At 66.8% G+C, this 56,661-nt stretch carries 49 protein-coding genes (1 of these 49 cut by a window edge); 15 read left to right on the top strand and 34 right to left on the bottom strand.

The window, feature by feature from the left end; all coding sequences use genetic code 11:
* The first annotated feature begins 2 nt into the window (after positions 1 to 2).
* Positions 3 to 1,430 carry an MFS transporter gene (locus QRN25_RS19260; RefSeq protein ID WP_285020861.1) on the top strand — a complete coding sequence of 476 codons (1,428 nt, stop codon included), beginning with the start codon at positions 3 to 5 and terminating at the stop codon, positions 1,428 to 1,430.
* Positions 1,431 to 1,510: 80 nt separating this feature from the next.
* Here the strand turns inward: QRN25_RS19260 and QRN25_RS19255 are convergent, their stop codons facing one another.
* Entirely contained in the window at positions 1,511 to 2,269 is a 759-nt protein-coding gene (locus tag QRN25_RS19255; RefSeq protein WP_285020860.1) for an SDR family NAD(P)-dependent oxidoreductase, read from the bottom strand.
* A gap of 227 nt (positions 2,270 to 2,496) precedes the next feature.
* Between QRN25_RS19255 and QRN25_RS19250 the strand changes: the two genes are divergently transcribed.
* Positions 2,497 to 4,656, top strand: coding sequence for a TonB-dependent receptor (locus QRN25_RS19250; RefSeq protein ID WP_285020859.1), 2,160 nt, complete (start codon positions 2,497 to 2,499; stop codon positions 4,654 to 4,656).
* A gap of 18 nt (positions 4,657 to 4,674) precedes the next feature.
* A complete protein-coding gene (locus QRN25_RS19245) occupies positions 4,675 to 5,910 on the top strand; it encodes a cytochrome P450 (protein ID WP_285020858.1) in 1,236 nt (411 codons plus the stop codon).
* A 96-nt stretch (positions 5,911 to 6,006) separates the two neighbouring features.
* Here QRN25_RS19245 and QRN25_RS19240 read toward each other — a convergent pair whose 3' ends face one another.
* From QRN25_RS19240 to QRN25_RS19205, 8 genes are all read right to left on the bottom strand, one after another.
* Positions 6,007 to 7,551 carry an FAD-binding oxidoreductase gene (locus QRN25_RS19240; protein ID WP_285020857.1) on the bottom strand — a complete coding sequence of 515 codons (1,545 nt, stop codon included), beginning with the start codon at positions 7,549 to 7,551 and terminating at the stop codon, positions 6,007 to 6,009.
* Positions 7,552 to 7,708: 157 nt separating this feature from the next.
* A complete protein-coding gene (locus QRN25_RS19235) occupies positions 7,709 to 8,914 on the bottom strand; it encodes a class I SAM-dependent methyltransferase (RefSeq protein ID WP_285020856.1) in 1,206 nt (401 codons plus the stop codon).
* Positions 8,914 to 9,594 (bottom strand): DUF3108 domain-containing protein, encoded by a 681-nt coding sequence (locus tag QRN25_RS19230; RefSeq protein WP_271183742.1) that lies wholly within the window; start codon positions 9,592 to 9,594, stop codon positions 8,914 to 8,916. The genes QRN25_RS19235 and QRN25_RS19230 overlap by 1 nt, the downstream gene beginning before the upstream one ends.
* Before the next feature lie 20 nt (positions 9,595 to 9,614).
* Complete coding sequence (locus tag QRN25_RS19225) at positions 9,615 to 10,289, bottom strand: SDR family oxidoreductase (RefSeq protein WP_285020855.1); 675 nt, start codon at positions 10,287 to 10,289, stop codon at positions 9,615 to 9,617.
* A complete protein-coding gene (locus QRN25_RS19220) occupies positions 10,286 to 11,104 on the bottom strand; it encodes an alpha/beta fold hydrolase (protein WP_285020854.1) in 819 nt (272 codons plus the stop codon). The genes QRN25_RS19225 and QRN25_RS19220 overlap by 4 nt, the downstream gene beginning before the upstream one ends.
* On the bottom strand, positions 11,104 to 11,478 hold the full coding sequence (locus QRN25_RS19215; protein WP_285020853.1) for a hypothetical protein: 375 nt from the start codon (positions 11,476 to 11,478) through the stop codon (positions 11,104 to 11,106). The genes QRN25_RS19220 and QRN25_RS19215 overlap by 1 nt, the downstream gene beginning before the upstream one ends.
* A complete protein-coding gene (locus tag QRN25_RS19210; RefSeq protein WP_285020851.1) occupies positions 11,475 to 12,158 on the bottom strand; it encodes an isochorismatase family protein in 684 nt (227 codons plus the stop codon). Before QRN25_RS19210 ends, QRN25_RS19215 begins: the two co-directional genes overlap by 4 nt.
* Positions 12,155 to 13,045 (bottom strand): isocitrate lyase/PEP mutase family protein, encoded by an 891-nt coding sequence (locus QRN25_RS19205; RefSeq protein WP_285020850.1) that lies wholly within the window; start codon positions 13,043 to 13,045, stop codon positions 12,155 to 12,157. The genes QRN25_RS19210 and QRN25_RS19205 overlap by 4 nt, the downstream gene beginning before the upstream one ends.
* 161 nt (positions 13,046 to 13,206) lie before the next feature.
* On the opposite strand from QRN25_RS19205, the gene QRN25_RS19200 reads away from it, so the two are divergent.
* Both QRN25_RS19200 and QRN25_RS19195 read left to right on the top strand, forming a co-directional pair.
* Positions 13,207 to 14,163 (top strand): CobW family GTP-binding protein, encoded by a 957-nt coding sequence (locus QRN25_RS19200; protein ID WP_285020849.1) that lies wholly within the window; start codon positions 13,207 to 13,209, stop codon positions 14,161 to 14,163.
* Complete coding sequence (locus QRN25_RS19195) at positions 14,160 to 15,518, top strand: dihydroorotase (RefSeq protein ID WP_285020847.1); 1,359 nt, start codon at positions 14,160 to 14,162, stop codon at positions 15,516 to 15,518. Before QRN25_RS19200 ends, QRN25_RS19195 begins: the two co-directional genes overlap by 4 nt.
* A 141-nt stretch (positions 15,519 to 15,659) precedes the next feature.
* Here the strand turns inward: QRN25_RS19195 and QRN25_RS19190 are convergent, their stop codons facing one another.
* The 9 genes from QRN25_RS19190 to QRN25_RS19150 all read right to left on the bottom strand — a co-directional run bounded on the left by QRN25_RS19190 (position 15,660) and on the right by QRN25_RS19150 (position 24,854).
* The gene (locus QRN25_RS19190; RefSeq protein WP_285020846.1) at positions 15,660 to 16,853 is read right to left on the bottom strand and encodes an aromatic ring-hydroxylating oxygenase subunit alpha; all 1,194 of its coding nucleotides are present in this window, start codon (positions 16,851 to 16,853) and stop codon (positions 15,660 to 15,662) included.
* Between the two features lie 4 nt (positions 16,854 to 16,857).
* Positions 16,858 to 18,249 carry an MFS transporter gene (locus QRN25_RS19185; RefSeq protein ID WP_285020845.1) on the bottom strand — a complete coding sequence of 464 codons (1,392 nt, stop codon included), beginning with the start codon at positions 18,247 to 18,249 and terminating at the stop codon, positions 16,858 to 16,860.
* Between the two features lie 154 nt (positions 18,250 to 18,403).
* Positions 18,404 to 19,897 carry an aldehyde dehydrogenase family protein gene (locus QRN25_RS19180; protein ID WP_285020843.1) on the bottom strand — a complete coding sequence of 498 codons (1,494 nt, stop codon included), beginning with the start codon at positions 19,895 to 19,897 and terminating at the stop codon, positions 18,404 to 18,406.
* A 5-nt stretch (positions 19,898 to 19,902) separates the two neighbouring features.
* Complete coding sequence (locus QRN25_RS19175; RefSeq protein WP_285020841.1) at positions 19,903 to 20,721, bottom strand: alpha/beta fold hydrolase; 819 nt, start codon at positions 20,719 to 20,721, stop codon at positions 19,903 to 19,905.
* On the bottom strand, positions 20,718 to 21,059 hold the full coding sequence (locus QRN25_RS19170; RefSeq protein ID WP_285020839.1) for a hypothetical protein: 342 nt from the start codon (positions 21,057 to 21,059) through the stop codon (positions 20,718 to 20,720). The genes QRN25_RS19175 and QRN25_RS19170 overlap by 4 nt, the downstream gene beginning before the upstream one ends.
* A complete protein-coding gene (locus QRN25_RS19165) occupies positions 21,056 to 22,126 on the bottom strand; it encodes a class I SAM-dependent methyltransferase (protein WP_285020838.1) in 1,071 nt (356 codons plus the stop codon). The genes QRN25_RS19170 and QRN25_RS19165 overlap by 4 nt, the downstream gene beginning before the upstream one ends.
* The gene (locus QRN25_RS19160; protein WP_285020837.1) at positions 22,123 to 23,790 is read right to left on the bottom strand and encodes a nitrilase-related carbon-nitrogen hydrolase; all 1,668 of its coding nucleotides are present in this window, start codon (positions 23,788 to 23,790) and stop codon (positions 22,123 to 22,125) included. The genes QRN25_RS19165 and QRN25_RS19160 overlap by 4 nt, the downstream gene beginning before the upstream one ends.
* A 17-nt stretch (positions 23,791 to 23,807) precedes the next feature.
* On the bottom strand, positions 23,808 to 24,518 hold the full coding sequence (locus tag QRN25_RS19155) for a hypothetical protein (protein WP_036526983.1): 711 nt from the start codon (positions 24,516 to 24,518) through the stop codon (positions 23,808 to 23,810).
* A 180-nt stretch (positions 24,519 to 24,698) separates the two neighbouring features.
* Positions 24,699 to 24,854, bottom strand: coding sequence for a hypothetical protein (locus QRN25_RS19150; RefSeq protein ID WP_285020836.1), 156 nt, complete (start codon positions 24,852 to 24,854; stop codon positions 24,699 to 24,701).
* A 264-nt stretch (positions 24,855 to 25,118) separates the two neighbouring features.
* On the opposite strand from QRN25_RS19150, the gene QRN25_RS19145 reads away from it, so the two are divergent.
* Genes QRN25_RS19145 through QRN25_RS19135 form a run of 3 tightly spaced genes read left to right on the top strand, consistent with a single transcriptional unit; the run spans position 25,119 to position 29,678 of the window.
* A complete protein-coding gene (locus QRN25_RS19145) occupies positions 25,119 to 27,167 on the top strand; it encodes a hydantoinase/oxoprolinase family protein (protein WP_285020835.1) in 2,049 nt (682 codons plus the stop codon).
* A gap of 13 nt (positions 27,168 to 27,180) precedes the next feature.
* Positions 27,181 to 29,061: a hydantoinase B/oxoprolinase family protein gene (locus QRN25_RS19140; protein ID WP_285020834.1), complete on the top strand. Its 1,881-nt coding sequence runs from the start codon at positions 27,181 to 27,183 to the stop codon at positions 29,059 to 29,061.
* On the top strand, positions 29,058 to 29,678 hold the full coding sequence (locus QRN25_RS19135; RefSeq protein ID WP_285020833.1) for an isochorismatase family protein: 621 nt from the start codon (positions 29,058 to 29,060) through the stop codon (positions 29,676 to 29,678). Before QRN25_RS19140 ends, QRN25_RS19135 begins: the two co-directional genes overlap by 4 nt.
* Before the next feature lie 321 nt (positions 29,679 to 29,999).
* On the opposite strand, the gene QRN25_RS19130 is transcribed toward QRN25_RS19135, so the two are convergent.
* From QRN25_RS19130 to QRN25_RS19110, 5 genes are all read right to left on the bottom strand, one after another.
* The gene (locus QRN25_RS19130; RefSeq protein ID WP_285020831.1) at positions 30,000 to 32,498 is read right to left on the bottom strand and encodes a TonB-dependent receptor; all 2,499 of its coding nucleotides are present in this window, start codon (positions 32,496 to 32,498) and stop codon (positions 30,000 to 30,002) included.
* 308 nt (positions 32,499 to 32,806) lie between these two features.
* The gene (locus tag QRN25_RS19125; protein ID WP_285020829.1) at positions 32,807 to 33,781 is read right to left on the bottom strand and encodes an alpha/beta fold hydrolase; all 975 of its coding nucleotides are present in this window, start codon (positions 33,779 to 33,781) and stop codon (positions 32,807 to 32,809) included.
* On the bottom strand, positions 33,778 to 35,004 hold the full coding sequence (locus QRN25_RS19120; RefSeq protein WP_285020828.1) for an LLM class flavin-dependent oxidoreductase: 1,227 nt from the start codon (positions 35,002 to 35,004) through the stop codon (positions 33,778 to 33,780). The genes QRN25_RS19125 and QRN25_RS19120 overlap by 4 nt, the downstream gene beginning before the upstream one ends.
* On the bottom strand, positions 35,004 to 35,846 hold the full coding sequence (locus QRN25_RS19115) for an LLM class flavin-dependent oxidoreductase (protein ID WP_285020827.1): 843 nt from the start codon (positions 35,844 to 35,846) through the stop codon (positions 35,004 to 35,006). Before QRN25_RS19115 ends, QRN25_RS19120 begins: the two co-directional genes overlap by 1 nt.
* Positions 35,843 to 37,144 (bottom strand): M24 family metallopeptidase, encoded by a 1,302-nt coding sequence (locus QRN25_RS19110; RefSeq protein ID WP_285020826.1) that lies wholly within the window; start codon positions 37,142 to 37,144, stop codon positions 35,843 to 35,845. Before QRN25_RS19110 ends, QRN25_RS19115 begins: the two co-directional genes overlap by 4 nt.
* Positions 37,145 to 37,262: 118 nt before the next feature.
* On the opposite strand from QRN25_RS19110, the gene QRN25_RS19105 reads away from it, so the two are divergent.
* From QRN25_RS19105 to QRN25_RS19080, 6 genes are read left to right on the top strand one after another with little or no spacing between them, the layout of a single operon-like run.
* On the top strand, positions 37,263 to 38,132 hold the full coding sequence (locus QRN25_RS19105) for an alpha/beta fold hydrolase (protein ID WP_271183766.1): 870 nt from the start codon (positions 37,263 to 37,265) through the stop codon (positions 38,130 to 38,132).
* A 2-nt stretch (positions 38,133 to 38,134) separates the two neighbouring features.
* Positions 38,135 to 39,529: an MFS transporter gene (locus QRN25_RS19100; protein ID WP_285020825.1), complete on the top strand. Its 1,395-nt coding sequence runs from the start codon at positions 38,135 to 38,137 to the stop codon at positions 39,527 to 39,529.
* The gene (locus QRN25_RS19095; RefSeq protein WP_285020824.1) at positions 39,526 to 40,341 is read left to right on the top strand and encodes an alpha/beta fold hydrolase; all 816 of its coding nucleotides are present in this window, start codon (positions 39,526 to 39,528) and stop codon (positions 40,339 to 40,341) included. The genes QRN25_RS19100 and QRN25_RS19095 overlap by 4 nt, the downstream gene beginning before the upstream one ends.
* Positions 40,328 to 41,338: a phosphotransferase enzyme family protein gene (locus tag QRN25_RS19090; protein WP_285020823.1), complete on the top strand. Its 1,011-nt coding sequence runs from the start codon at positions 40,328 to 40,330 to the stop codon at positions 41,336 to 41,338. Before QRN25_RS19095 ends, QRN25_RS19090 begins: the two co-directional genes overlap by 14 nt.
* Before the next feature lie 2 nt (positions 41,339 to 41,340).
* Positions 41,341 to 42,726: an MFS transporter gene (locus QRN25_RS19085; protein WP_036528994.1), complete on the top strand. Its 1,386-nt coding sequence runs from the start codon at positions 41,341 to 41,343 to the stop codon at positions 42,724 to 42,726.
* Between the two features lie 10 nt (positions 42,727 to 42,736).
* Entirely contained in the window at positions 42,737 to 43,690 is a 954-nt protein-coding gene (locus QRN25_RS19080) for an alpha/beta fold hydrolase (RefSeq protein ID WP_285020822.1), read from the top strand.
* A gap of 129 nt (positions 43,691 to 43,819) precedes the next feature.
* Here the strand turns inward: QRN25_RS19080 and QRN25_RS19075 are convergent, their stop codons facing one another.
* The 9 genes from QRN25_RS19075 to QRN25_RS19035 all read right to left on the bottom strand — a co-directional run bounded on the left by QRN25_RS19075 (position 43,820) and on the right by QRN25_RS19035 (position 52,976).
* On the bottom strand, positions 43,820 to 45,004 hold the full coding sequence (locus QRN25_RS19075) for a class I SAM-dependent methyltransferase (protein WP_285020821.1): 1,185 nt from the start codon (positions 45,002 to 45,004) through the stop codon (positions 43,820 to 43,822).
* A 16-nt stretch (positions 45,005 to 45,020) separates the two neighbouring features.
* Complete coding sequence (locus QRN25_RS19070; protein WP_036528996.1) at positions 45,021 to 45,377, bottom strand: hypothetical protein; 357 nt, start codon at positions 45,375 to 45,377, stop codon at positions 45,021 to 45,023.
* Between the two features lie 2 nt (positions 45,378 to 45,379).
* Positions 45,380 to 45,970 (bottom strand): ureidoglycolate lyase, encoded by a 591-nt coding sequence (locus QRN25_RS19065; protein WP_285020820.1) that lies wholly within the window; start codon positions 45,968 to 45,970, stop codon positions 45,380 to 45,382.
* Positions 45,971 to 46,197: 227 nt separating this feature from the next.
* Positions 46,198 to 47,406: an alpha/beta hydrolase-fold protein gene (locus QRN25_RS19060; protein ID WP_285020818.1), complete on the bottom strand. Its 1,209-nt coding sequence runs from the start codon at positions 47,404 to 47,406 to the stop codon at positions 46,198 to 46,200.
* A gap of 242 nt (positions 47,407 to 47,648) precedes the next feature.
* Positions 47,649 to 48,773, bottom strand: coding sequence for a zinc-binding dehydrogenase (locus tag QRN25_RS19055; protein ID WP_285020816.1), 1,125 nt, complete (start codon positions 48,771 to 48,773; stop codon positions 47,649 to 47,651).
* On the bottom strand, positions 48,773 to 49,627 hold the full coding sequence (locus QRN25_RS19050) for an isocitrate lyase/PEP mutase family protein (protein ID WP_036529001.1): 855 nt from the start codon (positions 49,625 to 49,627) through the stop codon (positions 48,773 to 48,775). The genes QRN25_RS19055 and QRN25_RS19050 overlap by 1 nt, the downstream gene beginning before the upstream one ends.
* On the bottom strand, positions 49,624 to 50,217 hold the full coding sequence (locus tag QRN25_RS19045) for a 3-isopropylmalate dehydratase small subunit (RefSeq protein WP_285020815.1): 594 nt from the start codon (positions 50,215 to 50,217) through the stop codon (positions 49,624 to 49,626). Before QRN25_RS19045 ends, QRN25_RS19050 begins: the two co-directional genes overlap by 4 nt.
* Positions 50,217 to 51,602 carry a 3-isopropylmalate dehydratase large subunit gene (leuC, locus tag QRN25_RS19040; RefSeq protein ID WP_285020814.1) on the bottom strand — a complete coding sequence of 462 codons (1,386 nt, stop codon included), beginning with the start codon at positions 51,600 to 51,602 and terminating at the stop codon, positions 50,217 to 50,219. Before leuC ends, QRN25_RS19045 begins: the two co-directional genes overlap by 1 nt.
* Positions 51,603 to 51,662: 60 nt before the next feature.
* The gene (locus QRN25_RS19035; protein ID WP_285020813.1) at positions 51,663 to 52,976 is read right to left on the bottom strand and encodes an MFS transporter; all 1,314 of its coding nucleotides are present in this window, start codon (positions 52,974 to 52,976) and stop codon (positions 51,663 to 51,665) included.
* Between the two features lie 310 nt (positions 52,977 to 53,286).
* Between QRN25_RS19035 and QRN25_RS19030 the strand changes: the two genes are divergently transcribed.
* Entirely contained in the window at positions 53,287 to 54,096 is an 810-nt protein-coding gene (locus tag QRN25_RS19030) for an IclR family transcriptional regulator domain-containing protein (RefSeq protein WP_036529004.1), read from the top strand.
* 394 nt (positions 54,097 to 54,490) lie between these two features.
* Here QRN25_RS19030 and QRN25_RS19025 read toward each other — a convergent pair whose 3' ends face one another.
* Both QRN25_RS19025 and QRN25_RS19020 read right to left on the bottom strand, forming a co-directional pair.
* Positions 54,491 to 55,519, bottom strand: coding sequence for a DUF1838 family protein (locus QRN25_RS19025; RefSeq protein WP_285020811.1), 1,029 nt, complete (start codon positions 55,517 to 55,519; stop codon positions 54,491 to 54,493).
* Positions 55,520 to 55,753: 234 nt separating this feature from the next.
* Positions 55,754 to 56,661, bottom strand: the 3' portion of a protein-coding gene (locus QRN25_RS19020; RefSeq protein ID WP_271184014.1) for a LysR family transcriptional regulator. Its footprint extends 10 nt past the window's final position; only the last 908 of its 918 coding nucleotides appear in the window; its start codon lies beyond the right edge, outside the window — the gene reads right to left on this strand; its stop codon occupies positions 55,754 to 55,756.

Here is a 56,661-nt window from a genome sequence, read left to right as displayed (position 1 = left end):
TCATGACACATGACCTGAAACGGGTGCCCACCCGCACGGCGGCCGCCTATGGCGCCGGGCAGCTCGGCGCGCAGATCTTCCGCGACACGCCGGCCGTTCTCCTGCCGATCTTCATGACCACGATCCTGGGCATCCCGCCCTGGCTCTCGGGGTTCGTCATCCTGATCCCCAAGCTGTGGGTGATCGTCTGCGACCCGCTGGTCGGCGTTTTTTCAGACCGCAAGAAGGAGGCTTGGGGACGCACCGGGTTCCTGACCCTCGGCGCGATCCTGACGAGCATCGGTTTCGCAAGCCTCTTCGCCATCGTCGAATATCCCAGCCCTTATGTTGCTGCGGCGGCGGTCTGCGTGCTGTTCCTGGTCGCCTCGACCGCCTTCAGCATCTACTCGGTGCCCTATCTGGCGGTTGCGTCCGAGCTGTCGAACGACACGCACGAGCGTACCCGCATCCTGACGTTCCGCATGGCGGCGACGATCGGCGGCGTGGTGATCGGTGTCGGCGTCGCGCAGCCGCTAGTCTTCGCGCTCGGCGGCGGTGCCCATGGCTGGCACGTCATGGCGTTCTCCTTCGCGGCGCTCTGCCTCGTCTCGATGCTGGTCCCGGCCATCGGCCTGCGTGGCGTGCCGCTGCTCAAGGGCACGCAGGCGCCGGGGCGGCTGAAGGAGCAGTTGGGTTCCGTGGCGTCGAACAAGCCATTCATGATCCTGCTGGTGACGACCTTCATCCAGGGCATCGGTCAGGCTTCGAGCTATACCGTCATAGGGTTCTACTACGTCTACGCGCTGAACCTGGTGCACATCATCCCGACTTTCGTGATCGCGATGGCCTGCGGCAGCCTGCTGAGCCAGCCGACGTTCCTTTACCTGTCGCGCCGCTTCGGCAAGGAGAAGTGCTACGTCGTCGGTTCGGTGCTGTGGATGCTGGTCACCGTGACCTGGTTCTTCGTCGAGCCCGAAAGCCCCGTCGTCATGACCCTGCCCCTGATCGGCGACGTCACCCGCGAGGGCCTGCTGGTGCTCGCGCGCGGCGTGTTCATCGGCATTGTCAACACCGGCTTCCTGTTGCTCTCGTTCTCGATGCTGACCGATACCGTGGACCTCCATCGCCGCCGCCACGGCTCGGCGAACGAGGGCGTGTTCTCGGGTATCTTCAGCGCCGCCGAGAAGCTGGCCTTCGCGCTCGGCCCGCTGGTGGCGGGGATCATCATGAGTGCTTTCGGCTTCGTCTCCTCCACCCACGGCGTGGTGCAGCAGAGCCAGCACGCGGTGCTCGGCGTGATCCTGCTCTATTCGGCGGTTCCGGTGATCACGCAGTTCCTGAGCCTGCTGGTGTTCTCGCGCTACCGTCTCGACCCGGCCGAGATTTCGACCGGGCCGGAGAACTGGCAGGACGCCGCCCGCCTCGAGCCGTCGCCCGGTCTGGAGCGCTGATCGCGCTATTACGGCGACGACAAAAAGCCCGCCTCGTGCAAAACTAGGCGGGCTTTTTCATGCCTGACGGTAAGTAATGTTCAGGCGCCGGGGATGTTGCCGCCGTCGACCGGGATGAACACGCCCGACACCGCCTTGTTGGCCGGATCGGCAAGGAACAGCACACTGTTCGCGATGTCTTCCGGCGTGGCGAGGCGGCCGAGCGGGCTGTAGGTCTCCATCTTGGCGAGGAAATCGCCGTCGCTCTCGCCGTCCAGCTTGTTGCCCATGAGCATCTCGGTCGGCACTGCGCCCGGCAGCACCGCATTGACGCGCACGCCGTAGCGCCCCGCCGCGCGCGCGGCCGTGCGCGTGGTCATCAGCACCGCCGCCTTCGAGCCGCAATAGGCCGCGCCGGTGGGGTTGGCGGTGATCGACATGCCCGAACCCATGTTGACGATGGCGCCGCCGTTGCCCTTGGCCTTCATCCGCCGGATCGCGTGCTTGCAGCCGAGGAACACGCCGTCGGAGTTGATCGCGAAATGCTTCTGCCACATTTCAAGCGGCATGTCCTCGAATGGGATGTTGGGCCGGTAGATGCCGGCGTTGTTGACGAGCACGTCGATGCCGCCCAGTTCGCGGTCGATGTAGTCCATCAGGGCGATCCAGGAGTCCTCGCTGGTTACGTCCAGCGTGCGCTCGATGATCTTGCCATCAGCCGAGATGTCGCCCGAGGCGGCGAGATCGGCGCTGATGACGGTGGCTCCGCGTGCGGCGAAGGCCGAGACGATGGCTTGGCCCAGACCGCCTGCACCACCGGTCACCACGACGTTCAGTCCGGCAAAATTGTCTTGAATCATCGTGACTTGATATCCCGAAAAAGTGCGCTTTGGGCCCATCGCCCGCTCAGTCGCAGCCGTGAGCCTGTCTCGCGGTTAACCTTCGTCGTTCGCGGGCAAGCACGGATTCTGGGGGCTCTCCGCCTAGTGATAAATCATCGGCTGGTGATCAACAAACTCGACTCAAATTGTTCAAAATCGGATGTGAGGCACCTTCGTCGGACAACAAAGGTTCGGGGAAAATCGCCATGTCCAGTCGGTTCGCTTTCCTTTTCAGCACCGCTTTCGCCACCACTCTTTTTACGGTGCCTGCCATGGCACAGGAGGCTCCGCAGGTATCGTCCGATGCTGTTGGGGGCAATGACATCGTCGTCACCGCGCAGCGCCGCGAACAATCGCTGCAGGACACCCCGATCGCCGTCAGCGCCTTCAGCCCGGCGATGTTGGAGGATCGCGCGATCACCAGCGTGATCAACATCGCCCAGAACACCCCGGGCCTCTATCTCAGCCAGGGCACCGCATCGCCCAGCACGCTGCAGGTCGCCATGCGCGGTGCGCTGGAGCAGAACGGCGGCACGATCACCTCGGAATCGCCGGTCGCGATCTATATCGACGACGTCTATCAGTCGCGCCTCTCGGCTGCCGACTACGACCTTGCCGACATCGAGAGGGTCGAAGTGCTCCGCGGCCCGCAGGGCACGCTTTACGGTCGAAACTCGATGACCGGCGCGATCAAGCTGATCACCCGCCAGCCCAATGGCGAGCACTGGGCGAACTTCGACATCAGCTACGCCCGCTTCGAGGAGGTCAAGGCCAAGGTCAGCGTCGGGGCACCGATCACCGGGAACCTCGCGCTGGCGGCCTCGGGCTTCTATGACAACCGTAACGAGGGCTGGCAGTACAACATCTACACGGGCGATGACGTGACCAAGTTCCGCCGCTATGGCGGCCAGGTCGCGGTCGGCATCACCAATGTCGACAAGCTCGAGGCGGTGGTGACCGCGCGCTATGCGAAGAGCACCAGCGACGGCCAGCACTTCCTGCCGATCGAGCCGACCTCGCCCTACAACCCGGCCATCGGCTTCTACGAGACGCGCACGCCGCTACCCGCCATCGGCAACAACGAGCAATATTCGTTCTCCGGCCGCCTCGGCTATGACCTGAGCGACACGATCACCGTGCGCTCGATCACTGCCTACCAGCACCTCAAGGAGCGCTGGGCGCTCGACTTCGCGGGTGGCTACGTCGCGCCGGGCAGCACTGCCGACCCCATCGTCGGCTTCTATCGCGACAGTCTGGGCCGTCAGAACCAGTTCACGCAGGAATTCCAGCTGCTCGCTAACAGCGCGGACGATCGGTTCCACTTCATCGCGGGCGCCTTCTATTTCCATGAGCATGCGGAGCAGGGCACGGCGGGCGACATCTTCCTGGGCTTCCAGCTCCAGCCCTCGACGATCGACACGACCTCGAAGAGCTACGCCGGATACGCGCAGGCGGACTACGAGATCGTCCCCGGCCTGACCGCATCGGCCGGCATCCGCTACACGCATGACACCAAGTCGTTCTTCGGTACTACGCCGGACTCGCTGGGCGTCATCCACGACCTGAACTACGCCATCAAGGCGAACGTCTGGACGCCCAAGTTCAACCTGCAGTACAAGTTCTCGCCCGACGCTATGGTCTACGCCACCGTGGCGCGAGGTTACCGCGCCGCCGGGTTCAACTCGCTCAATTCCGGTGAGCCAAATGGCTACGGACGGCCCTACGCGCCCGAATTCGCATGGTCCTACGAAGTGGGCGCCAAAGTCGACCTGCTCGACCGTGCGCTGCAGTTGAACCTTGCCGCCTACCACGAGAGTCTCGACAACCTGCAGACGCTGGCGCTCGGCAACGTGGCGGGCAGCTACCTGATCCAGAACGCCGCGAAGGCCAAGGTGGAGGGCGTCGAACTGGAATCGACCCTCCGCCCGATAGAGGGGGTCAGCCTCTTCGGGAACGTCACCTACACTTACGACAAGTACCAGGAACTCGATCCGGGATCGCAGGCTGCGACCTCCGGCGCGACCCGCCTGCCGCTGATCTCGCGCTGGCAGTACCAGGTCGGCGGCACGGCGGATATTCCGCTGGGCGACAGCACGGTGACGCTCGCGGCCGACTACAGCTGGCGCGCGGCGTACAACTCGCTGGTCTCGCTGTCGGAAGCTTCGCAGAATCCGGCGATCGGGCGCGCCAATGCCTCGATCACCTACAAGCTGCCGGGTGAGCGCGTACAGATCTATGCGCAGGCCACCAATGTCTTCAATTCGAAGGACTGGTTCGCCTCGGCCGAGTTCGTGCCCGGCCTGTTCGGCTACAAGATCCCGCTGGAGCCGCGCGTGTGGCGCGTCGGCTTCCGCTACAAGATGTGACCTGAAGGAGTGACGGATATGGCCGGAGAGACCGGAATCGCAGAACCGGTGCAGGATGTCGACTTCGGCTCCCCGGCCTTCCTCGAAGATCCCTGGAGCCCGCTGCGTGCGCTCCAGGATCAGGACCCGGTGTTCTGGAGCGAGAAGCAGCAGGCGTGGATCGTCACCCGCTACGAAGACGTCATGGCGACTTTCCGCGATCAGCGCCTGTCCGCCTCGCGCATTGTGCCATTTCTTTCCACGCTGGTGCCTGACGTGCGCGCCGAGTATCCGCTCGTCGCGCATTTCGAGGAGAAGTGGATCTCCAACGTCGACCAGCCCGTCCACTCGCGGCTGCGGCGACTGATGGCGAACGCCTTCTCGCGCAAGGTGGTGGATGCCCTGCGCCCCGCCTCGCGCAAGATCAGCGAGGACATCCTGCGTGAAGTGAACGGGCGAGAGGTGGACTACGTGCACGCCGTCGCGCGTGAACTGCCGGCGCGCGTGATCACCGCGATGTTCGGCATTCCGGACCACTTGCGCGACCAGTTCGCCGACTGGGCGGGCGCGATCCAGCAGGCCACCGGCGCGGCCGTGCTGACGCGCGAGATGGTGGACCTCTATCACCAGACCCTCGCCGACATGAACGTCGAACTGCTCAAGCTGATCGCCGAGCGGCGCGAGAGCCCGAAGGAAGACCTGCTCAGCCAGTTCGTCCAGGCGCGCGATGCCAACGACCAGCTTTCCGACGACGAACTGCTGGGCGCCTGCCACGCCACGATCATCGCCGGGTTCGAGACGACGATGCACATGCTGACGCTGGGCATGCTCGAACTGCACGAGCGGCCCGCGCTGCAGGCGCGCCTGCTTTCCGGGCCGGCCGACGCGGCAAAGGTGGTGGACGAACTGCTGCGCTACATCGGCATGGCCAAGGGCATGCTGCGCATCGCGCGCGAGGATTTCGAGTGGCATGGTCACACGATCCGCAAGGGCGACTTCGTCTACGGCATGAACATCTCGGCCAACCGTGACCCCCGCATGTGGCAGCGGCCCGACGAGATCGCCCCGGACCGCGACAACAACCGCTCTATGGCGTTCGGGCCGGGCATGCATTTCTGCCTCGGTCACCTGCTGGCGAAGATGGAATTGGCGGAGTTCTTCACCGAACTTTTCGGCAGCTACGACGTGACGATCCTCTCCGCCGAGCGACCGTGGATCAACAGCTTCACGTTCCGAGGGCTGGACCGGCTGCCGGTGCGGATCAGCAGGAAATAGCCACATACCTCGTCATTGCGAGCGAAGCGAAGCAATCCAGGGCAGTATAATATCGCCCTGGATTGCTTCGCTTCGCTCGCAATGACGAGGCAGGGGTCAAATCCCCAGCGCACCCGGGTTGAGCAGGCCCTTCGGATCGACCTGCGCCTTCACCGCACGCAGCAGCGTCAACGCGCCCTCGTCACGCTCGCGCGTGTAGGGATAGAGCTTGCCCACCTGGAAATGGCCCGCTCCGTGGGCATGCATCAGACCGATGATCTCGGTGCGGATTTCCTCGACGAGCGCGGCGCCGTCGGGGTTTTCGGCATAGCGGGGCAGCCCGGCAAGGTAACCCGGCTCCATCATCCGTTCATGGTAAGGCGTCAGTGCGTCCTTCCAGTACAGTGCCGGTTCGTAAAGGAACGTCCCCGCCCCGATCGACGAGAACATCGCTCCGATATAGGCGCCCTTGCGATCCATCTCCGCGCGCTTGCTGTCGATGTAGGAGGTGAAGGCGGCATGGAACGCCGCGACGCGCGAGTGCGGCAGCAGGCCGTGCAGCGGCACCCAGCGCTCGCCTGCGGGGCCGAGCATGTTGTGCAGCGGCTGGAACGGCATGGCGCGCACGACCGTCGGCACCGAGTTGGCGATCTCGCGCCCGAAGCCGAGCGCGACCATGCGAATGGCGTCGATCTTGGCGCGCGCCTCGATGGCGGAGTAGCCGTCGGCGATGTAGTGGGCGGCGTAAGGCGCGGAGGCCAGCACCCGCCGCCCCGCCGCCGCCATGCGGACCAGACTGCGCGCGCCCGCCAGCGCGCTGGGCGAGGACTGCCACACGCCCTTGGCCACCGAGAGCATCGTGCCGGTGTCCTGCTTGGCGATCTGCCCTTGCGACAGCGCGAGGTCGAGGCCGAAGGACTTCTCCTCGATCTTCATGCCGGCGATGGCGGACATGCAGCCGTGCAGAGCGGCGAAGTCGGGGAAAGTGAAGGACGCGGTCTCGTGCGCGGGCTTGCGGCGCAATAGCTTGAGGATGATCGCGGTCTTGATCCCCAGCGCCCCGGAATCGCCGAGGAACAGCCCGGCAAGGTCCGGGCCGTAATTGCGGAAACGGCCCCGGCTTGCCTGCGATCCGGTCGTGCCCGTACGCACGAACGTCCCGTCCGGCAGCAGCACTTCGAGCGCCACTACGCTGTCGGCCGAAATGCCGTTGGCGTTGGAGCCATGGCCGTTGGCGTTCTGGCTCACGGTGCCGCCGACGCTGGCGGCAAGCCCGCTGAAGGTGCCGACGAAGGGCACCTTGAGGCCGCGCGGGGCCAAGGCATCGTCGAGCGCCTTCCAGCTGATGCCGGGTTCGACGGTGACGGTCATGTCGATCTCGTCGAGCGAGACGATGCGGTCGAGGCCGGAGCTGTCGATGACCACGCTGTCCGCGCGCCTGGGCAAATGCGCGTCGGTATAGGAGACGCCGCCGCCGCGCGTGTGGATGGCAAGGCCCGCCTCCGCCGCCGCGATTACGATCGCGCGCAAGTCCTCCACGCTGGTCGGGCGGAACACGCCCGCCGGGGTTGCGTGGCGGCGATAGACGTCGGAACCGAAGAACGCCGCCTCGCCGTCAGGCAAGCGCGACGGGGAAAGGACGAGGGCGTCGGGCAGGGTCATGGCTGGCATCTCCTGTTCTGTTCTAACTGGCTTCCGAGACTGGAAAGTACATCGTCATTGCGAGGCCCTGCAGGGGCCGCGGCAATCTAGGGCGTCGCAGCGTCGGTCTGGATTGCTTCGCTTCGCTCGCAATGACGAAGTGAGGGGCGAGATGAGGTTAGCCCGGCTTGCGTGCGATCAGCACTTCCCAGCCGCCGCCGGGGGCATATTCGCCCGCCTTGAATTCGCGGTCGGCCAGTTCGTCGGCCTTGGCGGCGTCGTAGCCCGTCGCGTCGGCCCCGGCGTATTCACGGATGACCATCGGCGCGGTGTCGAAGCGGATCGTCTCGGGATCGAAGCCCGCGTTCTTCGCAAGGCCCACCTGGTCCATCTCGCGCATGGCGCCCCAGAACGGCTCGTTGTTGTAGTAGGTCTCGTTGTCGAGGATGAACTGGGTGAACGGGTCCATCAGGTCGAACGGCGGCAGGTCGCAGTGGATCATCAGGCCGCCGGGACGCAGCAGGCGGAAGCACTCGTCGAAGATCCTGGGCATCGCCTTGCCGCTGGTCTCGTGCAGCAGGATATGGCTGACGACGAGGTCGAAGGAGGCGTCCTCGAACTCGGTCTTCTCCGCGTTCATCTGCGCGAAGTTCACCGTCTCGCCCAGCGCCACCGAGCGGGCGTGGGCATAGCGCACCAGCGGCTCGGCGACGTCGATGCCCCAGACTTCCGCCTCGGGAAAGAACTCCTTGTAGGGCAGGGTCGAGTGGCCGACCGTGCAGCCCATGTCGAGCACGCGTGTCGGCGCGAAATCGGGCATGGTGCGGCGGATATAGTTCACCACCGATCGGCCCTTGCCGTCGTTGAACGGCCCGCCGTAGCCCATGCCGTAGAGGTAGACGCCGCGTTCATAGAGGGCGCCCGCCGCGAACTGCTCGGCATCATGGTGGGAAGCATAGCCGCCCGGCATGCAGTGGATGTCGAGCGCGGTGACGTAGCGGGGCACCTCGAACGCTTCGGGAATGCGCAGTTCGCCGCCCTGTCCCTCGCGTGCCTTCACCTCGGCGGCGAGGCGGGGCCAGTCGCGTTCGATGGTGTCCACCACCGAGAGCCACAGCAGCTCCTGCGCCGTCCGGTTGAGCGCGGCGTAGGACTGGAAGAACGGCTCCTTCTTCATCGTTTTTCGCACGTCGTGACGGCTGGCGAGATCGACGCCGAGCGACTGCGATTCCGCCGAGGTCTTGGCGAACAGCGGGGTCAGGCCGGGCAGGACCTCGCGCTGGATGAAGCCGCGCAGGCCCTTGGCGAAGTTCTGGCGGCTCGCCTCGTCGTGGCTGGCGCGCGGGAGGACCGGGTGGTCGGCCTGCTGGAAGACGTTGAGCATCAGCCGAGTCCTGCGAGTTCGTAGCGCACCGGCCCGAACGAGCCTTGCAGACGCAGCGGCAGGTAATCGCCCGGGGTCACCCAGAAGTCGGCGTATTCGGGCACGAATTCGCTCCAGCGGACCTTGAAGTGCTCGGCCTCGAAGCTGCCTGCGCGCACGGTGATCTCCTCGCGGCCGACGTAAGTGACCAGCGGCGTCACGCAGTGCGCGCGGTAATTGCCCATGCCCCATTCGGAGATCGAGTTGGTCACGCATGTCACCGGCTTCTCGACGCCCGGATCGGCCGTGCCGCAGGCGGCCGCCACCAGTACGTCGGCAAGGATCGTGTGCATGCCGAGGTAGTCGATCCGCTTGCCCGTCTCCAGCCGCTGCGAGAACCGCCCGGCCTCCTGCGAGAAGACTTCCGCCTCCACTGCGGTGCCGTCGACGCGGAACCAGCAGTGTGCCTTGAGGTTGCCGTCGACGAACTCGCGGGTCTGCGCCTCGATCGGGTTCCAGTCGCCGTCCACCGACCAGGTTGCGTTGCGCAGCACCTTGCGGTCGTCGAACTCGATGGTGGCGTTCATCAGCCGGCCCTTGTCCCAGACCGACATGGTGAAGGCCTCGCGGCCCCATTCCTCGTCGCCTTCCTTGAGGTGGACGACACGGCCGGAGAGATGCTTCGGAATCTGGTAGGTCATGGTCGGTCCTTTGGAAAAGTTCACCAGGGAACGGTGTCCCCGGTGTATTCGAGGAACGGGGCGCCATCGGCCGAGGGGTGGGCAGTGCTGACGAGGCGGTAGATGCCGTCCACGCTGTCGGCGACTTCGACGGTGGCGTCGGCGCCGCCCATCTCGGTCTTCGCCCAGCCGGGGCAGATGATCAGGACGGCGCGTTTTTCGCCGTGAGTGACGGCGAAGCTGCGCGCCAGCATGTTGAGCGCCGCCTTGCTGACGCGGTAGAGGTCCGCGCCCGCCAGCGTGTTGCGCACCATCGAGCCCATGCCCGAACTGGTGAAGGCGAATGTGCCGCCTTCGGGCACCAGCGGTTCCAGCAGGGTGGCGAGGCGCACGCTGCCGATGGCGTTGGTCTTGAGGACGCGCAGGATTTCCTCGTCGGCGCGCTCCCAGATCGGCGCGTCGCCCTGGGGCAGGATGCCCGCGACGATGTGCAATACGTCGATCCGCTGCCCGGCTAGGCTGTCGCGCAGGGCGAGCGCCTGGTCCTCGTCGGTGATGTCGAGCGGCAGGACGGTGACGCCGTCCAGCGCCTCCAGCGCCGGGGAGGGGACCACGGTGGTCGCCACCACGTCCCACCCTTCGGCGCGGTATCGCTGCGCAAGCGCGAGGCCGAGGCCCTGCGTCGCGCCGACGAGCAGGACCCGGCGCGGGATCACTGCCAGCCCGCTCCGCGCAGGAACTTCGCGACTTCGTCGGCCCATGCCTCGGGCTGCTGGTCGACGATATCGACGCCGCCGCCTTCCAGCGCCGCGAAGGCGAAGTGTGGGAAGAGTTCGGATGCGCGCTGCGCGTGGTCGAAGATCATGTCGCCGGTGTTCGACAAGATCAGCGTCGGCTGTTTCACTTGCGCCAGCTGCGGTTCCTGGTCGTACATGTAGGCGGCGTTGTGGCCGTACCAGAAGGCGCCGCGCCCGATCAGCGCCTGCACCACGTAGTCGCTGAGGCGCGCGTGCGGGATGGTGCCGCTGGCAAGGTTGTTACGAATGTCGAACAGTTCCGCCATGTGCCCGGCATGCTCGCGCGCGTGGTAGCCCAGTTCCCACTGATGCAGGTTGTCGAGGAAGTTCTGGCGGTCGGCGGCGCTGACGAGCAGTGGTCCGTTGACGATCAGCGCGGCGATGCGATCGGGGAACAGCAGCGCGCCCTCGGTCGCCGCCAGCGCGCCGGTGTGGTGGCCGAGCAGGGCCGCGCGCTCGATCCCCAGCGTGTCCAGCACGGCGGGAATGACTTGCGCATAATCGGTAACCGTCGGAGTGTCCGGCGTCGGGTCGGACATGCCGAAGCCGGGCATGTCGATGCCGATCGCGCGATACCCGCGCGCCGCGAGCGGGGCGTAGACGTTGTCGAACTGGCCCGAGGTCATCGGCGCCTGATGGAACATCAGCAGCGCGGGGCCTTCGCCCGTCTCCTGGAAATGGACCTGCCCGAACGGGCCGTCGGCGTAATGACGGCGGGGCCAAGGGTGTGTCATCAAATGTCTCCTGTCGCGACCTTGTCGAGCGTCTCGCGGTAGGTTCGGTCGCTGTACTTGTGTTCGAGTTCGCTGCGCCGCTGGCGCGAGAATTGGAAGAGCCTGCCGTAGAAGTCCTGAAGCGCCTGCTCGCGCGTCCGCAGCAGGGCGTCGTCGGGCTGGAGCGCCTCGATCTCGGCGGCGAGGTCGATCCCGTGGCGGGTCATGACGCGCTCGGCGGTGTCGAGCCTTTCGCGCACGACATGCAGTTCCTGCGCAAGCACCAGCACCATCGACATGACTTCGTCGACGCCTTCGGTCGCGAAGAACTCGGGACGCTTGCCGCGCACGGTACGGGCCAGTTCGGGGCGGGGGAGTTCAGGCGTGTCGCTCATGCGTTCAATCCGTCCAGCGCTGCCAGCACCTGCGCCAGCGGTTCCACGTCGGCGTACTTGTAGGCCATGTCGAACAGGTTCACCGCGTGGGCCGTGGGGCTGCGGTCGTAGACGCATTCCTCGGGCACGGTGACGCGGAAGTTGTAGGCGAAGGCGTCCACCACGCTACCGCGCACGCAGCCGCTGGTGGTGCAGCCGGTGACGACCACGCTGTCGCAGCCCAGATCGATCAGGTAGCTGGCGAGCGGGGTGCCGAAGAAGGCGCTGGGGTGCTTCTTGGGCAGCAGCACGTCGCCGGGGTGCGGCGCCACGGCCTCGACGAAGCGGTAGCCCTCTGCGCCGATGGTCATAAGTTCGGGGACCTTGGCGGCAAGGCGCCCCTGATCGAACGCCTCCTTGGGGGCGACATGGGGGTAGAGCACTGGCAGCCCGAGTTCGCGGAACTTCGCCAGCAGCGGGGCGATGTGGCGCACCGCCTCCCACCCGGCATCGCCGCAGCTGGTCTTGAACTCCTCGATGGAGTCCCAGAACGGCGCCTCGCGCGTGCCGATGGTGCGGTACTGCACGTCGATGATGAGCAGCGCCGGACGCTTGCCGAGGCCGCCCGGGCGACCGAAACCGGCAGCGCGGTAGCGGCGCTCCTCCTCCTCGGAGACGATCCCGCTCCAGGGTCTTGTCATGGCTTCACGTCGCCTTCGTAGTGCAGGCGCATCGCGTCCCACTCTGCGGTGCGCACAACCTTCTGGCGCTGGACGAAGTCGGCGAGGCGATCGCCCACGTTATGCAGCGAACCGTCGTCCCTCAGCGCGCCCAGAACCTGCTGCATCGCCAGCACCGAAGCCTGCAGCGCGGCATTGGCGTAGAGAACGAGGCCGTAGCCCATCGCCTCGAACTCGCTTGCGGGGAAGGGCGGGGTCTTGCCGCCGTGGACCACGTTGACGAGGTGCGGCAGGCCGGGATTGCGGCCCGGCGCGTCGCGCAGTTCGGCTTCGGTGGTCAGCGCCTCGACGAACAGGATGTCGGCGCCCGCCTCGGCATAGCGGCTGGCGCGCTCGATGGCGGCTTCGTAGCCTTCCACCGCCTTGGCGTCGGTGCGGGCCATGATCAGCGTGTTTTCGTCGCGCCGGGCATCGACCGCCGCCTTGATCTTGCCGATCATCTCGGCGGCAGGGGCCACGTCCTTGCCCTCAAAGTGGCCGCAGCGCTTGGGGAAGACCTGATCCTCGATCTGGATCACCGCCGCGCCGGCCGCCTCGAGGCGGCGCACCGCGTGATAGCAGCTGACCGAATTGCCGTATCCGGTGTCGGCATCGACGACCAGCGGCAGGTCCACCACGGCGGCGATCCGCTCCACCGCCTGCGCCATGTCGGACAGGCCCAGGATGCCGATGTCGGGGAGGCCCAGCTCGGTATTCGCCACGCCCGCGCCGGTGACGTAGAGCGCCTCGTAGCCAAGATCCTGCGCCACGCGGGCGGCCAGCGGATTGGCGACGCCCGGCAGCAGGACGGCGCGCTTGTCTGCCCCGTTTGGTGAAGATAGGCGCAGCTTGAATTCGTGTCTGGTCATGAGGCCGGAGACTATCGCTGCCGTGGCCACGCGGGAGGCGGCGCGCGGGGGCTATCCGGCAGGCGGAGTTTGTTCGGCTGGCGGGGAAAAGCGCGCATCGGGGCTGGCTCATGAGCGCACCGGCCTAGTCTGCCCGGATGACGCCAGACGAGCGCATCCCTGTGGAGATACTCACCGGCTTCCTCGGCAGCGGCAAGACGACGCTGCTCAACCGGATGCTGTCGGACGGCGCCTTTCGCGACACCGCCGTGGTGGTGAACGAGCTGGGCGAGATCGGGCTCGACCACCTTCTCGTCGAAACCGCGCCGGGGCAGGTGGCCTTGCTGGAGGGCGGGTGCCTGTGCTGCGCCGTGGTCGACTCGCTTCCCGAAACGCTGCTGGATCTCGTGCGCCGCCGAGCTGGCGGGGACCTGCCGAGGTTCGGGCGCATCGTCATCGAGACGACCGGGCTCGCCGATCCCGGTCCGATCATGGAAGTGGTCCGCCGCAGCCCGCTGCTGGCGCATTTCCTGTCGCTGGGCGTGGTCGTCACCGCGCTCGACATGCTGGGCGGGCAAGGGCAGGTGGAGCGTCACCCGGAGGCGCTGCGCCAGCTGGTGCTGGCCGACCGGCTGGTCCTGACCAAGCTGGACTTGCGGGGGCCCCTCGCGCCTGAGGAATGCGTCTGGATCGCCGGGGCCAATCCGCTGGCGGACGTGGTCACCGCATCGGACGTCCTCGCTGATCCGGCGCTGCTGCTGGCCCCTTCGCGCGGGGCGCGGCCTGCCGTGACGGACGATCACGCGGCGCATAGCCATGGCGTGCGGGCCTGGAGCTTTCCCCTGGGCGAGCCGGTCACCCGCTCCGGCCTCGCGGCTTTCGCGGCGGCGCTGGATCACCGGCTGGGCGCGGACCTGCTGCGCTGCAAGGGGCTGGCCCGGACGCGCGGCCGCCTGTTGCTGGTGCAGGGCGTCGGCGCGCGCTTCTCCGTGACCGAGGCGCCGCCGTCTGCCGCGGAGGCTGGGCCGCACCTCACCGTCATCGTCCAGCGGCGCGAGGCAGGCGAGATCGCCGCGCTGCTTCCGTGGCTCCACGTACCCGAGGGCACGATGCCCCCATCCAAAGAGGACCTGCAATGAGCGGCTTCGACCTCCTGATCGCCAACGGCACCATCGTCGATCCCGTCGGCGGTATCGCTCAGGGCGACATCGCCATCACCGATGGCCGCATCGCCGCGCGCCTCGCCTCCGACAGCGGAGTTACGGCGCGCGAGACGATCGATGCCACGGGACTGCACGTCTTCCCCGGCCTCATCGACACCCATGTCCATTTCGGGTTCGGGGAACCGATTACCGAATACACCACCGAGACGCAGCACGCGGCCATTGGCGGCTTCACGTCGATCCTTGGCTATTTTCTGTCGAGCGATGGCTACGGCGATATCTTCGACGCCGAACATGCCCATGCCCGCGAGCGGTCGCACATCGATTTCGGCTTCCACTTCTCCGTCGCCAGCGAGCGCCACGTCGAGGAAATGGAGCGCTACGTCGCCGACTACGGCGTCACGTCGTTCAAGTATTTCATGAACTTCAAGGGTGAGGAAGGCCGCTACCTCGGCCTCGACGGGACCGACGACGGCTACTTCTACGCGCTGCTGGAAAAGGCCGCGAGCCTTGGCGAAGTCACCATCGTCGTCCACACCGAGAACATCGAGCTGGTCAACCGCTTCCGCCGCGCCAGCATCGCTGGGGGCGGCATGACGCTGAAGGACTGGAACCTCTCCAAGCCCGCGATCACCGAGGCGGAGAGCACCATCCGTGCGCTCTATCTGGCGGAAAAGCTGGGCGCGCGCATCTATATCCCGCACATCTCCACGCGCATGGCGTTGGACGAGGTGCGCCGCTGGCGGGACCGCTACGACCGGGTGACGGTGGAGACCTGCCCGCACTACCTGACGCACGACTGGGATGCCGACATCGGCCCCATCGGCAAGGCGAACCCGCCGTTTCGCAGCCCGGACGACGTCGCGGCGCTATGGGAAGGGCTGGCCGACGGCGCCATCGACGTCGTCGCTTCGGACCACGTACCCCGCAAGCGCGCCACCAAGGAGAAGCCGGTGTGGCAGGCCTCGCAGGGCTTTCCCGGCACGGCGACGATCCTGCCGGTGCTGCTCGACCAGGGGTATCACAAGGGGCGCTTGTCGCTCGAGCGGATCGCGCAGTTGCTCACCAGCCGTCCGGCGGAGATCTTTTCCATGAAGGGCAAGGGCAGCCTGGCTCACGGTGCAGATGGGGACGTGACGCTGGTGGACCTCGAGCAGAGCCGCGTGGTCGATCCTGCGGCGCTGGCTTCGTATTCGGACTATAGCCTTTACGAAGGCTGGACCCTGCGGGGCTGGCCGGTACGAGCGATCCTGCGCGGGGAGACGATCATGCAGGATGGCCGGGTCGTGGGCGCGGGGGGGTATGGGCGTTATCTGGAACGACGGGGGTGAGGGCTGGCGTAGGGAGGCCCACCCCTGTCCCCTCCCGCGAGCGGGAGGGGGATGAGAAAATAGCGCTAGGTTCCCCCTCCCGCTTGCGGGAGGGGCGCGAGACTTGGCGATTTATCGCCTAGTCGCAGCGGGGTGGGCCTCTCAGGCCTCACCCAACCCCAGTTCTTCCAGTTGATCCGCCCAGTCGCGGTGCCATTTCTGCACGAGAATCTCGTTCGCCCCGAATACGGCGCTGAACCCCTCCGGCGCGTTCGACAGGTTGCGGTAGGCTTCCTCCGAGACGCTGTAGTCCTCCGTACGCACCACATCCTCGATGAAGCCGTGGAGCACCTGCCAGTCCTCGTCCGGCTGCGGGCCGTCGGCGTGGCCGGGGCGATAGGTGGCCATGCGCGTCACCGTGCTGCCGGGCGTCTCACCGGGGTAGAGGTGGTAGAACCCGTAGAACATCTCCCCGTTCGGACCCGAGGAGACGTTGAGGTTGATGTTGGGAAAGATGAAGTAGTTGCCGCCGAAGTTCTCGTCCGGCCACTCCGTCTCAGGCGCGTCGGCGAGCGCGTACCAGTCCTTGCGGGGGAAGCCCATGCGGGCGTGGCGGTCGAACGGGGTTAGCGCCATGACGTTGGAGACGAGGCGCGGGGCCACCGTGGTCGCGTGCAGGGTCGCGAAATGGTAGCTTTCGCAGTAAGTGTCCCAGGCGCATTTCCAGTTGGTGCGCGTTTCCAGCCGGCTGCGGCGCATCGGCCGGGCGCGGCCGAGTTCGAGGTGCACCAGTTCCGCCGCGAAAGGGCCGAGCCATTGCGCTACGTCGATCGGGCCGCCTTCCGGGTCGGCGCGCACGAAGACCATGCCCGCCCATTCCGTTACCGGCAGCTCGACCAGCCCGCGCGCCTCGCGCTCCATGCCCGCGAAGCCCTCCGCGCCGGGCAGGCCGATCAGCTTGCCCTTGAGGTCGAAGGTCCAGCCGTGGAAGCGGCAGGTCATGCGCTTGCGGCTGTCGCATTCGGTCACGAGGCGCGCGGCGCGGTGCGGGCACATATTGAGGAAAGCGCGTACCTGCCCTTCGCCGTCGCGCAGGATCACGATCTCGGGGCCGAGGGCATCGAACAGCAGCTTGTCGCCCGGCTCCGCCACGTCGAGCGAGAGGCAGGCCATGATCGGCAGCTTGCGGAAAGCCTCGCGCTCCCGGGCATGGCGGTCAGGATCGACGTAGGCGTGGGCGTCGATCTCCATGACGGTCTCGGCCAAGTCTGTCCGCCCGTCGCGCAGGCGCTCGACGAGGGCGCGGCGCAATGAGTTGTGGGAGTCCCGGCGTGCGAAAGAGGGATCGGCGGTCATCGGATCAGTGTCCCCGGTAACGGATGAAGGCGAGGAGGCTCAGCGCCTTGAGTACGGCCGGATAGACCGCGAAGCAGAGCACCAGCGTAGTGAGGGCGCCGGGCGTCTGCGGCACCGCGCCGCTGCCCTTGGCGCCGACGAAGCCGCCGAGGCTGAGCAGCACGCCGGTGATCGCCGGGCCGAGCGCGAAGGCGACTTTCTCCAGCGCGCTGAACACGCCGGAATAGACGCCCGCGCGTGATGCGCCGGTGGTCTCGCGGTCGTGCTGGATGGTGTCGGTCAGCATCGACAGCGCCATCAGCAGGTACATCGAATTGAACAGGCCCCACAGGAACCCGCGCAGCGCCATCAGCACGATTCCCGGCGCGGGGATGCCGAGGTGTGCGGCGATCCAGCCGTTCTCGGTCGGCCCGGCGGTGATCCAGGAGAGGCAAAACAGCGACCAGCCGAGCACCCCGGTGACGAACAATGCGCGCTTGGAGAAGCGGCGGCTCAGCCAGACCGTCAGCGGCTGGGCGACCAGCACCGAAGCGGCGGCGAAGACGTTGACGATGGCCAGAGCGCCCGCATCGTGCAGGACGTAGAGGAAGAACAGGCCGAAGACGGTGTAAGTCATGCCCTGCGCCGTCAGCGCGAAGAAATAGGTGGTGGCCAGGCTCACGAAGCCCCGGTTGCGCCACAAGGCGAGGATGTCGGCCTTGCCGGTCGCGCCTTCGGGGCGGGGCAGGGTGATGAGGCGGGTGCGGCGCACGGTCGCCCAGGTCACGCCCATGCTCACCAGGCAGACGAGGCCGTAGAGCATCCCCATGCGGTTGAAGCCATGCCAGCCGTCGCCCAGCCACTGCGCCACCGGCAGCGCATAGCCCGCGCCGATGGCGACGCCGACGGCCAGGAAGACAAGGCGATAGGCGAGGATCGTCGTGCGCTCGCGCGGGCTCTCGCTCATCTCGGACGCGACCGAGAGGTAGGGCACCGAGAACAGGCTGTAGGCGGTCGAGGCGAGCGCGAACGCGAGCGACATGTAGGCTGCGCTGGCCAGCGGGGAGGCGAAGTCCGGCGCGCTGAACATCAGCACGAAAGCGAGGGCCGAAAGCAGCGCGCCCGCGCCGAGGAAGGGGGCGCGGCCCCAGCTGGTGGCACGCCGGTCCGACCATCCGCCGACGAGGGGGTCGCAGAACACGATCCACGCCTTGGGGATCAGGATCGCGATGCCCGCCATCCACGCCGGGATGCCGAGCACGGTGATCATGTAGATCGGCAGGATCAGCGCGGGGGTGTCGCGGAAGATCTGCGCCCCCACCGCCCCGCTGCCATAGCCGAGCCGGGTGGCAAGGCTGACGCGCGGAGTGCGTGCCGGGGGTGAGGTCATGGCGGCGTCGTAGGTCGCTTCGAGCATCAGCGTTCCTCTTGTGCGGCGATCATGGGTATCCCGCCTTCGTCATTGCGAGGGGCGCAGCCCCGCGGCAATCCAGCGGCGGCCCAGCGGTGGCGCGATCCGCCCTGGATTGCTTCGCTGCGCTCGCAATGACGGAAGTGGGGGCCGTCATGGGTCAGGCCTTGCCCGGATAGGCGCTGGCCACCGAGCCGGTTGCGGGCTGGTGGAGGGCCTTGGGCATGGAGTATTCGAGCAGCCCCTCGTCGCCGTACTCGCGCCCGAAGCCGCTCGGTCCCGAGCCGCCGAACGGCAGGTCGAACGAGAAGCCGCTGCGGTTGTGCGCGTTGACGAGGCACAGTCCGGCCGGCAGCGAGGCCGCGAGGTCCCATGCCCGCTCGGCGTCGGATGACCAGACCGAGGCGCTGAGGCAGTCCCCGGTGGCGGCCCAGCGGCGCACATCGGCTTCGTCGCGCCAGGTGACCACGGGGACGATCGGGCCGAACTGCTCGTCGCGCACGAGTTCGGCGTTGTCGGTCAGGCCGGTGACAAGCTGGGGCGCCACGAAATAGCCCTGCTCCGGGTAGTCGGAGAAGTCGTTCAGGAGCGGCACGACCATGCCCCCGTCGCAGCGTGCCTGCGCCGCGACGCGGCTGATGCGGCCTTGCGCCTGCGCGCTGATGACCGGGCCGATGTTGGTGCGCGGGTCGAGCGGGTCGCCCATGTGCAGCAGGCGCCGCGCCGTCTCGACGTAGGCGTCCACGAAGCGCTCGGCCACGGCTTCGTGGACGTAGAGGCGCTTGGCGGCCATGCAGACCTGCCCGGCATTGAGGAAGCTGGCCCAGACGAGCGCTTCCATGCGGGCGGTGGTCGGCGCGAAGTCCTCCAGCACGATCAACGGGTCGTTGCCGCCCAGTTCCATCACGCTGGGGATGAAGCGCCGGCTGGCCTGCTCCAGCACCGCGCGGCCCACCGTGCCGCCGCCGGTGAAGGCGACTTTCGCCACTTCGGGAGCGCCGATCAGTGCCTCGCCGGTCTCGGCGCCGCCGTTGACGGCGCGCAGCAGGCCGGGCGGCAGGTGCGCGGCGATCATGGCGACGATGGCGCTCAAGGTCAGCGGCGCGAAGGGGGAGGGCTTCACCAGCACCGCGTTGCCCGAGAGCAGGGCGGGCGCGATCTTGGTCATGGCGAGGATGATCGGCGCGTTCCACGGCACGATCGCCGCGATGACGCCATATGGCGCGCGCCGCACCACGCGCCGCCCCGGTCCTTCTCCGCGAACGTCGTCGGCAAGGAGACGGCGGGCGCGGCCCTCCATGTCGGCGGCGAAGGCCAGCGCGAAGCGGATTTCCCCGGCGCATTCGCCCACCGGCTTGCCCATCTCGCTCGCCATCGTGCGGGCGAGGGTGTCGATGCCCTCCACCGAGCCGAAGGCCATTCGCAGCGTGTCCGCGCGCGTCTCGAAGTCGAGCGCGGCCCATTCCCTCTGCGCGGCCGCTGCGGCAGAGGCGGCGGCGAGGACGTCGGCGGGACTGTCGCGGCGGATGCGCCCGGCCAGTTCGTCAGGCCGGGCGGGGTTTTCGCGCAGCAGCCACTTGCCCTGCGCGTCCGCCATGCTCGACGCGGCGAAGTCCCCCAGCTTCGGATGGCCGGTCTGCGAATGCGGGGCCAACTCCGTCAGCCTTCCTTGAGGAAGCGGACGCAGGCTTCGGTCCACTCCTCGGGGAACTCCTCTATGGTGTCGAGCGTGCCGCCCTCGATCCGGTAGTCGGGCACCTTGCCTTCGAGGAAGTGCAGACACTTCATGATGCCCGGCGCAGAGAGGTCCTTGTCGCCCCAGACGATGAAGCCCGGCACCGTCACGTCGAAGCGCAACTGCTTGAGCGTGTCGAGCTTGCTGGCCGCGTAATACGATGCCTGCGCGTTCTCCCCGGCGGTGAGGGCGGCGACGTAGAGCTTCTCGAACGCCTTGAGGTTGTTCACCGGCGAAACGTTCTTCCAGCGCAGCTGCCACAGGCGGGTCAGGTGGCTGCCGTCCTCCTCGGCGATGGTCGCGGGCGCGCGCATCGGCACCACGCCCTCGTCGGGGTGGAGCAGCACCGGGCCGGAGAGGACGAACTTCTTGACGCGCTCCGGGTACTGCGCCGCCAGCTGGGTGGCGAAGTAGGCGCCGGTATGGACGCCGATCACCGAGATCGGATCGGTCAGGCCCATGTCGTCGAGGAATTCGACGATGGTGCGCGCATATTCCTCGGGCTCGACGAGGCGGCCGGGCAGGTCGGACATGCCGTAGCCGATGGTGTCCATGCAGATCGCGCGGAAGTGCTCGCCCAGCATCGGCAGCACGGTGTCGAACATGCCGCTCGACTGCGGGGCCTGGTGGAGACACAGCACCGGCTCGCCATCGCCATGCTCGCGGTAGTGGAGCTGGCCGAGGAAGCAGCTGGAATAGCCGCGCTTGAAGTTGACGGGCGCGGTATCGATGGTCGGGATCATGACGGCTCCTGCTGGCTGGCCTCGGGCGCGAGCGGCAGCTCGGCGAGGCTTCGGAAGATGGTGGAGACGAAGGCGGCGCGGCTTTCGCGCATCGCGGCGGTTTCGTCGGGGGTGAAGGTGAAGCTCTCGATCGCCTCGGGATCGAGCGCGCCCTGTGCGGCGAGGACGCCTTCCAGAACGGCGTTGCGGCGCTTGAGGACCCAGACTTGCGCCGCCATTTCGAGCATGACGTCCATAATCGCGTCGAGGCGGCGGTCGCCGAGGAAGGGGCGGCCGTCGGCAAGGCCCTCGCTCTTGTCCAGCCAGCGGCGCAGGTCGGTGACTTCCTCGGGGCTCATGCGGATTTCCTGCAGACGCGGATCTGTAGCGCTCCGGTGGAGGTGGCGGCAGGGCGGTAGTCGGGATCGACGTCGCCGAAGTGCGCTTTCAGCAGCGCGGTGAAGTCGGAATGGACGAAGGCGGGGGCGTAAGGCTCGCCGTTGTACCAGCTGTCGAACAGGCGCATGCAGTGGCGGCCGCTGAGTTCTTCGGCCGCGATGTGCGGGAAGTCGATGATGGTGAAGGTGCCGCCCGGCTTCAGGATGCGCGCGGCCTCTTTCACGACGCCTTCGGCCACTTCGGGCGGCAGTTCGTGGAACAGGATCATCGCCAGCGCCGCGTCGACGCTGTTGTCGGCGAAATCGAGCGCGGCGGCGTCGCTTTGCGTGAAGTGGACCTCGATCCCCAGTTCCCGCGCCCGGGCATGGCCGTAGCGCAGCATCGGCGCGGCAAGGTCGATGCCGTGGACCTCGGCTTCGGGGAAGCGCAGCTTGAAGGCGGTGGTGGACTGGCCGACGCCGCAGCCGAGGTCGACGATGCGCTGCGGGGAGCCGTCGATCGGGCACCAGGCGGCCATGACGTTGTGCAGGCGGTCGTCGTCGTTGCCGCCGGTGAAGAATACCTTGGAGCCGTAGTGGAACACGAATCCGGCGAGTGCATCGTCGTGGTAGTTGCCCGGCTGCAGGTGGATGTCCTGCGCCCGGAAGTAGTCGGGATAGGCGAAGGCCGGGTCGATGCGCAGCAGGTGGGGGGCGGCGGCCTCGGCCTGCTCCAGCCAGTCCTCCAGTTCGCCCGCGATGCGGCGATAGGTGTCGCCGGTGCCGCGCCACATCATCATCTGGGTCGAGCGCATCATCCGCCGCGCCATCTGCGCGGCGGGTACGTGGTCGAGCGCGGTGAACAGGTCCTGCACGCGCGGCCGGGGCGACCGGGTTGCCATCCCGGCGCCGATCGCATCGCCCGACTGGACGAGGCGCGGCACCATGCGCGAGAGGTTGAAGGCGCGCATTCCCTCGACGAAATCGACGTAGCTCTCATCGTCGAGGCTGGCCGCGCCGCGCAGGGTGCCGATCGGCGGGCGGCTCATGCCGGGACGCTTTCGCGCAGCGCCAGGATCGCGCCGTAGAGTTCCGGGCGCGTATCCATGATGAGGTCGGTCGCGCCCATCAGCCGCTTGTCGCGGTTGGGGGCGAGGTCGACCTCCACGGTGAACGCGCCGGTGAGCGAGGGCGCCATGTGACGGTCCGGGGCGTTGACTTCCTTGGTCTGCGGGAAGCGGTATTCCGGCGGGGTCGTGCAGATGGTGCCGGGCTTCGCGCAAAGGCTGTCGGCGCGGGATGCGCTGACGATGGTGACGTGATTCTCCGCCGAACGTGCGGTGAGCATGAGTTCGTGGTGCCAGTCCTCGCGCCATGTCGCGGGACAGGCGATGAGGTCCGCGCCCTTGCGGGCGAGCACGCGGGCAGCCTCGGGGAACAGCAGGTCCTCGCCCAGCAGCAGGCCGAGGCGGCCGAACGGGAGGTCGAAGACGGGCAGATCGTCACCCAGCGCCATGTCGTTCGAGCCGGGGTCGGCATGGATCTGGCGGTATTCGCCGATCACGCCTTCGGGGCCGAAAAGGACGGCGCGGTTGACGCGCTTGCCATGCTCGCGCCCCGGCAGTCCGGCGACGAGGTAGGTCCGGGCTTCGGCAGCGGCTTCGACGAGGGCTGCGGTCGCTTCGTCGAGGCGGGTGTCGTCGCCGCGGTCCCACGCGAAGAATTCGGGAAGCACCGCCAGCCCGGCCGGGGCCGAGGCGATCATTTCGCGGGCTTGCGCCAGCCGTTCGTCGAATGTCGCGCCGCCGGGCACGATGGTCGTCAGCGCGACTTTCCCCGCTGGCGCGCGGCCTTCGGCGAGCACTGCCAGCGCGGCGTTGTCCGCGCCCATCAGGGCGTAAAGTTCGGGCCGCCGCCGCGCCATGCGGTCTTCGCGCTCCAGCTTCGACAGGTCTATGTCGGCGAAGACCAGCCCGATGTCGTCATGCGTCGCGCGAACCAGCGCCGCGCCGTCCGGGCCGACCACCTGGCTCTCGCCGGCGCCCTTCACGAAGTCGCGGGTCATGCCCGCGGCGTCGATCAGGTCCTGCAGGTCCTGCCCCTTGACCATGTCCCCCACCCGGTTGGCGGAGATCATGAAGTAGCCGTTTTCCGCCGCGCGCGCCGGGATGTGAAGGTTCGCCTCGTCCACCCCGTTCGAACAGAGCGAGTTCAGTACGATGTCCGCGCCCAGGCACGCCATCGTGCGCGAGGTTTCCGGCACCAGCCCGTCCATGCAGGATATCATGCCGATGCGCCCGATTTCGGTGTCGTAGACGCGCCCGTCCTCGTCCGAGGGGAAGAAGGCGTCACGCTCGATCCACATCAGCACCTGCTTCTTGTTGGAGCCGATGTATTCCCCGTCCGGGCCGATCAGATGGTTGACCATCCACGCCTTGGGGAATGGCCCGCGCACGGCGGCGTTGAAGCCGATGAACAGGCCATGTTCGCGCGCCTTGGCACGGATCGCCGAGACCAGCGGACCTTCGAGGGTAACGGCCTCGCGCCATGCGTGTTCGCGGTCGGTGTAGGACGTGGGGTAGTTGCAGCACTCCTGGAAGTGCACCAGCCTGGCCCCGCCCGCCGCCGCCTCGTCGGCAAGGCGAAGGATGTCGGCAAGGACGCGGTCGGTGTCCTTGCCGGTTTCGAACTGTGCTGTAGCTACCCGTAGCATCGTGCGCGCCTTTCGGATCAGAAGTCGAATTCGAGGGTGTCGCCGAAGCTCTTCTGGTCGAATTCGGCCAGTTCGTAGGTCACGCCCTTGGCATGGCCGATCACGCGGGCGCAGATGCGGTCCTGCCCGGTGGTCCAGACCTCGATGTCGGCGTCGATCGCGCCGGTGTGCCAGAGGTAGTGGTCGCAGACGAACTTGCCGGCGGGGACTTCGATCTCCTCCTCGCCGATGTACTCGATGGCCAGCGTCACTTCCTTGCCGTGCGTCATCTGGCCGCCGTTCCAGGTGGCCGAGGTGGTGAGGATGCGCACGTGCTGCGTGCCTTCGACCGCGCGGTCGCACTGGGTGAATTTCCAGCCCTCGACGACGGTGGGGTGGTAGCCGAGGACGAGGTCGGCGCCGCCGGGAAGCTGTGCCTGCTCGATGGGGCTGCCGTCGGGCGCGATGAGGAGCGACGTCACCTCGTCACCGACCACGCGGCGCACCAGAACGCCCTGGAACTCGCTGCCGACGAACAGGCGGAGGTGCCCGTCCATCGGCATGAATTCGGTGTTCACGGTCTGGGTGACGTGGCGCACCAGCGAAGTGCCGGGGAAGCGCGTCATCGACTGCGCGGTATGGGTGCCGTCGGGGTTGGTGGAGACGATGAAGTTCTCCCACTCGACCCACTTGGAGCGGTCGTCGCTGGGGCCCATCACGTAGCTGCCGGTGGTACGGGTAAGCGGCATTCGGTCTACCTCTCTGTCGATCCGGATGGACGGCCCGAATGGTTGGGGCTGCGTCCATTTGCGGTTGTCGACGTCGAGGCTGCCTCACACCGGGCGCGCGGCAAATCGAGGCTGGTGCCTCTGGCCACCAATCGAGGATTTATCGACTGGTGGGGATTCGCGGTATTGGCTATTGTCGTGTCAGAGCGGCGTGGCGGTCACCACCATGCGGCCCAGGAACACCGGCTTATCGGCGCCGATGACCGGCACGCTCGGCGGCGTTGCGACGGCGGCCACGCTCGTCAGGATGGCCGAGGATACGGCAAGGGCTGCGAAGGCGGGGAGCAGGCGGGTCATCCTTGGGGCGTCCATCGTCGGTTTTCGATGAGGCCGGTATGGCGGCGCGGTGTCGCAGGACTTTGCCACGCCTGCATCAAGCTGTCCGAAAGTGTATTGAGCGGTAATCTCAACAAGACCTTGGAGCCACGCGGATCGGCCTGGCGCTGCAATCGTTCCGCAGTGTGACCAGGCTTCTCCACCTGCCGATCAGTCGGGGGCACAACCCTGTCATTGCAGCCCCCGCGATGCTTGCTAGATACCAATCTAACGGAGATTGGGTTCATGACTTATCGCCTGGGGGTGGACGTCGGTGGGACGTTTACCGACCTTTTGCTGCTCGATCAGAAGAACGGCTCGTTCTGGCGCCACAAGACGCCTTCCACCCCGCATGACAGCTCGGAAGGCATCCTGAACGGCCTCGGCGCGATCTGCGAGAAGGCGGGAATCACGCCTGCGGACATCGAGTACTTCCTCCACGGCACGACCGTCGCGACCAACGCGGTGCTCGAAGGCAAGGGCTCGCGCGTCGGCCTCGTCGTCACCGAGGGCTATGGCCAGGTCATGCAGATCGCACGCTCGTTCGTGCCCGGCGGCCTCGCCGGCTGGATCGTGTGGCCCAAGCCCGAACCGCTCGCCGCGCTCGAGGACACCGTGGAGATCGCCGGGCGCATGGACGCGCAAGGGCGCGAGATCCGCCCGATCGACGAAGCCGGTATCCGCGCCGCGCTGGAGAAACTGAAGGCGCAGGGCGTCGAGGCGCTGACGGTCAGCCTGATGAACGGCTATCTCAACGGCGCGCACGAAAAGCGCGTGGCGGAACTCGCCGCAGAGATCATGCCCGACGTGCCGATCTCGCTCAGCCACCTCGTCCTGCCCGAGATGCAGGAATACGAGCGCACCCTCACCACCGTCGCCAACGCGGCGGTGCGCCCGGTCGTGGGCAAGTACGTGCGCAACCTGCGCGACAACCTGCGCTCCGGCGGCATGGCGGGCTCGCTCTCGCTGCTGCGCTCCGATGGCGGCCTCATGTCCTCCGAGAAGTCGGAGGAGCACCCGGTCGCGCTCCTGATGTCCGGTCCCGCAGGCGGCGTCACGGGCGCGTTGTGGGTCGGCAAGAACTCCGGCATCCGCAACATCCTGACGCTCGACGTCGGCGGCACTTCCACCGACGTGGCGCTGATCGAGAACCTCGAGGCGCGCCGCGTTCGCACCACCGAAGTCGGCCACCTCTCGGTCCGCGCCTCGGCGCTGGACGTGAAGACGGTGGGCGCGGGCGGCGGTTCGATCGCCTATGTGCCCGAACTGACCGGCGCGCTGCGCGTCGGCCCGCAGTCGGCGGGCGCGGTGCCGGGCCCGGTGGCCTACGGCAAGGGGGGCAAGCTGCCGACCGTGACCGACGCCAACGTGGTGCTCGGCTACCTGCCCGAGAACCTGCTGGGCGGCACCTTCAAGCTCGACCGCGAAGGCGCCAAGGCGGCGGTGCAGACCATCGCCGACAAGCTGGGCATCGGCCTGATGGAAGCCGCGCGCGGAATCATCGACATCGTCAACGAGAACATGTTCGGCGCGCTGCGCATGATCTCGGTGCAGCAGGGCTACGATCCGCGCCACTTCGCGGTGATGGGCTTTGGCGGCGCCGGTCCGCTCCACGTCAACGCCGTGGCCAAGCTGATGGGTTCGTGGCCCGCAGTCTCGCCGGTCTCGCCGGGTGTGCTCTGCGCGCTGGGCGATGCCACCACGCGCATGCGCACCGAGACGGCGCGTTCGTTCTCCAAGCGCTTCTCGGAGACCGAGGAAGCCGAGGTGATCGCGCTGCTGGAGGAAATGGCCGCGCAGACCCGCACGGAACTGACCGCCGAAGGCATCGCCGAGGGCGACGTGACCGTGCAGTTCGAACTGGACGTGCGCTATGAGGGCCAGGCCTTCGAAGTGCCGCTCTCGATCAGCCCCGAAGCGCTCAAGAGCGACGGCCTCGCCGGTGTGAAGGCCCGCTTCGACACCGAGCACGAGCGCCTGTTCACGTTCAACATGGACACCGAGCACGAGCTGGTGAACCTGCGCGCCGTGGCGCTCGGGCCATTGCTCGAACTCGAAGCGCTGCGCCTGCCCGAAGGCAACGGCGATCCGATCGAGGCCAAGGTGCGCGACCACGAACTGTGGTTCAACGGCGCCATGGCCCCGGCCGCGATCTACGACCGCGCCAAGCTGCGCGCGGGCGACGTGATCCCCGGCCCGGCCATCGTCACCGAGATGGACTCGACCACGCTCATCGAAGGCGACTGCGTCGGCACCGTCGATGCGGTCGGCAACATCCTGATCAACCTGGCCTGAGGGGAGAGAACCAATGCCCGCACGTATCATCCAGGCTAACGAAACGCCCTTCAACAAGGTCGATATCGACCCCGTCACCCTCGAAGTCATCGAGAACGCGCTGCGCAATGCCCGCGTCGAGATGGACGCGACGCTGGTGCGCACCGCCATGTCGCCCGGCATCCGTGAACAGGGCGACGCCTTCCCGCTGATCGCCGACCATCAGGGCCGCATGATCGTGGGCCAGTTCGGCTCGTACATCGGCCCGTTCCTCGACGGCTTCGACGGCACCGTGGAAGACGGCGACATGATCTTCCTGTCCGACCCCTACTCGGTCGGCGGCGCGATCAGCCACTGCAACGACTGGCTCGTGCTGCTGCCCGTGTTCAAGGACGGCCGCCTGATCGCCTATACCTCGATGTTCGGCCACCAGAGCGACATCGGCGGCATGGTGCCCGGATCGATGCCGATCCACGCCACCGAGATCTTCCAGGAAGGCGTGCGCATCCCGCCCGTCAAGATTTGGAAGAAGGGCGAATACAACGAGGACCTGATCAAGCTGGTCATGCACCAGTCGCGCACCCCGGCGTGGTGCAAGGCGGACCTCAACGCGCTGATCGCCTCGTGCCGCGTCGCCGCGCACCGCGTGGTCGAAATGGCGACGCGCTTCGGCGACGACGTCTTCGTCTCGGCGACCGACCTGTTGCTCGACCGCAACTTCCGCGCGATGCAGCAGCTGATCGCCAGCTCGATCGGCGAGGAGAAGGTCTCGTTCGAGGACTACATCTGCGACGACGGCATGGGTTTCGGCCCGTACAAGATCAAGTGCACGATGTGGCGCGAGAACGGCCGCGTGGTCCTCGACTTCGACGGCACCGATCCGCAGAGCCAGGCCTCGATCAACATGTTCCTGAACGAGAACATGATGCGCATGTTCTTCGGCATCTACATGATTATGGTCTTCGATCCGCAGATCCTGTTCAACGACGGCTACTATCCGCTGATCGACGTGCGCATTCCGGAAGGCTCTCTGCTCAAGCCGAAATTCCCGGCCGCGCTTTCGGGCCGTACCCACGTGCTGGGCCGCCTGTTCGACATCCTGGGTGGCCTGCTCGGCCAGAAGACCCCGGAATTCCTCAACGCCGCCGGTTTCTCGTCGAGCCCGCACCTGTTCTATGCAGGCACCGACAAGGCCGGAAAGTGGTTCCAGCTGTTCCAGATCGGCTTCGGCGGCATTCCCGGCCGTCCGCTGGGCGACGGGCCGGACGGGCACTCGCTGTTCCCCGGCTTCACCAATGTTCCGAACGAGTTCCTGGAGCGCTACTTCCCGCTCGTCATCGAGAAGTACGAGACGGTGCCGGATTCGGGCGGCGCGGGTCTGCATCGCGGCGGCAACGGCATCAACATGGTCTACCGCTTCCTGGAGCCGGGCGTGATCGCCATCCACGACGACCGCTGGTTCGTGCCGCCCTGGGGCGTCAACGGCGGCCACCCGGGCAAGCGCGCGCGCAAGCTGCTGGTGAAGGCCGACGGCACCGAGATCGTCGTCGGCAACAAGCTGGAGGACTACCCGGTCGAGGCCGGTGACGTGCTGCACTTCATCACCTGGGGCGGCGGCGGCTGGGGCGACCCGCTCGACCGTGACCCCGCGCTGGTGCTGAAGGAAATCGGCCAGGGCCTCGTCACGGCAGAAGGCGCGAAGGACTACGGCGTCGTCATCACGGGCGGCGCGGTCGATGAAGCCGCCACCACGGCGCTGCGCGAGAAGCTGCGTACCGAGCGCGGTGCAATCGGCGTGTTCGACTTCGGCCCCGACATCGAGACGCTGCGCGCGAACTGCCTCGCCGAAACCGGCCTGCCTGCGCCGACCGCGCCGAAGTGGGCCACCGTGGAATTCGCGGAGGCCGCCGAGTGAGCGACCTTCTCGACGACTACAACCGTGGCGGCTTCGGCGGGGCTCTGCAGCCCGGTAAGAAGCCGGCGCTGTTGCTGGTGGACGTGGTCGTGGCGTATCTCACGCCCGGTCAGCCCCTGTACTCGCCGCGCTTCGAGACGGCGCTCGCCTCGTGCGAGCGTCTGACCGCAGCGGCGCGCAAAGCAGGCGTGCCGGTGATCTTCACCAATGTCGTCTACCGCGCGGGCGGTATCGACGGCGGGCTGTTCTACAAGAAGGTGCCCGCGCTCGAGGCTTTCCTGGAGGGCTCGCCGCTCGGCGCCTTCCCGGATACGCTGCAGCCGCGTGCGGACGAAGTGGTGGTGACCAAGCAGTACGCCTCGTCGTTCTTCGGCACCTCGCTGGCGGCGACGCTGACCAGCATGGGCGTGGACAGCCTGTTCATCACCGGCTTCTCCACCTCGGGCTGCGTGCGCGCCTCGGCGCTCGATGCATTGCAGAACGGCTTCGTGCCGCTGGTGGTCGCGGATGCCTGCGGCGACCGTGACGAGCGCCCGCACGAGGCGAACCTGTTCGACCTGTCGAAGAAGTACGCCGAAGTGCTCAGCGAGGAGCAGGCCATCGCCCTGATGGGATGAGGTCGCTCCCACAAGCGAGATGAAGGGGAGGCACGGCGCAGGCTGTGCCTCCCTTTTTTCATGCGCCGACGCTGGAGGATCAGCGCCGGGCATGGCAGGCGCCACTCCTTCGTCATTGCGAGCGTAGCGAAGCAATCCAGGGGAGTATGAAACCGCTCTGGATTGCTTCGCTACGCTCGCAATGACGAAGGTGGGTGGTCGATGGCGATTACCGGGTTCTACCAATTCCGGAAGTCCGCTCCACCGAGCGCAGTTCGGGGAGGAAACAAAAAAAGGCCGGGGTTTCCCCCCGGCCTTTCCTTGTGTCGCATCAGCGTCGGATCAGAACTTGATCTTAGCCTGCACGCCAGCGGTACGCAGGTCGCCGAGACCCAGCATCAGCGCCGAGGTACGGGCCGAGTAAGGGAAGCCGGGTGCCAGGACATAGTTGTCCGAGACCGTAAGCGGGGTCTTGTTGTTGAAGATGTTGTTCACGAACGCCTCAAGCGAGAGGTTGCCCCGCGTGATGCCCGCGCGTGCGTTGAACAGGTGCAGGTCCGGCGTGCGTGCCAGGTTCGCCTCGTTCGACCAGACACCCGACTTGAAGTTCCAGTCGCCGCGCACGAACCAGCTGCCCTTGTCCCAGCCCGAAATCTCGGTGCCGACCTGGATGCCGACATTGGCCGAGTACTTCGAGGTGTTCTTCATCTCCTTGCCGGAATAGTCGTAGATGCCCGTGAGCGCGCTGACGGTGGTGCTCTTGAAGTCCTTGATGTCCGAATCGTTGATCGCGCCGGCAGCGTCGATCGTCAGGAATTCGGTCGGGCGCCAGGACACTTCGCCTTCGATGCCGCGCAGATCGACCGAACCCGCGTTCATGTTCGCCGTTACGAAGCTGAAGCCGGTCGCCTGCGTGGAGTCGGGTGCGACGATCACGGTCGAGTTGATCTGATTGCGCCACTGGGCATAGTAGGCCGCGAAGGCGTAGCGCACCGTCGATCCGATACGACCCTTGAGGCCGATCTCGTAGTTGGTGATCTTCTCCGGCTCGATCGCCAGCTGACCACCGGCGTCATACGCGGCCTGCTGCACCGAGGCCGAGTTGGAGAGGATGCCGGTGTTGAACTGCGCCGGATTCACGCCCTTGGCCCACGAAGCATAGACCATCATGTCCGGGGTGATCTGCCAGTTGACGATCGCACGCGGAGTGAAGTTCTTGTACTTCGCGCTCGCAAGCACAGTGCCGCCGCTATACGTGCCGGCGGGGATGAAGACGCTGGATGCGACGGTCAGTCCCGCAGGACGTGCGAACGACTGCAACTGGTCGATCTGGTAGCGACCTTCGAAGCTGGCCGAGATCGTGTCGGTCAAGTCATAGGTCAGGCCGAAGAACAGGCCGGTGGTCTTGTTCCGGCTGAGACCGCCCGGCGACAGGCTGGCGGCAGTAAGCGCGCCGGTGCCGCCACCAAGGCCCTGCAGCTGGTCGGCGCTGAGGTAGCTAATACCCGCGACGCCGCGGAACGGACCCGACACGTACTGCAGACGGCCTTCGAGCGAGAAGTCGTCGATCTTGCGCTCGATCAGGTACGGGAAGTCGAAGTAGCCCTGGCCGTAGCAGTTGGTGGTGGTCGTGGCGCTGCAGGTCGTGCCGGTCAGCGCCGTCCCATCGTAGCTGTCGAGATCGATGAAGGTCGTCCAGACTTCACGGTTGTAGCCCGCGAGCGCCGAGGCGGTCAGACCGTCGGTGATTTCCCAGTCAAACGTCGCGTGCGCGTGCTTGGTGCGGCGCAGGAGGCCGTAACCCTGTACGCCTTCCGAGGGATCGACCACGCGGTTGGTGCCGATGTTGAGAAACTGGCGCACGAAGTCGGTGTTGGTGACGTTGGCGGTGACAGGGTTCGCCATCGACGGGATGGTGCCGCAGAAGTAGGGGTTCTGGACAGCGATGCCCAGCACTTCGCCGGTCGGAGAGAGCGCACCGCGGGTGTCGCCCGTGAGCGTGCAGTTCGACTGGCCCTGAACGACGGTGGTGCCGTTGGCTGCCTTTACGTCATAGGCATAGAGGCGGGTCTGGGCGGCGGGGCCGTCCTTGTCCTCGCTCAGCATGCCGAACAGCTTGATGGTGACGTTCGAGGCCGGGGTGATGGCGAGCAGGAGCGAGGCGCTCTTGGTCTGCTGGTCGCCCAGCGTGATGCCGTCCTGGTTCTTCCACGAACCGTCCTTGGAATACTGCTCGCCGTTGATGCGGAACGAGAGGAGGTCGGGGATGATCGGACCTTCGATCGATCCGCGCAGGCGCCAGTTGTTGCGCGTGCCGAGCATGCCGAGCACTTCGCCGCCCCAGTCGTTGCCGGGCATCTTGGTCACGACGTTGATCGCGCCCGCGAAAGTGTTGCGGCCGAAGTAGGCGCTCTGCGGGCCCTTGATGATCTCGACGCGCTCCGGGTTGCTGATCGCGCTGACCTGCGAGGGCGAGGACACCGCGACGCCGTCGATGAACATCGAGGTCGTGGTGGCGAGCGTGGTCGACGGCGTCATGCCGCGCATGACGACCTGCTGGAACGAGCGGTCGGCGTGGCCGGACGAGCTGTTGTTGATGTTGATGCCCGGGGTCGAGGCGGCCATGTCGGTGACCGAGACGATGCCCTTGGCGTCGAGCGTTTCGGAGGTGATCGCGGTAACGGTGACCGGAACCTTGAGGATGTCTTCCCCGGTCTTGCGTGCGGTGACGATGATGTCGCCGCCGGTGTCCTGCGCCATCGCGGGAGCCGCGGTCAGGCTTGCTGCAATAGCAATGCCAGACAAGGTGGAGGCGAACTGGAGTTTATATTTGCCGGTCATTTCGTCCCTCAATGTTAAAGGCGCGCTTGCGGCGCCAATTGTTGTCACGTTCCCTGCGTATCTGCGAATTTCACTGCCATTGGTTTTTGTAATGATACTATGCGCGTTCTGCACTGCCGTGCAGCATCGGAAGCGAGTAAGCTATTGGCCATCCCGTCGGCCCGATGGTGATAAAATTTCAATTTGCGATTCTGCGTGAATCAAGAAATTTTTATCGCCGTAAGAATTCCCTTAACTCGCGCTCTATTGAAGAGGCTCGTGCCCTTTGTTCGCCTGTCGGATGCAACGGCGCCCGACAGGCGCATTCATCACCGCACAGCGACTTTCGTGAGCCAGGCTTCGAGGTCGCGGGTGAACTTCTGCGGCTTCTCCCACATCGGGAAATGGCCGAGGTCGGGGTATTCGATCAGCGTCACCGGCGCGTTGGTGAAGCGCTTGACCGAGGCACCGGCGCTTTGCGAGATCACGTCATCGTAGCTGCACCATTGCAGCAGCACCGGCACGTGGACGGTTTCGGCCACGGCGCCGACGTCCGACGTCTTGAACGCCTTCACGTTCGCCTGGATGTATTGCGCCTGCCGGTCGAGCGCGCCGGGCAGGTTGTTCATCTCGGTGATCTGGTCGACCATGCGGTCGGTCGGCTGGAAGCCGGGCGGGGTGGTATCCTCCAGCATCGCGCGCCAGAACCAGTGCGGGCGCCAGTTCGGCAGCACCGCCTTGAATACCGGCAAGCTCCAGCTCAGGCGCCAGTTGACCTTGCGGGTCTGGCTGGGGCGCTCCAGCGGCAGCATGGAGAACGCCATCGCCGTCACGTGGCCGGGATAGGCGCGGTTGTATTCCAGCCCGACGTTGGAGCCGTTCGACGTCGCGACGAGCGCGAACTTGTCGTAGCCCAGCTTGGTCAACAGTCCGTTCATGAGTTCGGCCGAACGCGGCGTCGAATAGACCCCCGACGGATCGGGCGCGGTCAGGCCGTAGGGCGACCAGTCCAGGCGCACGACGCGGTACTTGTCCTTGAGGATCGCGGCGACGTCGTCCCACTCGTGCAGGTTGACGATCGAGCCGTGGAGCAGGACGATCACCGGGGCGCCGACCGGGCCTTCCTCGCGCACGTGCAGGCGCACGCCGTCGATGGTGACGAAGCGCGAGGGGCCGTCGGCCCAGCGCTTTTCCAGCTGCGCACGGTCGGCCTCGCCCGCTCCGGCGCGCAAGGCCAGAACGGTGCCGCCGCCGACGAGGACGACTGCGCCCAGCGTGGCGAGTGCGATGCGGCCGATCTTCATGCCGTCACCGCTTCGCGCGCGGGCAGGCCCAGCGTTTCGCGCAGGGTGGCGCCGGGATAGTCGGTGCGCAGGCGGCCGCGCGCCTGCAGGATCGGCACGACCTGACCGACGAAGTCTTCAAGGCCCCCCGGCATGTAGCTGGGCTGCAGGGTGAAGCCGTCGCAGGCGCCCGCGTCGCGCCACTCGATCATCATGTCGGCCATCTGCTCGGGCGTGCCGATGAACACGTTGTGGCCGCGCGGGTGGCGCATGAAGTTGGCGGCGAACTCGCCCAGCGGCGTGCCCTTCTCGGCGCCCGGCACGATCGAGCGGGCGACGTCGCCCTGCGGCAGCAGGGTCTTCGCGAGAATCTCGTCGACCGGGATCTGGTCGAGCGGATCGAAGCCGGTCAGGTCGCAGCACAGCGATTCCGACAGATACTCGATCGCCAGCGCATCGTCGGCAAGGTCGAGGATCGCGGTATGCTCGGCGCGGGCTTCCTCCTCGGTGCCGCCGAGCACGCAGGACAGGCCCGGCATGATACGCACGCCGTCAGGGCTGCGGCCGACGCCCGCCACGCGGCTGCGCAGGTCGGTGCGGAAATCGACACCCGCCTGGATCGTGGCGGCGGGGCAGAAGATCGCTTCGGCCGTGCGCGCGGCGAAGTCGCGGCCGTCGGGCGACTGGCCTGCCTGCACCAGCACCGGGCGGCCCTGCGGCAGCTGCGGCCCTTCGCGGTCCATCTCGGCCCACAGTTCGCAGGCGCGGGCGACGACTTCGACGGCGTTGCGATAGCGCGCGTCCTTGGGCGGCAGCTCGGTTTCGCCGAAGTTGGGCGCGGTGTCGGGGTGCGCGGTGGTCACGATGTTCCAGCCCGAACGCCCGCCGGTGATGCGCTCCATTGTGCCGAAGCGCTCGGCCAGCATCTCGGCGGTGTTGTACGTGGTGGAGACGGTGGCGACGAGGCCGATGTGCTTCGTGACCGCCGCCATCGCCGTCAGCAGCGTGACGGGATCGAGCGTCGGCATCGCCAGCCGTTCGGGCGCGCGGCCGCCGGCCCCGCGCGACTGCAGCTGGTCGCCGAAGACGATGGCGTCGAAGCGGCCCTGTTCGGCCAGCTGCGCGACGCGGGTGTAGTAGTCCATGTGGAATACGCCCTCGGGCCGGGCTCGCTCATGCTTCCAGCCGGTCGGGAAGAAGCCGATACCCTGCAGGAAGGCCCAAAGATGAATCTGGTTTTGCATCATGCGATCTCCGGGATCACGGCGCCGCCGGGCTGGTTGGAGGCGGTGGAAGGGATGGGCAGGCCAAGCCGCGCGCGCAGGTCGCCAGCCGGGCGAGGCGCGAGCAGGGAAGCAAGACGCGCGCCGATCTGCGGCAGTTCGGCCAAGGCATCGCTCAGGGTGAAGTGCGCGCCGTCGATCTCGCGCGCCTCGAAGCGTTCGGCGAGCATGGCGGCGTCGGCATCGGCGCCGACCTTGATCAGCCGCTTGGTCGCCTGCGGTGCGGCGGTGCCGTCGGACACCAGCGCGATGTCGGCATCGTGGATGGCGATCGGATCGTCGCCGTCCACCACCAGCAGCGGATGGCCGAGCGGCGGGCGCATCGCGTTGACGGGACCTGCGACCTTGAAGAACGCGCCCTTGTAGTTCGATGCCTTGACCTTCGATGCGTCGAGGTAGCGGCCGCTTGTCTTGTCGAGGATCAGCGTGTCGCTGCCCCAGCCGTCCCACAGCGCGCGGGCGGCGCCGACCATGTCCTCGGCCATGCCCTCGGGCGCGCCTTCGGGGACGACCGACCAGCCGGTGCGCCCGGCAGCGAGAAAGTCCACCGCCGACAGCGCGCGCGCGACGTGGAAAGGGTGCGCCTTCGATGCGGGCACGGTGGCGACCACGCCCAGCGTCGAGGTCATCGGCGCGGCCCAGGCGACGAGCACTTGCGCGTCGAACGGACGCTCGCCCGAACGGCCGAGCATGAGGAGGTCGAACCCGGCCGCTTCGGCGGCCTGCAGCACGGCGCGGGCATGGCCGGGCACGGCGAAGGCCGGTTCGGCCACGGAGGCGGAAAGGATGAAAGGTCTGGTCATACGATGATCACCGGGTCGTGGAGAGGATGGATGGGTTCGCAGCCGGTCTCGGTAATGCGGACGAGGTCTTCGCAGTGCGCCGAGCCGCCGATGCCGGTATCCAGCGTCGGGCAGTCGACCGAGAGGATCATGCCCGGCTCGAGGACGATGTCGGGCTTGCGCCAGAAACCGCCGTGGACTTCGCCGGGCTCGTCGGTGTGGGCGAGGCCGACGCTGTGCGGGCCGAAGCCGATCGCGGCCTCGTACCCGGCGGCGCGGATCGCGGTCTCGCCGATCGCGGCGATCTCGGAATAGCGCAGGCCCGGGCGCAGCTGCTCACGCACCGCCTGCCAGCCGAAGGCGGCAGCCTCGGCGGCGCGGCGCGCCTCGCGCGTGGGCTCGCCGACGAACACGGTGCGCGCGAAGTCGCCATGGTAGCCGAGGAACTGGCTGACCCCGTCGAGCATCAGCGTCTGCCCGTCCTCGACCTGAAGGCGCGAGAGGTCGGAGGAGACGCGGTCGACGTTGAGGAACAGCGCGGTGTTGCCGCGCGCCGCGCACTCCATGCGATAGAGCGCCTGAAGCTCGACGTGCGTGGCGCCCGCGCGGATGGCATGGCCGACCGCATTGAGCGCATCGACGTTGGAGCGCGCCGCGCGCGCCATCAGCGCATGTTCCAGCGGCGACTTCACGAGGCGGATCTCGCGCAGGATGTTGTCGGCCTGCACCATCGCGCCGGGGTGGTCGTGACGCTCGGCGACTTCGGCGATGACGGTGTGGTCGAAGCCGATCCGGCCCTGCCAAAGCCCGAGTTCCTTCATGGCTGCGACGATCGCGCCGCCCGCGTCGCTGCGTGCGGTCATGGCGCCGCTGAGGGTCGCGCTGACGGCCGCCCGGTGCCGTTCGGTGCCGCTGAGTGCCGCTGAGTGCCGTTCCGGAAGGACAGTAGAGAAGGGCACTTCGAGCGCGGTCTCGTCGCCCTCGTCGCCCATGTGGGTATAGAGCCAGACGGCCACGTCGCTGCGGTTGCGACCGTCCGCCCAGCTGTAGTGATGCAGGAAGCGGCTGGTCACGAGGCCCGGATTCTCCGGCCTTTCGCGCGCGATCAGGGCGAAAGTGCCCGGCGGCTGCCCGGCGCGGGTGCGTCCGATCTGCGGCCAGTGACCCAGCGCGTGGAATACGTTGATCGGATCGCCCAGCACCAGCCCGGCCAGATCGTGCCGCTCCATGACGGCGAGCGCGCGCGCCAGGTTCATCGGCCCTTCGCGCTCGAGCGCCGCGAGCAACGCGCCATCGTCGGGGAGGAGTGTCGTATCCATGCTGCAATATGAACACGACCGGGCGCGGTTCGCGCTCAGTGCTAAAGTTTTATTCGCTAGCCGATAAACTTTCTCTTCATGTCACGGCTTGGCGAGCGACTGCGATAGCCTGCCTCTCATGAACCCGACTGACAAGAACCCATTTGCGCAGATCGAGCGCGCTTTCGTGCGGCTCGACGAGGGCCAGCTTCACTTGCGGCGCCTTCCGGCGGCAGAGCCGGGACACACGCCGCTGCTGCTGTTCCACGCCTCGCCTGCCTCTTCTTGGTTCCTGCAGGACTTCATGCTCGCCCTGCGCGCCGCGGGCCGTCTGGGCGAGATCGTCGCGCCCGACACGCTGGGCAACGGCGATTCGCCGCCGCCCGCCCCGGCCGAGCCCGACATTGCCTACTTCGCCGATTCGATGGAACGGCTTTGCACCGCGCTCGGCTTCGACGCGGTGGACGCCTATGGCACCCACACCGGCGCGCGCATCGCCTGCGAGCTGGCGGCGGGCCATGAAGGCCGCGTGCGCCGCCTCGTCCTCGACGGCATCACCGAATACGAGGACGAACTGCGGGACGCCGTCGTCGCCAATTACGCGCCCGTGGTGGAGCCCGACGAGTACGGCCGCCACCTGATCTGGGCCTTCAACTTCTGCCGCGACCAGGCGTTGTTCTTCCCGCACTTCATGAAGGATGCCGAGCACCGCCTCGCCGTGCCGATGCCGCCGCCGCAGATCCTGCACCGGATCACGCTCGACGTGCTCAAGGCGCTGGATACCTACCCCAAGCCCTATATCGCCGCGTTCCGCTACCGCGCGTTCGAGCGCATGGCGCGGATCGCCGCGCCGACGCTGCTGCTCAAGCCGGAAACCGAACTGGCCCTGCTCAACGCCTCGGTGAAGACCGCGCTCGGCCTGCTGGCCGATGGGCACGAGGCATCCACCGGCGGCTCGGCGCAGGCCAAGGCGGACGTGATCGCGCAATTCCTCGCAGCCGGAGCATGAAGATGGACGCTACCACCGCAGGGGGGGCGCACAAGCGCCTCGACATCGGCATCTGCCTCGGTTTCGGGGTGGGCACGGTCGGCGTGTCGATCATGCTCAACACCGTGACGACGTACTTTCCGGCGCTGATGTCCACCGTGCTCGGGCAATCGCCGGAGATCGCGGGCTACCTGCTGATGGTCTCCAAGCTGGCCGACGCGGTGATCGACGTCGTGATCGGCAGCCTGTCCGACCGCGCCCGCACCCGCTGGGGCCGCCGCAAGCCGTTCCTTGCCGCAGGGGCGCTGCTTTCGGCGGTGTCGTTCGTGATGCTGTTCGCGCCGCCGGTTATGGGGCAGGGCGCGCTGATGGTTTGGATGATCGCCGCGCTGGTGATCTATTCGACTGCCTATTCGCTGTTCAACGTGCCGTACATGGCGCTGCCCGCCGAGCTGACCGACGGCTTCCACGAACGCACCCGCCTGATCGGTTTCCGCACCGTGTTCGTCTCGATCGGCCAGCTGCTGGCGATGGCGGGCACCGCCTGGCTGATCCAGAGCGGCGGCGCAGGCCGCGCGGGCTTCGCGACGATGGGCCTCGTCATGGCGCTCATCATCGGCGGCGCCATGACCGCGACCGCGCTTTCGGTGCCGGTCCAGCACGGCACGCAGCCCACTACGGGCAAGCACCTGCCGGGCTTCGCGCAGATGCGCGCCATCGCCCGCAACCGGCCGTTCATGATGCTGCTGGGCGCGAAAGTCTTCCAGTTCCTTTCGTTTGCCTCGGTCGCATCGACGATGCTGCTCTACATGCTCAACGTCGTGGGCGTGGGCTATACCGGCCAGATCATCATGGCCGTGACGCAGAACGTCGTCACCGCGCTCGCCATGCCGCTGTGGGTGTGGAGCGGAAAGACCATCGGCAAGCGCCGCACGTACCTTTGCGGCGTGGTGATCTTCTGCCTGACCACGCTAAGCTGGCTGCTGGCCGACAACTCTATCACCACCGTCGGCATCATGGTGCGTGCGGTGGGCGGCGGGCTCGGTTCGGGCGCGATCATCCTCATGTCGATCTCGATGCTGGGCGACACGCAGGCCTATGACCGCGTGCTGACCGGCGAGGCGCGCGAGGGCCTGCTCTCCAGCGCCATCGCCGTGGTCGAGAAGGTCAGCTTCGCCCTCGGCGTTGCGGTGCTCGGCGTGTTTCTCCATGCGCTCGGCTACGTGCCGACGACGGGCGGTGCGATCGTGAAGCAGCCCGAGAGCGCGATGCTGGCGCTGAAGGTCGGCTTCGCGGTGATCCCATCGATCATGTTCACGATCAACGGGCTGTTCCTGTGGGCCTACGACCTCGACGAAGACAAGTTCGCCGCCGCGCGCCTGCGCAGCGAAGAGGGCTTCGGGAACACCGCGCTGTGATCAGAAGAGCCTATACGACCTGCCGCTACGGCCAGATGCATTACCGCATCGCCGGAACGGCAGGGGAGCGCGCGCCCGTCGTGCTGCTCCACCAGAACCCGTCATCATCCTTCGAGTACGAGCCGCTGATCGCCGCGCTCGCCGCCGACCGTCTGGTCGTGGCCTTCGATACGCCGGGCTACGGCATGTCGGATTCGCCGTCCGCGCCCCCGGGCATGGCGGGCTATGCGGCCGCCTTCTCCGATGCCCTTGATGCGCTGACGGAGGAAGGCGTGCTGGCGGACAAGGTCGATCTCTACGGCTTCCACACCGGCTCGCTCCTCGCCTGCGAGCTTGCCATCGCCCGGCCCGACCGGGTGCGCGCGGTCGGCCTCACCGGCATCCCGATGTACGATGCCGAGACCCTCGCCAAGCGCCTTGCCGATGCGGAGAACTATCCCCCGCTCGACGAGGAGGGCACCGTGGTGCGCGACCTGACGGCGGGCCTGTGGGCATACGTCGTGGGCAAGCGCGACGCCCGCGTCCCGCTGGAGAAGGCCGCGCTGAACTTCGCCGACAAGGCGCGCGCCATGGACCGCTTCACCTGGGCCTACCGGGGCGTGTGGTCGTGGGATTTCGCCCGTCTCGAACAGGTTACCCAGCCCGCGCTGCTGCTGCAGCCCGCCGAAGACCTCATGCACCTTTCACTCAAGGCGGCCGCGCGGCTGCCTTCCTGCCGAGTGGTCGAGCTTACCGATCTCGACCGCGACATATTCGATATTGCACCGGAGCGACTAGCTGATGAATTGCGAGACTTCCTTGACCACCTCTGACCTTCCGCTTGCCGAAGTATCGCACTCGGTCCTCCACCCGGACTTCATCGTCCGCGAAGTGGCGCGCCGCTATGCGCTGAAGGGCGACCTCACCTGCTTCCTGCTCTATCGCGGCATGAATGACGTCTACCTCGTGCAGGACGCCGAGGCGAAGTACGCCCTGCGTGTCTGGCGCAAGACCTACCGCGATGTCGACGACGTGTCCTATGAACTGGACTTCCTCGACTACCTGCGCCGCGCGGGCTTCCCGGCCTCGGTCGGCGTGCCGCAGCATGACGGCAAGCTCTACTTCAAGGTTCTGTCGCCCGAGGGCGAGCGTGCGCTCGCGCTCTACGACTGGGCGCCGGGCGTGAAGTTCGGCGATCGGCTGTCCGAGGAAACCGCCTTCCGCATCGGCGCGGCGATGGCCGAAATGCACCTTCATGGCGACGCATGGGCCAAGGAGCAGGCAGGCAAGGACCACACGTTCTCGACCGAGACGGCCAAGGACTACAACATCTGCATGCCCGCGTTGATCGACTTCGTCTACGATCGCCCGGACGACCTGCGCGATTACCCGATCATCGCCGCCAACCTCGACAAGCGGCTGGACGAATACGCCGCTTCGGGCAAGGTTCCGCTCGGCGTGTGCCACCGCGACTTCCACCCGAGCAATGTCCACGTGGCGGAAGACGGCCAGATCACGCTTCTGGATTTCGACGCGGCGGGTGAGGATTTCCTCATGCAGGACGTGCAGAACTTCGTGTGGGGCAACCTCTTCTACGGCTTCGATCCCAAGATCGGCGAGGCTTTCGAGGCGGGCTACGAATCCGTGCGGCCCTTCACCCCCGAAGAGAAGGATGCGATTGAAGTGTTCCTGATGGCCAAGTGTCTGCGCCTTGTCGCAGGGATGGCGCATAGCTCGACGGCGGTGGGACGCGGCACGCTGCGCTTCCGCAATCTCGACTGGCTGGGCGACTACATCAAGACGCGCGCCCGCGCCGCCGGACTGCTCTGACGATGGCCGGCCCGATCGCTCTCGATATGCCTGAGGTCTCCGCGACCGACGCTGTGCGGCCGAACACGCGCGGCGCCTGGACCATGGTGATCATGCTGTTCCTTGCGGGTATCCTGTCGGTGATCGACCGGGCCGCGCTGAACATCCTGGTCGACCCGGTACGCGGCACGCTGGGCATCAGCGACGAGCAGATCGGGCTGCTGCAGGGCCTCGCCTTCGGGCTGTTCTATGCCTTCATGGGCATTCCCATGGGCCTTGCCGCCGACCGCATTTCGCGGCGCAACCTGATCGTCGCAGGCATCGGCCTGTGGAGCCTCGCGACGATCGGGAGCGGCCTGGCGCAGTCGTTCGGCTCGCTCTTCGCGGCGCGCCTGCTGGTCGGACTGGGCGAGGCGGCGCTCGGTCCCGCCGCGATCTCGCTGATCGCGGACCTCTTCGCGCCCGCACGGCGCGGGCGGCCGATCTCGGTCTATATGATGGGGCAGGGGCTGGCGAACGGCATCGCCATCTCGCTGACCAGCCTTATCCTCGCGGCGGCGGGAGCGGGGGCATTCCTTGGCTTCCCGGTGCTGGGCGGGCTGGCGGCGTGGCGTACGGTGTTCGTGATCTTCGGCGCCTGCGGGCTCGTCATTGCGCTCGCCATGCTGCTGCTGACGCGCGAGCCGCCCCGGCAGGGCGATGCCCCCAAGGGCGCGGCGCAAGTACCCGGCGCGGCCGAGGCGGCTTACCTGTGGCGCAACCGCGCTGTGCTGCTGCCACTCTACTTCGGTTTCGCGACCTGCTTCACGGTCGCTTACGGCGGCGCGTCGTGGGCGCCTTCGATGCTGCTGCGCGCCTATGGCGCCACGCCTGCCTATCTCGGTGCGTGGCTTGGTCCGCTGTCGATTCTGTTTTCGGCGATCGGGCCGTTGGTCGGCGGTACGTTGCTGGATCGCTCGATGCGTTCGGGCGACACGCTGGCGCGGTTCCGCATCCTGTCGGTCGCGCCGCTTTTCGCGCTGCCCTTCACGCTTTCGGTGCTGGCGCACGAGCTGCATTTCGCGACCGTGCTGGTCGCCTCGGCCAATGCGGTGTTCTCGGTCGTCGGCACGGTGATGTTCGCGACGCTGCAGTCGGTGGTGCCGCCGCGCATGCGGGGCAGCTCCATCGCGCTGACGCTGGTGCTCAACACCATCCTCGGCGCGAGCCTTGGCCCGCTCATGGTCGCCAGCGTGACCGAGCGCGTGTTCGGCGATCCGGCCAGCGTCGGCTGGTCGATCGCGCTGGTCTGCGTGCCGTTCCTGCTGCTGGGCACCGGGCTTTACGCCGTGGCCCTTCGCGCCATCCGCAAGGCACGGCTGCGCGGCGACAGTGAATGTGCGCGCCTGCTCGCAGGGGAAGCCCTTTAAGGAGATGACGATGCGCTGGGTATTTGGAGCCGCCATGCTGGCGATTACGTCCATGGCCGGCGCTCAGCCGCCCGAGACGCCCTCCGACGCGCAGCTTCGCGAACGCTACGCCCTCCCGGCTTCGCACTTCGACACCATTGCCGGGGAGCCGTTGCACTACGTCGATGAAGGGCGCGGCCCGGCGATCCTGCTGCTGCATGGCTCCTATGCGAACTTGCGGCAGTGGGACGGCTGGGCCGCGAAGCTGAAGCACCATTACCGCGTGATCCGCTTCGATCAGTCCCCGCTCGGCCTGTCCGGCCCGAACCCGCGCAACGACTATGAACTGAGCCAGCGCATTGCCGTGATCGACGCGCTGATGGACAAGCTCGGCGTCCGCCGCTTCGTCATCGTCGGCACCTCCAGCGCAGGCGTGCAAACCGCTGCCTACGCCGCCGCGCGGCCCGAGCGGGTCTCGGGCGTGATCCTGTCCAACATCGCCGCCGGGCCGCTCAAGATCGACTACGCGGCGATGCCGCAGGCGCTCAAGGATGCGGTGGCGCAGGATGCGAAACATCCCGGCTGGCACGAGCCCGAATTCTGGCGCCAGATCATGCTGGCGAACATGCTGGACGCGAAGGCGGTCACGCCCGGACTGGTGGATCAGTGGACCGACCTCAATAACCGCGCGATGCGCGATCCGGCGACGACGGCGGGCGCGATGAAGGCGGCCACGGGTTCGCTGGCATTCGCGCGCACCCCGGATGACTTGCGCGCGATCACCGTGCCGAGCCTGTTGCTGTGGTCTTCGGATGACCATGAAGTGCCGCTGGAGAAGGACGGGCGGCAGGCGCTCGACCTGCTCGGGGCGAAGGACAAGCGCCTCGAGGTGGTGGCGCAGTGCGGGCACATGATGCCGATGGACTGCCCGGCGCGCTCGGTGGACGCGGCGATGCCTTTCCTGAAGCGCGTGGCAGGGAAATGACGTCGTCCCGGACTTGATCCGGGACCGCTGGCTGTCTTTAGGCGGCGCGCCATCGACAAGCACCCCGCACGCGAGGTGGGCTGTTCATGGCCAGCGGTCCCGGATCAAGTCCGGGACGACGCTAAAGCCTCACTTCATCGCCGAACAGGCGTACCAGCTGCCGATCATCGCATGGCCCTGCGGGTGGCCTTCGGTAAAGAAGTCCTCGCGATCGGGCTTCAGATACGAAGTGCCCTTGCGGTAGCCCACCAGCACCGTGTCACCCGCGAAACCGGCATCGACGGCGACCTTGTGCCAGTCGATCCGCGCCAGCGAGGTCATGAACGGTTCGTTGTTGTAGTGGCTCTCGAAGTCGCAGCGCATCTGGTCCCAGAGCGACAGGTGCTCGTGGCGCGGCGGCACGTCCACGTGGCACATCACGCCGCCGTCCCGCAGCAGGCGGCGGCATTCCTTGAAGATCTGCCGCATTCCCTTGGCCGAAGTCTCGTGCATCACGGCAGACGAGCAGACGAGATCGAAGCTGCCGTCCGCGAAGTCGGTATGCTCGGCGTCCTGCTGGCTGAAGTGGATCGGCACGCCCATCGATTCCGCGCGGGCATGGCCATAGCGCAGCATCGGCGCGCCGACGTCGAGCGCGAAAATCTCCGCGTCCGGGAAAGCCTGCGCGATGGCGACGGTCGAATGGCCCACCGAGCAGCCGAGGTCGAGGATGCGCTTCGGCTTGAAGTCCGGGTAGAAGTCCTGAACGTGGCTGGCGAGGCTGTGCCCGCGCCCGTCGTTCTTCCATCCACCGTTGAGGTTGCGCAGGTACGTCGAGGCGAAGCGGTCGTAGAGCGCCCCGGCGCGAAAATCGTCCTGCGCGGTATCGACCACGTAGCTGCCCGGCATCCGGTGATGGTCGAAGGCCGCGATGTAGCGCGGGATCTCAAGCTCCGGGTTCAGCCGCAGCGAGCCCTTGGGCTCGGCCACCTGCGCCTTCACCTTGCCTGCGAGTTCGTCGTACTGGCGGTCGATCGCGCCGTCCAGCGCCTGCCAGATGCGGTCCTGGTAGGTGAGCGAGAGCGTCAGCCAGTACTGGTGCAGCGGATGCGCTTCCAGCGCCTGACGGACCTGCGCGCTGGAGGTGGGCTTCGTGCCGGTCTTCTTCTCGATCCCGGGGACGATCACTTCGTCCAGCAGGCGGCGGTCGAGCGGGTCCATGTTGCGGTTGGTCCACGCCCGCATCGCGAGGAAGTGGTCCTCCATCGCCTGCTCGTCATGGGTGGCCTGCGGCATGACCGCGTGGCCGAAGTGTTCCTGGCGGTACTGTTCCATGGGTGATCCTCCTGCCTCAGTCGCGGGTCACGGCGTCGAGGACGCCTTCGTAGTCGTTCTGCTGTGCGAGTGCCTCGGGCATCAGCTTGTCGCGGGCGGAGCCGAGCACGCGGTCGTAGATCGCCTGGCGATAGGCGCTGCGCTCCGTCTTCGTCTGCGCGTCGGGTGCGAACATGTCGATGTCCGCCGGACCGTGCAAGCCCGCCGCCGCGAGCAGGCGTTCGTTCGCGTCGAGGCGGTCCTTGAGGACCACGACTTCGCCCAGCAGCGCCAGCACCATGCCGGCGAGGGCGTCGGTCGTCTCGCTTTCGAAGATGACCGGCTGGCTGCCCTTGGAGTGCGCCTTGCGGTCGAGGTTGATGCGGTCCGCCACTGTCAGTTCACTCCCAGATCGAAACGGAAGACGTGGCCGGTGCGCGCCACGATGTCCTTCTTGTCGAGGTCCGGCCCGTGGGCTTCCTCGGTCTTCGCATCCTTGGCCTTGAGGTCGTAGCCGGTCTGGCTGGAGAGGATCACGACGAGGTCGGTGTCGTCCTCCACCGCGAAGGGAAATTCGTGCCAGGTGCCGATGTGCATGGCGAAACCGGCGCTGCCGTCGAAGCGGAAAGCGCGGACTTTCGACAAGTCGGGCAGGTCGTCCTCGCCGGGAGGGGCCATGACGGCTACGAAGGGCTTGCCGCCCAATGGCAGGAATGCCTGCGTGTGCTGGAAATGGCGCTCCATGTAGCGCACCTCCCCCTGGCGGCGGTCCATCTGCGCGAGGGTGATCTCCACCGGATGCTCGCATAGAAAGCGCGCCGGGTAGCTCATCTTCACCGCGCCCTTGTAGAAGTCGACCGAGACCGGCGTGACCGGCGCCTCGCGGCCGACGATCGCGCCGAACGGCGCCAGCGCCTCGGCGCTAGCCGGTTCGACTTCGAGCTGGATTACCGTCAATTCGCCGGTGGCCCGGCTGTCCTGTGTCATCCCTGTCTTCCCTCTGCCTTTCTGGCGAGGGAAGAATGATCGAGAATCGGAAATCTATTAGGGTGCAACAGTAAATTGATCGCCAGATGGAGAGGGGGCGGTCACACGGCATGTTCACCTCACCCCGCTTCGTCATTGCGAGCAAAGCGAAGCAATCCAGAGCGGTTCGCCATTGCCCTGGATTGCTTCGCTTCGCTCGCAATGACGAGCGGTGGGGCGATCAGACCTTAGCGGAACAGCCTCGGCGCGAAGTCCGCGAGGTAGCGGCGCCAGTTGGGCCATTCATGCCCGCCGCCGGTCTCGTTGTAGTGATACGCGATGTGATAGCGGTCGAACAGCGCGCGGGTGGGCGCGACGGTGCCGTAAAGGAAGTCGTCCTTGCCCATCGCGAAATAGAGCAGCCTGAGATCGCGGGCCGATTGCTTGAGCGCGGCATCGTAAGTCTTCGCGTATTCGTCCACGCGGCCCTTGTCGGGACCGACGCCCAGACCCATCGAGAACACGCCGATCCAGCGGAACAGGTCGGGATGCGTCAACCCGTTGCGCAGCGTGTGCGATCCGCCCATCGACAGTCCCGCCATCGCCCGCGTTGCCGGACGCGCGTCGGTGCGGTAGTTGGCGTCGACGTAAGGGATCAGGTCCTTGATCAGGTCGTTGCCAAAGTCCGGGTTGTCGAGCGTCATGACGCCTTCGCGCAGCGGTGTATGGCCGTCCGGCATGACGACGATCATCGGCACGGCCTTGCCGCTGGCGATCAGGTTGTCGAGGATCAGGTTGGCGTGGCCGACGCTGGTCCAGCTGTCGTCGCTGTCACCCGCGCCGTGGACCAGATAGAGGACCGGGTACTTGCGCGCGTCCTTCGTGTAGCCGGGCGGCGTGTAGACATGGGCGCGGCGCTTGATGCCGAGCGAATTGGACCAATACTCGACGGTCGAGACGGTGCCGTGGGCGACTTTGGCATCCCACGTCTGGAACGCGCCTTCGGGGCCGGTGACCTCGAAGGTGGAATTGATGCCCTTCATTTCCTCGGAGAAAGTCTTGCCGAGCGGATCGGGCGTCTTCACGCCATCGACGCGGAAGGCGAAGCGGTAGACGTCGGCGGGGACGGGCTGGGGCGTGGTGACGGTCCACAGGCCGGTCTTGTCCTTCGCCATCGTCAGGCCCTGCGGCGTGCCGGGCGGGAAGCCCATCGGGATGATCTTCGCGATGTCGGTGCTGGTGAGCAGCACCTCTTTCGCATCAGGCGCGCAGATGCGGAAGGTGACGCGCTGGTCGGGAAGCTGCTCGACCGACTTGTAGGGCGCGGGGCCGGAATAGAACGGCGGTACTACGCAGGACGACGGATCAAGCTGGACCTGCTGCTGCGCGGCGGCGGGCGCAAGCGGCATGACGGTGGCGGCGCTCAGCGCGGCCAGAAAAGCGAGCCTGGATGACATGCAGGAATCCCTGATAGATGCAGCCTGTCGCTGCCAGTATCAGTCGATGTCAGTAAGCGGCTGTGGGCAAGAAGGCTGCAGTGCCTTGCCCGCCTGTTGGATTTCGACGTGCATGTTCACCATGCCCCACTTCCCCCACTTCCCCCGCTTCGTCATTGCGAGCGCAGCGAAGCAATCCAGGGCCGCGTAAGCCGCCCTGGATTGCTTCGCTGCGCTCGCAATGACGGAGGTGAGGCCATGCCTTAGAACCGGATGATCTGGCGGATCGCCTCGCCTCGATCCATCGCGTCGAGCATTTCGTTCAGGTCGTCCAGCTTGTGTGTGGAGCTGATGAGGCGGTCCACCGGCAGGCGGCCGGCTTTCCACATCGCCACGTAGCGCGGAATGTCGCGCGCCGGGATCGACGAGCCCATGTAGGAGCCGATCAGCGACTTGCCCTCGGCCACCAGCGAGACGGCCTGCAGGTCGAGCCGCTGTTCGGGCGCGGGCAGGCCCACGGTGACGACACGGCCGCCGCGACGCGCTGCGGTATAGGCCGAGGCCAGCACCTTGGCGTTGCCCACGGTCTCGATCACGACGTCGGCCTTGCCACCAAGATGCTCGGCCATCACGGCCTCAAGCTGGTCCGGGGTGGTGCCGATCGCACCGAGATCATCGGCCAGCGCGATCTTGTTCGGTGCAAGGTCCATGCCGATGACCGTCGCCGCCCCGCTCGCCACGGCGCCCATCAGCGCCGCAAGGCCGACGCCGCCGAGGCCGAAGACCACCACTGTCTCGCCGGCGCGGATCGCGGCGCTGTTGATCGCCGCGCCCACGCCCGTCAGCACCGCGCAGCCGAACACGGCGGCGACTTCGGCGGGAATGTCACGGTCCACCTTCACGGTCGAGCGCTGATCGACCACCACATGCGTCGCGAAGCACGAGACTCCGAGGTGGTGGTGCACGTCGCTGCCGCAGTCGTGCAGACGGAAGCCGCCGCCGATCAGCTCGCCGCGCCCGTTCGCCGCCGCGCCCGTCTCGCACAAGTAGCCCTCGCCCGAGAGGCACGGGGTGCAGCGGCCGCACGAAGGCAGGAACACCAGCACCACGCGGTCGCCGACCTCGAGGCCGGTGACGCCGGGGCCAAGCGCCTCGACGATGCCGGTGCCTTCGTGGCCCAGTGCCATCGGCATCGGGCGCACGCGGTCGCCGTTCACCACCGACAGGTCGGAGTGGCACAGGCCCGCCGCGTCGATGGCCACGCGCACTTCGCCCTGGCCCGGTGCGTCGAGGTCCAGTTCCGCGAAGCGCAGCGGTGCGTTCTCGGCGTAAGGCTTGGCATTCCCGCCCGACTGGGCGAGCACCGCCGCGCGCGTCGTGGTGCCCATCAGCGCGCCCACTTCTTGTCGAACGCCCAGACCTCCTCGAAGCCGACGAGCGAGCAGAATTCCTTGAAATCGAACAGGCCGGGCTCGGTCGGCTCGCCGGTGCCGTGGTCGCGCAGCTGGTTCAGCGCCAGCTCCATCGCGCGGGCCGACACGAGGCTGGTGAGCGCGGGGTAGATCGCGAAGGCGAAGCCGAGTTCGGCCAGCACGTCGGTCGGGTAGGGCGGGGTCACGCCGCCGTTGGCGATGTTGACCATGACCGGCTTGCCGAAGGTCTCGCAGACCTTGCGCATCTCTTCTTCCGTGGTCACCGCCTCGGGGAAGAGGATGTCGGCGCCTGCCTTGTCGTAGGCTTCGAGGCGGCGCATCGTCTCGTCGAGGCCGAAGCTCTGGTAGGCGTCGGTGCGGGCGATGATCAGCATGTCCTCGCGCGCTTCGGCGGCGACCTTGATCTTGTCGACCATTTCCTCGGTGGTGACGACGCGCTTGCCCGGCGTGTGGCCGCACTTCTTGGGGAATTCCTGATCCTCGATCTGGATCGCGGCGATGCCCGCCTGCTCGTAGCCCTTCACGGTGTGGTGGACGTTGAGAAGACCGCCGAAACCGGTGTCAGCGTCGGCGATCAGGGCCGAGCCGATGGTGCGCTTGATCGTCGCCATGCGGTCGAGCATCTGGGTGTAGCTGACGATGCCCGCATCCGGCAGGCCGTAACCCGAGGCGGTCGTCCAGTAGCCGCTGCCGTAGACGACGTCGAAGCCCGCGCGCTCCGCCATCAGCGCGGCGATCATGTCGTGCACGCCGGGGACCGGGAAGAACTCGCCCTTGGCCAGCTTGGCCTTCAGGATGTTTGCGCTCATGCTTCAGTTTCCTCTGTCCAGAGCCACGGCGCGGCTGAGCGCTGGGCCTTTTCGAATGCGGTGATGTCCTGCCCGTGCAGGGCGAGGATGCGGGTGGTGTTGTTCCAGCCGGCGAGCAGCATTTCGCGGTCGCTGTCGGGAACGGTGAAGGCGAACTTCTGCCCGGCGCACGTCACGGTCTGCGCGGCGAGGTCGATGGCAAGGTCGTTGCCCGTTTTCGCCAGCGCCTGCAGCGCGCCGAGCGTCGCGGGCTCCATCATCCCTGCCACCATGCCGTTGTTGGCGCAGTTGCCGCGGAAGATCTCGCCGAAGCTGGGCGCGAACACGGCGGTCAGGCCCATGCCGTCGAGCGACCAGACGGCATGCTCGCGGCTCGATCCGCAGCCGAAGTTGGCGCCCGCCAGCAGGATCGGCGGCTTGTCCGCAGCCTCGTAGGCTTCGAGCAGGGCCGGTCGGTCATGGAAGGCGAAGCGGCCGAGGCCCTTGCGCTCGGTGTGCAGCAGGAAGCGTGCCGGGAAGATGATGTCGGTGTCGACGTCGTCCTCGTCCAGCACGAAGGCAGGGGCGGTGAAGGGGGTGAAGCCGGGCATCAGGCGAACTCCTTCCGGACGTCGACGATGCGACCCGCGATCGCGGCGGCGGCGACCATCGCCGGGCTGGCGAGGTGCGTGCGCGCACCCGCGCCCTGACGGCCCTCGAAGTTGCGGTTGGAAGTGGAGATGGAGCGCTTGCCTTCGGGCACGAAGTCTCCGTTCATCGCCACGCAGAGTGAGCAGCCCGCGTGATGCCACGCAAATCCCGCCGCCTCGAACACCTTGTCGAGCCCTTCGGCTTCGGCCTGGTGCTTGGTGACGGTGGAGCCGGGGACGACCATCGCGGTGACACCCTCGGCGACATGGCGGCCGCGGATTACGCCCGCGGCGGCGCGCAGGTCTTCGATGCGGCTGTTGGTGCAGCTGCCGATGAAGGCATAGTCGATGCCGATCCCGGCGATCGGCTTGCCCGCTTCAAGGCCCATGTAGTCCAGCGCGCGGGCAGGGCCGGCGGGCACGGTGCCGTCCACCGCCATGACCTGATCGGGCGAGGTACCGAAGGTCACCTGCGGGGCGATGGCGGCGGCGTCGATCTCGACCGTGCGGTCGAACACGGCGTCGTCGTCGGAACGCAGGGTGCGCCAGTAGGCGACGGCCTGATCCCACATCGCGCCTTGCGGCGCGCGCGGGCGGCCCTTGAGCCAGGCGAAGGTAGTTTCGTCCGGCGCCACGAGGGCGACGCGCGATCCGGCCTCGATGCCCATGTTGCACAGCGTCATGCGTGCTTCCATCGACGCGGCGCGGACCGCCTCGCCGGTGAATTCGATGGCATGGCCGATGCCGCCGCCCGCGCCGATCGTGCCGATCAGGGCGAGGATCATGTCCTTGGTGGTGACATGCGGCTGCAACTGTCCGGCGTAGTGGACGCGCAGGTTCCGGTTGCGCGCCTGCCAGAGCGTCTGCGTGGCCATCACCGTGCCGCACTCGCTTGCACCGATGCCGAAGGCCAAGGCCCCGAAAGCCCCGTGCGTGGCGGTGTGGCTGTCCCCGCAAACCAGCGAGATGCCCGGCATCGTGAAGCCCTGCTCGGGCGAGATGACGTGGACGATGCCCTGCCGCTCGCCTTCCAGCGCGAGGTATTCGATGCCGAACTCGGCGCAGTTCGCCTCCAGCAGCGCGACCTGCTTGCGCGCGAGTTCGCCCTTGATCGCGCCGCCGCGCTCCGAGGTCGGCACGGCATGGTCTGGCACCGCCAGCTGCGTCACCGGGCGGCGCACCGTAAGGGCATTGTCGCGCAGCAGCTCGAAGGACTGCGGGGTGCTCACCTCGTGCAGGAGGTGGCGGTCGATATAGATCAGGTCCTTGCCCGCATCGCCGCGCACCACCGTGTGCGCGTCCCAGAGGCGGTCGTAGAGCGTCTTCGGAGCAGATTGGCTGGTCATCACATCACGCATTGGAACGGGCAGGAGGCACCGTCGAGCGATCGGAACGGCATGTCCGTTCTACGGATAGTCGCCCCGGATCGCCCGCGCCAGCCCCGGCACCAGCAGCAGGCTGGCGAGGAAGAAGCCCACCGGGATCAGCGAATAGTTGAGCACCACGCCGAACAGCGCGGCGGGGCTCTGCTGCGCCGGGCCGGCGGTGGAGGAGACGAAGCCGTACAGGCTCAGCACCGCGCCCGAAATCACCGGGCCGAGCGCGAAACTGAGCTTCTCGCAGGCAGACCACAGGCCCGCATAGCCGCCTTCGATGCCGCTCTCGTGCTCGCCAAGATGCACGGTGTCGGTGAACAGCGAGGTGACGAGCAGGATGAACCCGGCGTTGGTCACGCCGATCACCGCCCCGCGCAGCAGGATCAGCACGTCCTTGCCGCTGACCGCGCCGAAGGACACGCCGTCTCCCCAGTCGATGCCGAGCCATGTCAGCGTCACCGCGCACCAGCCGAGGCACAGATAGACGAACAGCGAAATCTTGCCGATCCGGCGCGAGATCCGCAGCCACAGCGGCTGCGTGACGAGGCCCGCCAGCGACATGATCAGGACATAGGCGGTCAGCAGTTCGATCCGGTCGACGAGATAGACGAAGACCAGCGCCACCACCGTATAGCTGCACGCCTGTCCCACGGTCTGGAGCAGATGGATGGCGGTCAGCTGCCGGAACGCCCGGTTGCGCCATGCGGCGCCAAGCATCCGCGTGAAGGGCACCGGCGCCTTCGCCGCTGCCGGGCGGTGCAGGCGCGAACGCAGGCCGAGCGCACAGCCGAGCATGGAGACCAGGCACAGCGCGGCGAAGATCACCGACATCACGCTCCACGCCTGACGCCCGCCGCCGAGCCAGACGACCGTAGGCTGCGCGAGGCCGATTCCCAGAACGACGCCGAGCGTAGTGAAGGCGATGCGCCATGCCAGCAGCTTGGTGCGCTCATGCGGGTCGGCGGAAAGGGTCGTGGCGACGGCGAGATAGGGTACTGAAAAGGCACTGAAGGCGGTCATCGCCAGCAGGAACACCGCGCTCGTCGCGGCGGCGGCATAGGGAGAGCCCATCGCTGGCAGGTTGAACAGCAGTACGAAGCCGATGCTTGTGGCGATGGCGCCGCCGACGAGGAACGGGATGCGTCCGATCGAACTTTCGCGCCGGTCGGACCACGCGCCGACCAGCGGGTCGCAGATGATCACCCACAGCTTGGGGAGCAGGATCACTAGCCCGGCCAGCCATGCCGGGACGCCGAGCACGGTGGTCATGTAGACGGGCAACAGCGCCGCCGGGGTGTCGCGGAAGACCTGCGCCCCGGTCTGGCCGAGGCCGTAGCGCACCATGGTGCCCGTATCGAGAGGAGTTCGGGGGGCGAGTGATTCGGATTCGTTCCGGGGTGTCTGGAGCAATTTCGGCCTCCACGCAGGACGGGAGGGAAACGTCTCATCGTCATCAACCGTATGACAGGCGCATTTCACCGCGATCCGCTGCGCGGATAAACGCGCACATCCGCCGTTTTTTGGTCGGTGTGCGGATTTTGTGCTCACCCTGCGGATAAAAAAGCATTCGCCAGGCGGTAATCGGGGCCGTAACGATAGCTTCACAAACATCGGAGGAGGGGTCCGATCAACAAAACGGGTTTGGGGTGAAGCTATGGAACGAGGTGTACCGATCCGGGCGGTTTGCCGGGCTATTTCGATACTTCAGGAAATAAATCAGATGGGCTCGCTTTCGATGATGCAGATCTCGAAACGTGGGCGCATCCCTTATCCCACCGCCTGCCGCATCGTGCAGACGCTGATGCATGAGGGCCTCATCGAGCAGGAGCCGGCGCGCAAGTTCTACCGGCCTACCGCGCTCGTCCAGTCGCTGTCGCAGGGTTTTCAGGCGGACAGCTTCCTGGTGGAACACAGCCGCCGGCATCTTCGGGCGCTGACGCACAAGATCGGCTGGCCGGTCTCGCTGACGGTTCGCATCGGCACGCACATGGTCGTGCGCGATTCGACCCATGCGGACACCTCGCTGACTTTCGAGCGATATTATCCGGGCTTCCGCCTGCCGCTGATGGATTGCGCTTCGGGCCGGGTGTGCCTTGCGCACATGACGCCGGAACAGCTCGACCGCGTCATGGACTGGGTTTCGCTCGTCGGCTCGCCGTCGGAGCAGGACCTGACTGCCTACGTCTCGGTCAACACGCTCAACAAGATCCGCGAAGAAGGCTACGCGGCGATCGGTTGGGGCCAGCACAACCTGACGCCGGGCAAGACCTCGTCGGTGGCGGTGCCGATCTTCCGCGACGGCCAGTTCGAAGCGGCGCTGACGATGATCTACTTCGCCGCCGCCATGAAGCAGGGCGAGGCGGTGGAACGCCACCTTGCGGAACTCAAAGCGACGGCGGCAGCGATCACCGAAGAGATCAACTGCACCGAACTGCCGGACATGGAGTTTCCGGTTCTGAACTGATCGAAACATCTGACGGTCGCACGAAAAACGCCCGGTCTCGCGACCGGGCGTTTTGCTTTTTCTGGACTTCGCATTGCCGTCGTCCACCGCACGGGAATGGCGGCGGATTTGGGTGGAAAGCGGTATCTACCGCCCATTTACCAATTTCGTCATTGCGAGCGTAGCGAAGCAATCCAGGGTGGCTCAAGATTGCCCTGGATTGCTTCGCTACGCTCGCAATGACGAACCGGGGGATAGCCGTAAAGGGTGGGAAGCGGTCGTTTATCCTCCCTGTCGCGCAGCGATGGGGAGGTGGCAGCCCGCAGGGCTGACGGAGGGGTTTTTCTTCCCCCTCCACCACCCGCTGCGCGGGCGGTCCCCCTCCCCATTCCTTCGGAACAGGGAGGATAAGGTTTTACCCCAGTTTCTTCGGCGCGGCTGGGGGCTGCGGCGGGGACCAGCCCGCCGGAACCGGCGCGGGCTTCTGCTCGCGGGCGTAGTTCTCGAGGCTGGAGAGCGAAGGCCCGTAGTCCTCGGTCGGCGAGTGCAGCCACTTCTCGTCCATCGCGCGCGCCGCTTCGACGAGGTCCTGCGGCAGTTCCTTGATGCCGCCGGGCAGCGTCTGGAACGTGGTGAAGTAAGTGATGTGGCCGGGGGCCTGACCCATCAGCATCCAGGGCAGCCACGGCGTCATGCGGGTCCATGCGCCGATGTGCGGGATGTGGGTGAGGTTGGGGTTCAGCACGTCCTCGCGCTTCACGGTGTAGATGAAGTGCTCTGAAACGCGGTTCATCACGCCCGAGGATTCGCGCGGCCACTTGTCGGGCTGCAGCGCGTTCGGATAGATCATGTCGATGTCGGTGTTGACGATCAGAGTGCCTTCCGGCCCCTCCATCCAGTCCATCAGGAACGGCTTGGGCTCGGTCTTCACCTTCTGCAGCCCGCCGTAGCTCGGCGGCTCGGGGACCTTGTCGCTGATGGTGAAGTTGAACGGGTCGTTGGCGATCGGCACGACCTTGACGGTCTCGCCGGTATAGGGGTTGTCCCAAGTGTTCAGCAGCTTGCCGGTCTCGATGTCGCGATAGAACACGACTTCGCGCAGCATGCGGCGCCAGCTGCCGTCGTCCAGGCGCTTCATGCGGGTGAAGCTGAAGCCCTCGGCGATGAACAGCGGGCGGATCTTCTCGTTGTCGCGCACCCCGAAGGCCTTGCCGCGCAGCCAGCCGCACTTTTCCTTGGTGGGATCGACGTCGCCGTCGATGCGCGCATACGTATCGCGGTTCCACACCGGGTCCTTGAAGTCCAGCCTGATGGTGAAATTCAGGCGCGACGCGGCCGTCGCGGACTTGCCGGCGGCGGACGCCACCGTGGGAAGCGCCGCCACGCCCGCGGCGATCGCCGCCAGGCTGAGGCCTTCGCGGCGGGTAAACGTGTTATTCGACATGAGCTGATCACTCCATGAGGCCGAGAGGCTATGTGCCGCGATAGAGATGGATGAAGCCGGGGCCAGCGTCGATCAAGCTCCCACGAATGATCGCCAGACAGATACGGCGGATCGCCGATCACAATTTTTGATCATTGCGTATGGTCAAGGCAGGCACGTCTATTGGCCCCGAGCCGCGCTGTCTGGCGCGGTCAGGGTGTTGTCAGGTGCCGCTAGGGTGCCTTTGAGTGCCGTTCAGTGCGCCTTGCGCATCGGTTCGAAGGCCGATTTCTCGAGAATTTCGCGCAGTGCCTTGCAGGCGGAAGTCTCGAAGTTCTCCGCCATGCTGACGAAGCCGAACTGCGAGGCGGTGACCTCGGTGCCGGGTACGCGCCTGAGCGTGCCGTTCTCCAGCTCCTCGGCAACCCGTTCGTCGGCGATCAGGCCGATGAAGTCGCCGCTGAGAACCAGCAGGCGAATGACGTCCATCGAGGCCGTCCGCACACTCTTGCGCGCGACATCGCGGCCTGCCGTCGCCATGACCGAGACGATGTCGCTCTGGCCCGGAAATGCGCCGACGATGGCGGTGTCGAACTCCACCCAGCGGTACTGGGAGATCGGGCGGCGCTTGGCGATATCGTCGAAAACCGGGTGCGTGGCGGCGGCCACGACGGAATAGTTAAGCGTCCCCAAGGGCTCGGTCAGCAGGGTGCCGCCATGTTCCTCGTCGGCCGGGATGGCGCAGCAGGCGAAGTCCACTTCACCTTGCTGGAGACGGCCGAGGAGCTGCGAACTGAAGCCCTCGAATACCCTGAGCGTGGTCGAGGGGTACTGCTCCGAAAACTCGGCGATGCAGCGGGCGAAGGCGTCGGTTAGGAAGATCGAGTGCACGCCCATGTTGATCGTCTGGTTGTGCGTGCTGTCGGCGACCTCGTCGAGGATGCGCTCCTGCTCGCGGAAGATCAGCCGGGCGCGGCGGACCAGACGGTCGCACAGCGGCGTCGGCCGGATGCCGCGCGGGCCGCGCTCGAACAGGCGGCCGTTCAGCGTTTCCTCGAGCTGGTGCATGCTCCAGGTCAGGGCGGGCTGGGAGATGCCCAGATCGCGCGCCGCCTGCCGGAAGCTCCCGGCTTCGTAGATCGCCACCATGCGTTGCAGTTTGA

This window comes from Novosphingobium sp. fls2-241-R2A-195, assembly GCF_030209485.1.
Taxonomy (GTDB): Bacteria; Pseudomonadota; Alphaproteobacteria; order Sphingomonadales; family Sphingomonadaceae; genus Novosphingobium; species Novosphingobium resinovorum.
Note: the sequence above shows the minus strand (reverse complement) of the source record. Positions and strands in the feature narration are given on the sequence as shown.

Excerpts from the sequence above, each read along its gene's own strand:
- QRN25_RS19260 (WP_285020861.1), top strand. The coding sequence starts at position 3 with ATGACACATGACCTGAAACGGGTGCCCACCCGCACGGCGGCCGCCTAT.
- QRN25_RS19255 (WP_285020860.1), bottom strand. The coding sequence starts at position 2,269 with ATGATTCAAGACAATTTTGCCGGACTGAACGTCGTGGTGACCGGTGGT.
- QRN25_RS19250 (WP_285020859.1), top strand. The coding sequence starts at position 2,497 with ATGTCCAGTCGGTTCGCTTTCCTTTTCAGCACCGCTTTCGCCACCACT.
- QRN25_RS19245 (WP_285020858.1), top strand. The coding sequence starts at position 4,675 with ATGGCCGGAGAGACCGGAATCGCAGAACCGGTGCAGGATGTCGACTTC.
- QRN25_RS19240 (WP_285020857.1), bottom strand. The coding sequence starts at position 7,551 with ATGACCCTGCCCGACGCCCTCGTCCTTTCCCCGTCGCGCTTGCCTGAC.
- QRN25_RS19235 (WP_285020856.1), bottom strand. The coding sequence starts at position 8,914 with ATGCTCAACGTCTTCCAGCAGGCCGACCACCCGGTCCTCCCGCGCGCC.
- QRN25_RS19230 (WP_271183742.1), bottom strand. The coding sequence starts at position 9,594 with ATGACCTACCAGATTCCGAAGCATCTCTCCGGCCGTGTCGTCCACCTC.
- QRN25_RS19220 (WP_285020854.1), bottom strand. The coding sequence starts at position 11,104 with ATGACACACCCTTGGCCCCGCCGTCATTACGCCGACGGCCCGTTCGGG.
- QRN25_RS19215 (WP_285020853.1), bottom strand. The coding sequence starts at position 11,478 with ATGAGCGACACGCCTGAACTCCCCCGCCCCGAACTGGCCCGTACCGTG.
- QRN25_RS19210 (WP_285020851.1), bottom strand. The coding sequence starts at position 12,158 with ATGACAAGACCCTGGAGCGGGATCGTCTCCGAGGAGGAGGAGCGCCGC.
- QRN25_RS19205 (WP_285020850.1), bottom strand. The coding sequence starts at position 13,045 with ATGACCAGACACGAATTCAAGCTGCGCCTATCTTCACCAAACGGGGCA.
- QRN25_RS19195 (WP_285020847.1), top strand. The coding sequence starts at position 14,160 with ATGAGCGGCTTCGACCTCCTGATCGCCAACGGCACCATCGTCGATCCC.
- QRN25_RS19190 (WP_285020846.1), bottom strand. The coding sequence starts at position 16,853 with ATGACCGCCGATCCCTCTTTCGCACGCCGGGACTCCCACAACTCATTG.
- QRN25_RS19185 (WP_285020845.1), bottom strand. The coding sequence starts at position 18,249 with ATGCTCGAAGCGACCTACGACGCCGCCATGACCTCACCCCCGGCACGC.
- QRN25_RS19175 (WP_285020841.1), bottom strand. The coding sequence starts at position 20,721 with ATGATCCCGACCATCGATACCGCGCCCGTCAACTTCAAGCGCGGCTAT.
- QRN25_RS19170 (WP_285020839.1), bottom strand. The coding sequence starts at position 21,059 with ATGAGCCCCGAGGAAGTCACCGACCTGCGCCGCTGGCTGGACAAGAGC.
- QRN25_RS19165 (WP_285020838.1), bottom strand. The coding sequence starts at position 22,126 with ATGAGCCGCCCGCCGATCGGCACCCTGCGCGGCGCGGCCAGCCTCGAC.
- QRN25_RS19160 (WP_285020837.1), bottom strand. The coding sequence starts at position 23,790 with ATGCTACGGGTAGCTACAGCACAGTTCGAAACCGGCAAGGACACCGAC.
- QRN25_RS19155 (WP_036526983.1), bottom strand. The coding sequence starts at position 24,518 with ATGCCGCTTACCCGTACCACCGGCAGCTACGTGATGGGCCCCAGCGAC.
- QRN25_RS19150 (WP_285020836.1), bottom strand. The coding sequence starts at position 24,854 with ATGACCCGCCTGCTCCCCGCCTTCGCAGCCCTTGCCGTATCCTCGGCC.
- QRN25_RS19145 (WP_285020835.1), top strand. The coding sequence starts at position 25,119 with ATGACTTATCGCCTGGGGGTGGACGTCGGTGGGACGTTTACCGACCTT.
- QRN25_RS19140 (WP_285020834.1), top strand. The coding sequence starts at position 27,181 with ATGCCCGCACGTATCATCCAGGCTAACGAAACGCCCTTCAACAAGGTC.
- QRN25_RS19130 (WP_285020831.1), bottom strand. The coding sequence starts at position 32,498 with ATGACCGGCAAATATAAACTCCAGTTCGCCTCCACCTTGTCTGGCATT.
- QRN25_RS19125 (WP_285020829.1), bottom strand. The coding sequence starts at position 33,781 with ATGAAGATCGGCCGCATCGCACTCGCCACGCTGGGCGCAGTCGTCCTC.
- QRN25_RS19120 (WP_285020828.1), bottom strand. The coding sequence starts at position 35,004 with ATGCAAAACCAGATTCATCTTTGGGCCTTCCTGCAGGGTATCGGCTTC.
- QRN25_RS19115 (WP_285020827.1), bottom strand. The coding sequence starts at position 35,846 with ATGACCAGACCTTTCATCCTTTCCGCCTCCGTGGCCGAACCGGCCTTC.
- QRN25_RS19110 (WP_285020826.1), bottom strand. The coding sequence starts at position 37,144 with ATGGATACGACACTCCTCCCCGACGATGGCGCGTTGCTCGCGGCGCTC.
- QRN25_RS19105 (WP_271183766.1), top strand. The coding sequence starts at position 37,263 with ATGAACCCGACTGACAAGAACCCATTTGCGCAGATCGAGCGCGCTTTC.
- QRN25_RS19100 (WP_285020825.1), top strand. The coding sequence starts at position 38,135 with ATGGACGCTACCACCGCAGGGGGGGCGCACAAGCGCCTCGACATCGGC.
- QRN25_RS19085 (WP_036528994.1), top strand. The coding sequence starts at position 41,341 with ATGGCCGGCCCGATCGCTCTCGATATGCCTGAGGTCTCCGCGACCGAC.
- QRN25_RS19080 (WP_285020822.1), top strand. The coding sequence starts at position 42,737 with ATGCGCTGGGTATTTGGAGCCGCCATGCTGGCGATTACGTCCATGGCC.
- QRN25_RS19075 (WP_285020821.1), bottom strand. The coding sequence starts at position 45,004 with ATGGAACAGTACCGCCAGGAACACTTCGGCCACGCGGTCATGCCGCAG.
- QRN25_RS19065 (WP_285020820.1), bottom strand. The coding sequence starts at position 45,970 with ATGACACAGGACAGCCGGGCCACCGGCGAATTGACGGTAATCCAGCTC.
- QRN25_RS19060 (WP_285020818.1), bottom strand. The coding sequence starts at position 47,406 with ATGTCATCCAGGCTCGCTTTTCTGGCCGCGCTGAGCGCCGCCACCGTC.
- QRN25_RS19055 (WP_285020816.1), bottom strand. The coding sequence starts at position 48,773 with ATGGGCACCACGACGCGCGCGGCGGTGCTCGCCCAGTCGGGCGGGAAT.
- QRN25_RS19050 (WP_036529001.1), bottom strand. The coding sequence starts at position 49,627 with ATGAGCGCAAACATCCTGAAGGCCAAGCTGGCCAAGGGCGAGTTCTTC.
- QRN25_RS19045 (WP_285020815.1), bottom strand. The coding sequence starts at position 50,217 with ATGCCCGGCTTCACCCCCTTCACCGCCCCTGCCTTCGTGCTGGACGAG.
- leuC (WP_285020814.1), bottom strand. The coding sequence starts at position 51,602 with ATGACCAGCCAATCTGCTCCGAAGACGCTCTACGACCGCCTCTGGGAC.
- QRN25_RS19035 (WP_285020813.1), bottom strand. The coding sequence starts at position 52,976 with ATGGTGCGCTACGGCCTCGGCCAGACCGGGGCGCAGGTCTTCCGCGAC.
- QRN25_RS19030 (WP_036529004.1), top strand. The coding sequence starts at position 53,287 with ATGGAACGAGGTGTACCGATCCGGGCGGTTTGCCGGGCTATTTCGATA.
- QRN25_RS19025 (WP_285020811.1), bottom strand. The coding sequence starts at position 55,519 with ATGTCGAATAACACGTTTACCCGCCGCGAAGGCCTCAGCCTGGCGGCG.